This is a genomic window from Variovorax sp. GW821-FHT10B04, from assembly GCF_059415645.1.
On record NZ_JBWKNQ010000019.1, the window covers coordinates 1 to 57,671 of the forward strand.

Annotated in this window: 44 protein-coding genes (1 of these 44 running past the window's edge); 27 read left to right on the top strand and 17 right to left on the bottom strand. The window is 66.6% G+C overall.

All coding sequences use genetic code 11. The features are described 5' to 3' along the window. Positions 1-117 precede the first annotated feature (117 nt). The 9 genes from tssL to AC07PZ_RS30525 all read left to right on the top strand — a co-directional run bounded on the left by tssL (position 118) and on the right by AC07PZ_RS30525 (position 14,659). On the top strand, positions 118-1,473 hold the full coding sequence (gene tssL, locus AC07PZ_RS30485; protein ID WP_495298932.1) for a type VI secretion system protein TssL, long form: 1,356 nt from the start codon (positions 118-120) through the stop codon (positions 1,471-1,473). A 16-nt stretch (positions 1,474-1,489) separates the two neighbouring features. Continuing rightward, the gene (gene tssM, locus AC07PZ_RS30490) at positions 1,490-5,572 is read left to right on the top strand and encodes a type VI secretion system membrane subunit TssM (RefSeq protein WP_495298933.1); all 4,083 of its coding nucleotides are present in this window, start codon (positions 1,490-1,492) and stop codon (positions 5,570-5,572) included. A gap of 98 nt (positions 5,573-5,670) precedes the next feature. Continuing rightward, on the top strand, positions 5,671-6,927 hold the full coding sequence (locus AC07PZ_RS30495; protein WP_495298934.1) for a TagK domain-containing protein: 1,257 nt from the start codon (positions 5,671-5,673) through the stop codon (positions 6,925-6,927). Next, positions 6,924-7,523 carry a type VI secretion system baseplate subunit TssE gene (gene tssE, locus AC07PZ_RS30500; RefSeq protein WP_495298935.1) on the top strand — a complete coding sequence of 200 codons (600 nt, stop codon included), beginning with the start codon at positions 6,924-6,926 and terminating at the stop codon, positions 7,521-7,523. The genes AC07PZ_RS30495 and tssE overlap by 4 nt, the downstream gene beginning before the upstream one ends. Positions 7,524-7,577: 54 nt before the next feature. Further along, entirely contained in the window at positions 7,578-9,458 is a 1,881-nt protein-coding gene (gene tssF, locus AC07PZ_RS30505) for a type VI secretion system baseplate subunit TssF (RefSeq protein ID WP_495298936.1), read from the top strand. A gap of 14 nt (positions 9,459-9,472) precedes the next feature. Then, the gene (tssG, locus tag AC07PZ_RS30510; RefSeq protein ID WP_495298937.1) at positions 9,473-10,564 is read left to right on the top strand and encodes a type VI secretion system baseplate subunit TssG; all 1,092 of its coding nucleotides are present in this window, start codon (positions 9,473-9,475) and stop codon (positions 10,562-10,564) included. Positions 10,565-10,604: 40 nt separating this feature from the next. Continuing rightward, positions 10,605-11,639 (top strand): type VI secretion system protein TssA, encoded by a 1,035-nt coding sequence (locus AC07PZ_RS30515; protein WP_495298938.1) that lies wholly within the window; start codon positions 10,605-10,607, stop codon positions 11,637-11,639. Then, entirely contained in the window at positions 11,636-12,136 is a 501-nt protein-coding gene (locus tag AC07PZ_RS30520; RefSeq protein ID WP_495298939.1) for a hypothetical protein, read from the top strand. The genes AC07PZ_RS30515 and AC07PZ_RS30520 overlap by 4 nt, the downstream gene beginning before the upstream one ends. Before the next feature lie 177 nt (positions 12,137-12,313). Then, complete coding sequence (locus AC07PZ_RS30525; RefSeq protein ID WP_495298940.1) at positions 12,314-14,659, top strand: xanthine dehydrogenase family protein molybdopterin-binding subunit; 2,346 nt, start codon at positions 12,314-12,316, stop codon at positions 14,657-14,659. 63 nt (positions 14,660-14,722) lie between these two features. On the opposite strand, the gene pobA is transcribed toward AC07PZ_RS30525, so the two are convergent. Beyond that, positions 14,723-15,904, bottom strand: coding sequence for a 4-hydroxybenzoate 3-monooxygenase (gene pobA / locus AC07PZ_RS30530; protein ID WP_495298941.1), 1,182 nt, complete (start codon positions 15,902-15,904; stop codon positions 14,723-14,725). 153 nt (positions 15,905-16,057) lie between these two features. On the opposite strand from pobA, the gene AC07PZ_RS30535 reads away from it, so the two are divergent. The 7 genes from AC07PZ_RS30535 (at position 16,058) to AC07PZ_RS30565 (ending at position 23,865) form a co-directional block, all read left to right on the top strand. Beyond that, the gene (locus AC07PZ_RS30535) at positions 16,058-16,828 is read left to right on the top strand and encodes an IclR family transcriptional regulator domain-containing protein (RefSeq protein WP_495298942.1); all 771 of its coding nucleotides are present in this window, start codon (positions 16,058-16,060) and stop codon (positions 16,826-16,828) included. 28 nt (positions 16,829-16,856) lie between these two features. After that, entirely contained in the window at positions 16,857-17,516 is a 660-nt protein-coding gene (locus tag AC07PZ_RS30540) for a response regulator (RefSeq protein ID WP_495298943.1), read from the top strand. Between the two features lie 118 nt (positions 17,517-17,634). Further along, positions 17,635-18,975 carry an ATP-binding protein gene (locus AC07PZ_RS30545; protein ID WP_495298944.1) on the top strand — a complete coding sequence of 447 codons (1,341 nt, stop codon included), beginning with the start codon at positions 17,635-17,637 and terminating at the stop codon, positions 18,973-18,975. 95 nt (positions 18,976-19,070) lie between these two features. After that, positions 19,071-20,555 carry a DegQ family serine endoprotease gene (locus tag AC07PZ_RS30550; RefSeq protein WP_495298945.1) on the top strand — a complete coding sequence of 495 codons (1,485 nt, stop codon included), beginning with the start codon at positions 19,071-19,073 and terminating at the stop codon, positions 20,553-20,555. 207 nt (positions 20,556-20,762) lie between these two features. Continuing rightward, positions 20,763-21,725, top strand: a complete 963-nt coding sequence (locus AC07PZ_RS30555; protein WP_495298946.1) for a ferritin-like domain-containing protein — start codon at positions 20,763-20,765, stop codon at positions 21,723-21,725. A 201-nt stretch (positions 21,726-21,926) separates the two neighbouring features. Beyond that, positions 21,927-23,105 (top strand): DUF3182 family protein, encoded by a 1,179-nt coding sequence (locus AC07PZ_RS30560; RefSeq protein ID WP_495298947.1) that lies wholly within the window; start codon positions 21,927-21,929, stop codon positions 23,103-23,105. Beyond that, positions 23,089-23,865: an alpha/beta hydrolase family protein gene (locus tag AC07PZ_RS30565; RefSeq protein ID WP_495298991.1), complete on the top strand. Its 777-nt coding sequence runs from the start codon at positions 23,089-23,091 to the stop codon at positions 23,863-23,865. The genes AC07PZ_RS30560 and AC07PZ_RS30565 overlap by 17 nt, the downstream gene beginning before the upstream one ends. A gap of 57 nt (positions 23,866-23,922) precedes the next feature. On the opposite strand, the gene AC07PZ_RS30570 is transcribed toward AC07PZ_RS30565, so the two are convergent. Beyond that, positions 23,923-24,294: a response regulator gene (locus AC07PZ_RS30570; protein WP_495298948.1), complete on the bottom strand. Its 372-nt coding sequence runs from the start codon at positions 24,292-24,294 to the stop codon at positions 23,923-23,925. Between the two features lie 531 nt (positions 24,295-24,825). Here AC07PZ_RS30570 and AC07PZ_RS30575 point away from each other — a divergent pair. From AC07PZ_RS30575 to AC07PZ_RS30625, 11 genes are all read left to right on the top strand, one after another. Further along, the gene (locus AC07PZ_RS30575; protein WP_495298949.1) at positions 24,826-27,381 is read left to right on the top strand and encodes a hypothetical protein; all 2,556 of its coding nucleotides are present in this window, start codon (positions 24,826-24,828) and stop codon (positions 27,379-27,381) included. A 70-nt stretch (positions 27,382-27,451) separates the two neighbouring features. Beyond that, positions 27,452-28,075, top strand: a complete 624-nt coding sequence (locus AC07PZ_RS30580; protein ID WP_495298950.1) for an OmpA family protein — start codon at positions 27,452-27,454, stop codon at positions 28,073-28,075. Continuing rightward, a complete protein-coding gene (locus AC07PZ_RS30585; RefSeq protein WP_495298951.1) occupies positions 28,066-29,871 on the top strand; it encodes a Mur ligase in 1,806 nt (601 codons plus the stop codon). The genes AC07PZ_RS30580 and AC07PZ_RS30585 overlap by 10 nt, the downstream gene beginning before the upstream one ends. 421 nt (positions 29,872-30,292) lie before the next feature. After that, positions 30,293-35,143 (top strand): hypothetical protein, encoded by a 4,851-nt coding sequence (locus AC07PZ_RS30590; protein ID WP_495298952.1) that lies wholly within the window; start codon positions 30,293-30,295, stop codon positions 35,141-35,143. Positions 35,144-35,211: 68 nt separating this feature from the next. After that, entirely contained in the window at positions 35,212-35,733 is a 522-nt protein-coding gene (locus AC07PZ_RS30595) for an OmpA family protein (RefSeq protein WP_495298953.1), read from the top strand. Between the two features lie 92 nt (positions 35,734-35,825). Beyond that, positions 35,826-37,607, top strand: a complete 1,782-nt coding sequence (locus AC07PZ_RS30600) for a Mur ligase (RefSeq protein ID WP_495298954.1) — start codon at positions 35,826-35,828, stop codon at positions 37,605-37,607. A 32-nt stretch (positions 37,608-37,639) separates the two neighbouring features. Then, a complete protein-coding gene (locus tag AC07PZ_RS30605) occupies positions 37,640-37,978 on the top strand; it encodes a hypothetical protein (protein WP_495298955.1) in 339 nt (112 codons plus the stop codon). Between the two features lie 174 nt (positions 37,979-38,152). Continuing rightward, positions 38,153-39,970 (top strand): peptidase domain-containing ABC transporter, encoded by a 1,818-nt coding sequence (locus AC07PZ_RS30610; protein ID WP_495298956.1) that lies wholly within the window; start codon positions 38,153-38,155, stop codon positions 39,968-39,970. Between the two features lie 8 nt (positions 39,971-39,978). Beyond that, complete coding sequence (locus tag AC07PZ_RS30615; RefSeq protein ID WP_495298957.1) at positions 39,979-41,322, top strand: HlyD family type I secretion periplasmic adaptor subunit; 1,344 nt, start codon at positions 39,979-39,981, stop codon at positions 41,320-41,322. A 56-nt stretch (positions 41,323-41,378) separates the two neighbouring features. Next, positions 41,379-42,911: a TolC family protein gene (locus AC07PZ_RS30620; RefSeq protein WP_495298958.1), complete on the top strand. Its 1,533-nt coding sequence runs from the start codon at positions 41,379-41,381 to the stop codon at positions 42,909-42,911. 105 nt (positions 42,912-43,016) lie between these two features. Continuing rightward, positions 43,017-43,463: a hypothetical protein gene (locus tag AC07PZ_RS30625; protein WP_495298959.1), complete on the top strand. Its 447-nt coding sequence runs from the start codon at positions 43,017-43,019 to the stop codon at positions 43,461-43,463. Positions 43,464-43,496: 33 nt separating this feature from the next. Here the strand turns inward: AC07PZ_RS30625 and AC07PZ_RS30630 are convergent, their stop codons facing one another. From AC07PZ_RS30630 to AC07PZ_RS30700, 15 genes are all read right to left on the bottom strand, one after another. Further along, positions 43,497-44,906 carry a sigma 54-interacting transcriptional regulator gene (locus AC07PZ_RS30630; RefSeq protein ID WP_495298960.1) on the bottom strand — a complete coding sequence of 470 codons (1,410 nt, stop codon included), beginning with the start codon at positions 44,904-44,906 and terminating at the stop codon, positions 43,497-43,499. Positions 44,907-44,957: 51 nt separating this feature from the next. Next, positions 44,958-47,030 carry a TadG family pilus assembly protein gene (locus AC07PZ_RS30635; RefSeq protein ID WP_495298961.1) on the bottom strand — a complete coding sequence of 691 codons (2,073 nt, stop codon included), beginning with the start codon at positions 47,028-47,030 and terminating at the stop codon, positions 44,958-44,960. Between the two features lie 11 nt (positions 47,031-47,041). Next, on the bottom strand, positions 47,042-47,491 hold the full coding sequence (locus AC07PZ_RS30640) for a TadE/TadG family type IV pilus assembly protein (RefSeq protein ID WP_495298962.1): 450 nt from the start codon (positions 47,489-47,491) through the stop codon (positions 47,042-47,044). After that, positions 47,488-47,991 carry a TadE/TadG family type IV pilus assembly protein gene (locus tag AC07PZ_RS30645; RefSeq protein ID WP_495298963.1) on the bottom strand — a complete coding sequence of 168 codons (504 nt, stop codon included), beginning with the start codon at positions 47,989-47,991 and terminating at the stop codon, positions 47,488-47,490. The genes AC07PZ_RS30640 and AC07PZ_RS30645 overlap by 4 nt, the downstream gene beginning before the upstream one ends. Positions 47,992-48,022: 31 nt before the next feature. Then, entirely contained in the window at positions 48,023-48,472 is a 450-nt protein-coding gene (locus AC07PZ_RS30650; RefSeq protein ID WP_495298964.1) for a DUF3613 domain-containing protein, read from the bottom strand. Beyond that, entirely contained in the window at positions 48,469-49,431 is a 963-nt protein-coding gene (locus AC07PZ_RS30655; RefSeq protein WP_495298965.1) for a hypothetical protein, read from the bottom strand. Before AC07PZ_RS30655 ends, AC07PZ_RS30650 begins: the two co-directional genes overlap by 4 nt. Further along, positions 49,428-50,408 carry a type II secretion system F family protein gene (locus AC07PZ_RS30660; protein ID WP_495298966.1) on the bottom strand — a complete coding sequence of 327 codons (981 nt, stop codon included), beginning with the start codon at positions 50,406-50,408 and terminating at the stop codon, positions 49,428-49,430. Before AC07PZ_RS30660 ends, AC07PZ_RS30655 begins: the two co-directional genes overlap by 4 nt. Before the next feature lie 17 nt (positions 50,409-50,425). Then, positions 50,426-51,415 (bottom strand): type II secretion system F family protein, encoded by a 990-nt coding sequence (locus tag AC07PZ_RS30665; protein ID WP_495298967.1) that lies wholly within the window; start codon positions 51,413-51,415, stop codon positions 50,426-50,428. Continuing rightward, complete coding sequence (locus tag AC07PZ_RS30670; protein ID WP_495298968.1) at positions 51,408-52,721, bottom strand: TadA family conjugal transfer-associated ATPase; 1,314 nt, start codon at positions 52,719-52,721, stop codon at positions 51,408-51,410. Before AC07PZ_RS30670 ends, AC07PZ_RS30665 begins: the two co-directional genes overlap by 8 nt. A 2-nt stretch (positions 52,722-52,723) precedes the next feature. Continuing rightward, positions 52,724-54,004 carry a CpaE/TadZ family protein gene (locus AC07PZ_RS30675; RefSeq protein ID WP_495298969.1) on the bottom strand — a complete coding sequence of 427 codons (1,281 nt, stop codon included), beginning with the start codon at positions 54,002-54,004 and terminating at the stop codon, positions 52,724-52,726. A 34-nt stretch (positions 54,005-54,038) separates the two neighbouring features. Then, on the bottom strand, positions 54,039-55,361 hold the full coding sequence (locus AC07PZ_RS30680) for a type II and III secretion system protein family protein (protein WP_495298970.1): 1,323 nt from the start codon (positions 55,359-55,361) through the stop codon (positions 54,039-54,041). A gap of 5 nt (positions 55,362-55,366) precedes the next feature. After that, on the bottom strand, positions 55,367-56,374 hold the full coding sequence (gene cpaB / locus AC07PZ_RS30685) for a Flp pilus assembly protein CpaB (RefSeq protein ID WP_495298971.1): 1,008 nt from the start codon (positions 56,372-56,374) through the stop codon (positions 55,367-55,369). A gap of 71 nt (positions 56,375-56,445) precedes the next feature. Further along, entirely contained in the window at positions 56,446-56,928 is a 483-nt protein-coding gene (locus AC07PZ_RS30690; RefSeq protein WP_495298972.1) for an A24 family peptidase, read from the bottom strand. Positions 56,929-56,942: 14 nt separating this feature from the next. Beyond that, on the bottom strand, positions 56,943-57,104 hold the full coding sequence (locus AC07PZ_RS30695) for a Flp family type IVb pilin (RefSeq protein WP_495298973.1): 162 nt from the start codon (positions 57,102-57,104) through the stop codon (positions 56,943-56,945). 446 nt (positions 57,105-57,550) lie between these two features. Beyond that, positions 57,551-57,671 carry the 3' portion of a L,D-transpeptidase family protein gene (locus AC07PZ_RS30700; protein WP_495298974.1) on the bottom strand. Its footprint extends 1,367 nt past the window's final position, so the window shows 121 of its 1,488 coding nt (coding positions 1,368-1,488); its start codon lies off the right edge, out of view — the gene reads right to left on this strand; the stop codon is at positions 57,551-57,553.

A 57,671-nucleotide genomic window follows, 5' to 3' on the forward strand; every position in this document is an offset into this window, starting at 1 on the left:
ACAACGCCAGCCTGTCTGATGAACAGGTGCTGACTTTGTGGAACGGCATCGTGGCCTCGGTGCGCAAGCGCTGATCGCCAACAACATGAATTCAATCAAGTTATCTCAGCGCACTCTATGACCCAGAGCAACGAAGAAACGGTGGCGAAATCGGAAGCGATTCGTGGCGCTGCAACAAAGACCGAAGAGGACGGTGGGCGGTGGGGTGAGGGCGTGAATGGTGGCACACGCGGTCTATCTCCCCTCGCCCCCGAACCCCCACACGCCCCCCGCCTCGCCGCGATCCGGGCCGCCCAGAACCCGCTGCTCCAGGCCGCCCAGCCTTTGCTCCGTGCGCTCGCCGACATGCCCAAGGCCATGGAGCCCGCGGCGGTCGAGGTCTTTCACCGGCTGCTCGAACGCGAGGTCAGTACCTTCGAATCTCTCTGTGCCGACGCCGAGATCAAGCATGAGCATGTGGTTGCCGCCAGCTATGCGCTGTGCACCGCGCTCGATGAGGCGGCCAACAGTACCGCCTGGGGCGGTGGCCAGGACGACGGCGCCGGCATCTGGTCTTCCCGGCAACTCGTGGCGCGGTTCCACGGCGACATCCAGGGTGGGGACAAGGTCTTCCTGCTGATCGGCCGGCTCGCCGCGCAGCAGCACGAACACATCGACCTGCTCGAAGTGCTCTACATGATCCTGGGGCTCGGCTTCGAGGGCCGCTATCGCAGCGCGGCCCAGGGCCGGCGCGAACTCGACACCATCCGCAACCGCCTCTACACCCTGCTTGCCGCCGCACGGGGCGATGTACCCACCGAGCTGTCGCCGCATTGGCGCGGCGTGGGCGCGGGCCGGCTGCGGCTGTTGCGAGGCGTCCCGGTCTGGGTGACTTTCTCGGTGCTCGGACTCGCCTTGTTCGCGCTCTTCGCTTGGTACAAGTATCAGTTGCTGCAGTTGAGCACGGAGGTCCAGCGCCAGATCATCGCCGTCGGGCAACTGCGCCGTCCGCCGGCACCGCCAGTCCAGCCGCTGCGTCTGAAGGCGCTGTTGGCACAGGAGATCGCACGCGGCACGGTGAGCGTGGATGAGGAAGGCGCACGCAGCGCCGTGAGCTTCCGGGGTGACGACATGTTCGTGCCCGGCCAGGCGCGACTCAGCCCTCGCATCGAGCCGGTGCTGGCTCAGGTAGGCGACGAGATGGGGCGTGTCAGTGGCACGGTGCAGGTGACGGGCCACTCCGACAACCAGCCGATCCGGACGCGCGAGTTTCCAGACAACCAGGTGCTCAGCGAGAAGCGCGCCGCAGCGGTGGCGGACGTGCTGCGGGCCCACGGCGTCGCGGCCGCGCGGCTGCAGGTGAGCGGCAAGGGCGATACGGCGCCGATGGCAGACAACGCGACGGCCGCCGGGCGCGCGCAGAACCGGCGTGTCGAGGTGGTGGTGACGCAGGGTCTCGCGGGCGCGTCGGTCGCTGCGGCTTCCACGCATTGAGCAGCGAGACAACGACATGCAATACATCAAGCAACTCATGGGCATCGTCCTGTCGTGGCGGATGCTCGCCTTCGTGGCGACGCTGCTGCTGTCGGCGGCGGTATGGTTCGTGGGGCCGCTGCTCGCGGTCGACGGGCTGCGACCGCTGTCCTCGATGGAGGTCCGCATCGGCATTGCCGTCCTGTTGATCGCACTCGGGCTGTTGTGGCTTCTGTCCGGGCCGGCCAGCATGGTCGGCATCGCCGCGACATGCCTGTTGATCTGGCACGCCGGCCCGCTCCTGTCGCTGGGCGAGATCCGGCCGCTCGGGCCCGCAGGGGTGCGCGCCGCGGTCATCGCCATCGTGCTGTCGGGTTACGCCGTGTATGGCTGGCGCCAATTGGTCCTGGCGGTCGAGAAGGACAAGGAGCTGCTCGTCAACTTCCTGCGATTCGGCTGGTCCGGCCAGCGCGACAACAAGGCGCGCGAAGAGCTCAAGTCGGTGGCCGACAACCTGCATCGCGCAATGCAGCAGTTGCGCGCGCTGCGCGGCGTGGGCGGACTGCGCGGCATCTTCGAGGGCAAGCGGCATCTCTACGAGCTGCCTTGGTACATGATCGTCGGCAGTCCGGCAGCGGGCAAGACCACCGCTCTTCTCCATTCAGGGCTCCAGTTCCCGGTGGCACGCGCGAGCGGTCGTGGCGGGCCCGCCATGCCCGCGGGCACGGTGCATGGCGACTGGTGGATCAGCAACGAGGCCGTGCTGATCGATACGGCAGGGCGCTACACCACGCACGACAGCGATGCCGGGATCGATCGGGACGAGTGGCGCGGCTTTCTGGGCCTGCTGCGCAAGCACCGCACGCGCGCGCCCATCAACGGCGCCATCGTCGCCTTGAATGCCTGGGAACTGATCGGGCAGGACGCCGTGCAACGGCGCGCACACGCAGACCTGATCCGCGATCGGCTCGTCGAATTGCGCCAGGAGCTGGGTATCCGCTTTCCCGTGTATGTGATCGTGACCAAGATGGATCTGCTGCCCGGCTTCAACGAATATTTCCAGTCGTTGACGAGCGAAGGGCGCACGCAGGCCTGGGGCTTCACGCTGCAGGCGGATGAGGCCTCCGCCGCGCGTGGCGGCGAGCAGCCGGCGCTGCGGGACCGTCTCGATGCCGAGTTCGCGCTTCTTCACGACCGACTGGCCGCGGGGCTGCGCGCGCGCCTGAACGAGGAATTCGATGCCGACCGCCGGCGCCAGCTCTTCGCATTGCCTCAGGAGCTGGCCAGTCTCTGGACGCCGCTGTCGGACATGATCGGCGCCGTCTTTCTGGATTCGCGCTTCGATCGCACGCAGCGTGACGTGTCGCTCCGCGGCGTCTATCTGACGAGCGGCGCACAGGTCGCATCGCCGGTGGCTGCGGATGCCGACACGCTGGTGCAACGCATGGCACGAAGCATCGTGGCGGTCGCGAAGAAGCCCGATGTCCCGGCAGCACTCGCAGCTGCGAGAACGCCGGACGCGCGTTCGGCGGATGTGCCCATTCGACTCGAACGCCCCGACACCGAGGCACCCACCGGTCGTCTCGGTTTCTTCCTCCGCGACGTGCTCGCCAAGGTGGTCATTCCCGAGGCGCATCTGGTCCGGCCGAACCTGCGCTGGGAGTTTCGATTTCGCTTCTTGCGGCTCGTGGGTCACGCATGCGCATTGGCACTGTTCATCTGGCTCGCAGGTGCACTCGCGACCAGCTTCGGCAACAACCGGCAGTACGTCGTGGCCCTGGGGGAGCGCGCGCAAGGCCTGTCGAAACAGGTCGCAGCGATGTTCGCGGACTTCAAGTCGAATGGCGTCCCCGACGTGCTGAACGCAACGCGTGATCTGCCCTTGTCGCCGTGGCTGGACGTCGACAACCCGCCGCCCGGCTTCCTGTATGGCCTCTACGCCGCGGCGCCGTTGCAGCACGCGTCGCGCACGACCTACGCGCAAGTGCAGGACCAGGTACTGCTTCCCTTCATCCTGGCGCGCATGGAGGCCGTGCTGGCGCAAAGCGTGCGCGACAGCGATGCCAACATGGCCTATGCCACGCTGCGCGCCTACAGGCTGTTGCACGACCCTGCGCACTACATGCGCGAGGGCGGTGCACGCGATGTGCGTGACTGGGTGCTGCGCGATTGGGCAGCCGCCGACAGCGCCGCCATGTTCGGCGGGCGCGCATCGATGGTCGGGCACGTGCAGGCGTTGTTCTCCGGCGAACGTCCGGTGCAGGCCGCGTCGCTGCCCAACGAAGCGCTGGTGCGCGAGGTGCAGAACTTCCTGGATGGCAGCACGTCGACCCAACGCGTGTACGAGCGCGCCAAGGCGGCCATGCGCTCGGAGGCACCACAGGAGTTCACGCTCGTGCGTGCAGTCGGGCCGCAGGCCGGCACCGTGTTCTCGCGCACGGACGGCCAGCCGCTGGAAAAAGGGGTGCCAGGCCTGTTCACCTACGACGGTTATCACGGACTCTTCGACAAGCGGTTGCCGGAGTTCGTTGCGTTGGCGCTCGAAGACGACGCGTGGGTGATGGGCCGAAGTGTCAGGGGCGCGACGGACGGCGCTGCCTCGGGCCCGCGTGGCGCCGGTGAAGCGTCGCCCCGCTTGCCGCAGAACGATGCGTTGCTCGACGACGTGCGTCGCCAGTACCTGGAGGAATATGCTTCGCGATGGGAAGGCTTTCTCGACTCCATCCGCACCGTCAACGGCGCCGACACGGCCGGCGCCAGCCTTGGCTTCGACCTGAGCGTGCTGCGCCAGCTGGCCGCACCCGACTCGCCGCTCGCACGGCTGGCCCGCGCCGCCGCACGCGAGACCACGCTGTCGCGGCCGCTGGCCACGCAGGCGCAGGACGACCGAGGCTTTCTCGAGAAAGCCATCGATCCCCTGAGCCAGAAGACACGCGAACTCGGACGCAACCTCGGCCTTCGCAACGAAGAGCGCATGGAAAGGCAATGGGTCGACAACCGCTTTGCCGCGCTGCGCGAGGTCGTGACGGGTCAGCCCGACGTGGGCGATGCCGGTGCGACGGCCTTGGGCGCCAAGCCGGGTCTCGAGGCCGTATCGGGGCTCGTCAACGAGTTCTACACCGTGCTCGTCGTCGCCGACACCGCGCTCAACACCAACAGCCTGCCGCCGGGCGCCACTGAAATCGGCGCCAGGCTGAAACTGGAGGCCGGCAAGTTGCCGCCACCCTTTCGCGAGGTACTGACCGCGCTTGCCAACAGCGGCAGCGACAAGGTGACGCAGGGCGCCACGCAGATCCTGCGCAAGCAGGCGCAGGCACAGTTCGATCGGATCATGGGGCTGATGGCGTTGCGGGTCGGCGAACCCTGCAAACGCGGCGTGGAAGGGCGCTATCCGGTGGCGGCGGTTGCGCAGGACGTGGCCATCGACGATTTCACCCAGATGTTCGCCACAGGCGGTGCAGCGGATGACTTCTTCAGCCGCTACCTCGCGCCCTTCGTCGACAACAGCGTGCGCCCCTGGCGCTACAAGAACCCGGACAGCGCCAACGCGATGATCGGCGCCGAAAACTTTGCCAGCGGAGTCGCTCCCGCGCCGGCTGTCGCGGGCCCCACGCTCGTGGGCGAATTGCTCAAGCTGCTGGCACAAGGCGGCCCGGACCTCGACATGTTCTATCGCGCGCAGCAGGTGCGGGACTTGTTCTTTCGTGAAGCCGGTGGGCGCAAGTTCGCGTGGAAGCTGGGCATCAAGGTGCAGGAGCTGGAGCCGAGCGTCACCGATCTGATCATCGACATCGACGGGCAGGGCCAGCGCTACGTGCACGGGCCGGTTCAACCGTTCGTGGTGGACTGGCCCGGCCCTCGCGGCGGCTCGATGGCCGAGCTCACGGCCAATCCGCGCATCTCCGGCGAGACATCGACCGTGGCCGCCAGCGGTCCATGGGCATTGTTCAGGTTGATCGAGAAAGGCCGCATCGTCGACACCGCCACGCCGGGGCACCAGAGCGTCGAGTTCGCCTTCGACGGCCGCAAGACGGTGCTGGACATCGGTGCCGGCAGCCAACCCAATCCGCTCGGCAGCGATGTGCTCAAGGGCTTTCGCTGCCCGACGCGCGCGTCCTGATCCCGAGGCTGGCCATGCTGAAACTGAACCGCCTGTTGATACCGAGACGCCTCGCGCCGCCCGCCATCTGGGGGCGCCTGCCGACGCACGCAGACTTCGTGCGCAGCGGCATGTTGCATGGGGAGAGCGAGGGCTGGTCGAGCTGGATCGCGCAGCAGGGGCTCGGCGGGGTGGCGGGGCTCGAGTTCGCGAGGTCCGATCGGGTGGATGCCGATACCGATACCGATACCGATACCGATACCGATACCGATGTTGTCGAGCGCATCGATCCGATCTGCTTCATCCTGCCACCCGGCACGCTGGCGTTCGCGCCGCGGCAATTCGTGATCGGCGCGATGGTGCCGTCGGGCGACCGGGCCGGTCGTCGCCATCCCTTGCTGGTCTACCAGCGCACGTCGCGCCGCTGGTTGAACGCGCATCTCGTTTCGACGGATTCGTCGGTGATGCGCTGGCTGATGCGGCTGAGCCGCGCGATCGCCGGCCATGTCGCTGCCGACGGCCAGCGCGGTCTCGGCCTGCCTGCGCTCACCCAGACCGTGCAGGCACTGTGGATGCTGCATGCGCCGCACATGCGCAGCGGGCTCGATCGTCGCACCGTGCCTGAAGGCGCGCCGATCGCGCCGAGTTGTGTCCCTGCGCTGCATGATTGGCCGCAGCGCCTGTTTCGCAGCGATGCGAAGCCGATCTTCTGGCAGCAGCCTGTCGACGGCAGCGTGCTGCACTGGGCCGCGCACCCGCAGGTGCTGTGGCAGGCGCCGCCACCGCCTCCGGACCCGATCGCAACCGAGTCTTCGCCGCTGCGAGACGCACGGGCCGACCCATTCGGGCCGCTGGGGTTGTCGCGTGTGCCGGCGCGCCATGCGACGGACCCGATGGCGCTGCTTGCGGGCGGCGCACCGCGTGACGCGGTTGCCCGGCGACCGGATGCCGGCCAACCCTCCGGATGGTTCGACGGCTTGCATGCCGAGTTCGTTCGAGCGGTTCAAGACGCCACCTCGCTGGCGGGGCAGGCGGACTGGCAGGCGCCGACGCCTGCGCGCGGCGAGACGCCACCGAGCCTTGATGAGCTGCAAGGTCTGGCCGCTCGCTTCTCGCGCTTACGCGACATCCTGATGCCGCGCGGCGACGTCACGGCATGGATCGACGGCATCGATGGTTCCGGCAGCGGCGAAGCGGTCGACTTTCTGGCGCCGGCGCCCCCCGCTGACGTGCTGCGTCTGTTCGCGCCCGACTGGGCGAAGAGCGGCCGTACCGAGTTGCCGACTCTCACTCTCCGTGAGCACCATGTGCTGTCGCCGCACAGCCCGATGCCCATCGCCCGACGCCCATTGCCTGCGGAGGATCCATCGGCATGACGCCTCCATCTACCGATTCGTCGCAACGGAGCGCGCATCCGGCGGCGCGCGTGCCGCAGCCGCCTGCGGCCGCCCACTTGCGTGCGCATGCGCAGTTGCTGCCCACCCTGTTCGATCGCCTGCGTGACGAGATGCCGAGCCGCAATACGGAGAGCCCCACGGACTATGTCGCGACACCCGACCGGATGCGCGAGATCATCCAGCGCGACCTGACTTTTCTGCTGAACACCACCAACGCCGAAGACCTGATCGACCGCGTGCGTTTTCCGGATGCGGCCGCGTCCACCATCAACTTCGGCATGCCGCCGCTGGCCGGCAGCCATCTGTCGGAACACCGCTGGGCGGACATCGAGCGGCTCATCCGACGCGCCATTGCCGACCACGAGCCGCGCTTGCGCGCCGACAGCGTGACGGTGCGGCCCCTGGCCAGGGAAGGGGCGAGCGATCGGTACAACGTGCTGCTGTTCGAGATCCGTGCGTTGATCGACGTGCGGCCCTATCCGCTGGCGCTCACGGTGCAGAGCTCGGTCGATCTCGAGACCGGCCGCATGCGCATCGACCGGCCCGCGCCGGGCCCGGTACGGGCCATCCGCTGATGCGCTGACCCGCTGCCCCGGCTTCGACATCTCTCCAACAGGACATCCGCCGCCATGGATCCCCAACTGCTCGACTACTACAACCGTGAACTGGTCTACATGCGCGAGATGGCCGGTGAGTTTGCCGCTGCGCATCCGAAGATCGCTCGCCGTCTCGGCATGCAGGGAATCGAAGTGGCCGACCCTTACGTCGAGCGGCTGATCGAATCCTTCAGCTTTCTGTCGGCCCGGATGCAGATCAAGCTGGACGCCGAGTTTCCACGGTTCACGCAGCGCCTGCTCGAAGTGCTGTACCCGAACTACCTGAGTCCGACGCCTTCGATGGCCGTGGCGCAGTTGCATCCCAGCGCGCACGAGGGTGACCTGTCGCGCGGCGTGGTGGTACCCCGCGGTACGGCTTTCCATGCGCGCGTGCCGGCGGGCGAGCAAACGCCTTGCGAATTCCGCTCCAGCCAGGACGTGGCCTTGTGGCCGATCGAGATCGTCGATGTGCGGCTCACCGGCGCGCCGCCCGACATCCCGGGACTGGAGCGCCATCTGCCGCCGCATGTGCAGGTGACGGGCGCATTGCGGCTGCGGCTGAGGACCGTGGGCGAGATCGGTTTCGGCGCGCTGGCCGGGCTCGATCGCCTGCCCGTGTACCTGTGCGGCAACGAGCAGGTGGCTTCGCACCTGTTCGAGCTGCTGCACACGTCGGCGGTCGCGACCATCACCGGCGAACCCGGGCGGCTCGCGCAGCGTCCGCACGTGGTGACCGAAGGGTCGCTCGTCCATGAAGGGCTGGAGCCCGGCCAGGGGCTGCTGCCGCTCGAGTGGAATACCTTTCATGGGCACAACCTGCTGCACGAATACTTCGCGTGCCCGGAGCGCTTCTATTTCTTCACGCTCACGCAGCTTGCGCCGGGGCTGGCGCGCATGGCAGGCCGGGAGGCCGAGATCGTGGTCCTGCTGACGCGCCCGCCCGGGTCGCTCGGTGCGTTGGTTGACGCGCAGCAACTGGCGCTGTTCTGTACGCCCGTCGTCAACCTGTTCGAACGCCGGACCGACCGTGTGGAAATCAACCAGGCGGACCCCGAGTTCCACCTGGTGCCCGACCGTTCGCGCCCGCTGGACTTCGAGGTCCATGCGGTCCGGGCCATCGCCGGCCAGCAGGCGCAGACCACCGAGGCGATGCATTTCCGCCCGCTCTACCAGACACTGAACGAGGACGAGGGCAACTACGGCCGCTATTTCTCGGTTCGACGCGAACCGCGTCTCGCGTCGAACAGCGCGCGCAAGTACGGCACGCGCACACCCTATGTCGGCACGGAGGTGTTTCTGTCGCTGGTCGATCAGAACGAGGCGCCGTACGCCGACACCATCCGCTATCTGTCGGTGACGGCATGGCTGACCAACCGGGATCTCCCGTGCCTGGTTCCGCGCAACGGCAAGGCCGACCTCACGGCGGCCGAATCGCTCCCCGTGTCCGCCATCGGCTTGATCCGGCCGCCGAGCATGCCCAAGCCGCCGTTCGCACTGGGAGAACTCGCCTGGCGGCTGATCCGGCAACTCGGCTTCAACCACATGCCGCTGGCCGACATGCCGCACCGTGAGGGCGCCCAGGCGCTGCGTGACATGCTGCGGCTGTTCGTGGCGGTCGACAACGATGTGCAGCAGCGGCAGATCCGGAGCCTGGTGGGTTCGCGCATCGAGCCCGTCACCCGGCGATTGCCTGGCGCGGGGCCGTTGATCTATGGTCGCGGCGTGCTGTGCACGCTCAGCGTCGACGAGGAGGGGTTCTCCGGAACCAGCCCTTACCTGTTCGGGCTGGTACTCGAGCGTTACCTGTCGCGGCACGTCAGCATCAATGTGTTCACGCAGACGGCGCTCGAGTCGATGCAGCGCGGCACGGTGGCGCGCTGGCCGGTGCGCATGGGCGGGCGGGGCATCGTCTGATGAAGCGTGATGCGATGACGCGCGCAGCGGGCCTGCTGGAGCTGCTGTCGCAAGCGCAACGGACGCCCTGGAAGTTCGGCTTCCTGGCGCTGATGCGGCGCATCGGCGCGCAGCACTCGCATCAGCCGCCGATCGGGCTTGCGCCGAGGCCGCAGCAGGAGTCCTTCCGACTGGGTCAGACCGCTGCGCTGACCTTCGCGCCGCGCGAGATCGCCGAGATCGCGCTGCCCGGCGACGCCGCACTTCGGCGTGGCGGAGCTTCAGGCAACGGCCTTGCCGGTCCGGTGATCCGCCTGTATGGACTCGGCGTGCTCGGCCCCAACGGCCCGCTGCCGTTGCACGACACCGAAACCGTGCGCGAACGCACGGAGAGCCACAACGACAGCACGCTGGCGGACTTCCTCGACATCTTCCATCACCGCTATCTCACGCACATGTACCGTGCGTGGGCGCAGAGCCAGGCGGCAGCCGGGCTGGACCGCGCGGACGACGAGACCTTCAGCCGCTATGTCGCGTACCTGACCGGGCACGACCCGCTGGAGATCCGCGATTCGATATTGCCCGCGCACGCGCGCCTGGCCGCATCGACCTATCTCGGCTGCGAGGCGCGCCATCCGGATGGGTTGGGACGCACGCTGGCGCAGTTCTTCGGCGTTCCCGTGCAGCTGCAGGAATTCGTGCTGGACTGGATCCGCATCGACGACGAGGACCGGAGCCGGCTGGGCTGGCCGGGCGCGTCGAGCGTTGTCGGCGCCGGCGCGATTGCGGGCGAGGTCGTGGCCGACCGGCAGAACAAGTTCCGGCTCGTGCTCGGGCCATTGAGCCTGGCGCAGTACCTGAATTTCACGCCGCAGGGGCGCGACCTGCCGCTGCTCGCGGAATGGGTGCGCGCCTTCGTCGGCCATGAGTTCGTCTGGGAGGTCGAACTCCGGGTGCGCCATGACAGCGCCGCGCCCGCATGCCTGGGCGAATCGCAGCGGCTCGGCTGGTCGACCTGGCTGGGCCGTGCGCCGGTTCGCGACGCCGGGCCGGACCATGCAGTCGGCATGGTTTTCGAACCCGAACGCTACGTGCGGGCGGCCCACGTTCCGGCCGCGGCGGCCTGATGCGCGGCACCTCTTTTTTCCTTTCCGGATCGCCATCGCCATGAGCCCTTCAGACAACGCGCCCGACATCGCCTTGATGCATCCGGTCTCCGAGCACGAGCCCTGCGGCGGCAGCCTCGAGTACGACTCCGAATACGCCGTTCTGCTGGCGCGCCTGATGCCGGGCACCGAAGCGCAGTACGGACACTTCGTGGGTGTGCCGGAAGCGCCGAACTGGACGGACGTCGAGCGCGACTGCCGCCGGTTGCTGCGGCGGACCAAGGACATCAACCTCTTGGTCTGGCTGTGCCGTGCGCGTACCCGGCTGGCCCAGGCCGGCGGGCTGGTGCAGATGCTGTCCACGCTGCACGCCATGCTGCAGACCTGGCCCGATGCGATCCATCCGCAGGCGTCGATCGAGGGCGAGCACGACCCGGCCGTGCGTGCCAACGCGTTGGCGGCGCTGGTCGACCCCGAAGGCCTGCTGGGCGATCTGCGCGAAGTCGCCGCAGCGACCCACCACCTGCGCCTGAGCGTTCGCGACGTGGAGCGGGCGCTGGCGCCGCGCCGCGCACCGGACGCACCCGACGCCGAGATCGTGCTGCGGCAGCTTCAAGGACTGCGCATGGCGGCGGTGGGTGATGCGCTTGCGCCCGTGAACCTGCTGGCCCAGGCCGCGCGCATCGTGTGCGATATCCAGGCGTGGATCGACGTTCACCTGCGCGACGAAGGCCCTTCGCTCGCGCCGCTCGTGCGCCTGCTGCAGCCCTTTGCGATGCCGACGGTATCGCTGAGCGTGGCGCCTTCCAGACCGCTCCATCCGCAGGATGCCTTGCCGGCGTCAGTCGATGACCGTGCGAAAGGTGCAATAGCGGAGCCAGCCGCGGCCGCGTCGACCCGCGAAGACATGCGTCGCAGCATCTGCGCGGCCCGTGGCTGGTTCGAGCGGCACGAGCCCAGCAGCCCGGTGGCCGTGTTGCTGAAGCAGGCCGAGCGCATGGTCGGCAAGCGATTCCACGAGATCGCGGATGCGATTCCGCTGGACCTGTTGCGCCAATGGGAGACGGCCGACCACGGCAACGGGAGCGAATCATGAGCCTTCTTGTGGCGATGTTGGCTGCGGGATCTGCCGGCCTGTTGGGCACCGCCGTGGGCGCCGCATGGGTGTGGTCGGCGCTGCGCAGACGCATGGATGCCTATGCGGCGCAATTGCACGTGCCGCATGTGGATCCGCAGCAACTGGCGTCGTTGCGGGCAGACCTGCATCAACTGGCGCAGCAGCAGGCGATGCAGGATGACATCCAGGTCCAGCGTTTGTACCAGTGGCAGTGCGACTTCATGCGCTTCGTTGACGAGAGCCGGAGGCGCCAGGTGTCGGATGCATCGGAGGCATCGGAGGCAGCGGATGTGTCGGCTGCCGGTGCGCTGCAGCAGGCGGTGGCCGCCGACGTTTCGCCGGCCCATGCCGACGTGTCGGCGACACGTGAACTCACGGATGCGGAAATCGATGCGCTGCCGCCCGAATTGCCCGAACCGGCGCGGCGCAAGCGGTTGGGGCGCGTGCCGGCGACGCCGGCGATGCATGGCGTCTGAATCGTCGCAATCCGCCGTCGCAAATCCTGCGACGACGGCGGCCGGAGACACCCGTGTTGCACGCGGCCGGCACGTCCGTCTCGTCGCCCGGCCGTCACCCAGCGGATTCCGCAGCCCCGCCGTATAGTGTCTCCGTCCGAGCGCCACGCGCACCCCAGCCATCCATCCTCGCCCCACATGGACCGCCAAAACTTCGACCAGCCCGACAATCCCCTCCGCTTCGGCAGCGGCCAGTCCGTTCGTCGCCTTGAAGACCAGGCGCTGCTTTCAGGCCTGGGCCAATACACCGACGACGTCGACGTGGCCCGGCAGGCGCATCTGATCTTTCTGCGTTCCCCTTATCCGCATGCACGCATCGTGTCGGTCGACACGTCGTCCGCGCTGGAGCTGCCCGGCGTGCTCGGCGTCTTCACCGGCGCCGATCTGGTGGCCGCAGGCGTCAAGCCGCTGGCGACCACGGCGGGCTTCAAGCGGCCGGGTGGCGGGCCGGGCGTGTCGCCGCTGCGGCGCGTGCTGGCGCACGAGCGGGTCCGCTTCGTCGGCGAGCCCGTCGTCGCCGTGGTTGCCGAGAGCGTGGAGCAGGCGCGCAACGCGGCCGAGGCCGTGTTCGTCGATTACGAAGAGCTGCCGATGGTGGTCGACCTGCACGCCGCCATCGCAACGGGCGCGCCCGCGCTCATCGACGAGGCGCCCGACAACGTCGCGGCCGAGACGCGCTACGGCAGCGTCGAGGCGACGGCCGCCGCCTTCGCTCGTGCGGCGCACGTGGTGGCGCTCGACATCGTCAACCAGCGGGTGGTGGCGCTGACGATCGAGCCGCGCGCCGTCTCGGCCGACTACGACACGGCCACGCAGCGCATCACCGTCCGCATGAGCACGCAGATGCCGAGCGGCGTGCGCAATTCGGTGTGCGACGCGATCGGCCTGCCCAAGGACAAGGTGCGGGTGATCGTCGGCGACGTGGGCGGCGGCTTCGGCATGAAGACGAACGCCTATCCCGAAGACGTGGCCACCGTCTTCTGCGCGAATGCGCTGCAGCGCCCGGTCAAGTGGGTGGCCGATCGCAGCGAGGAATTCGTGTCGTCCTCGCACGGCCGCGACGTCGACGGGCATGCCGAGCTGGCCCTCGACGCCAGCGGCAAGATCCTCGCGCTGCGCGTGGCGACGCTGGCAAACGTGGGCGCCTATGCGGCGCCGTCGGGCGTGGCCATCCAGTTGCTCATCGGGCCCTGGGTGTCGACCAGCGTGTACGACATCCAGACCATCGACTTCCACTTCCGCGCGGTGCTGACCAACACCGCACCGACCGGCGCCTACCGCGGCGCGGGCCGGCCCGAAGCGATCTTCACGATCGAACGGCTGCTCGACGAGGCAGCCCGCCAGAGCGGCATCGACCGCATCGAACTGCGCCGCCGCAACTTCGTCCGGCCGGAGCAGATGCCCTACAAGAACCCGATGGGGCAGGTCTACGACACGGGTGAATTCGAACGCATCATGGACGCCGGCCTGGCGCTGGCCGACTGGCAGGGTTTCGAGGCGCGCGCCGCGCAGTCGCAGGCCGCAGGCAAGGTGCGCGGGCTCGGCATCGCGACCTTCCTCGAATGGACCGGCGGCAACGCCTTCGAGGAACGCGTGACCGTGGCCGTCAAGGCCGACGGCGTGATCGAGGTGTTCTCGGCCGTCAACGCGATGGGGCAGGGCATCGCCACATCGCTCGCGCAACTGGCGGTCGACACCTTCGGCGTGCCGATCGACAAGGTCCGCGTGATCCTCGGCGACACCGATCGCGGCGACGGCTTCGGCAGCGCGGGTTCGCGCTCGCTGTTCACCGGCGGCTCGGCCGTGCGCATCGGCGCCGAGCGCACGATCGACAAGGGCCGTGAACTGGCGGCCGCCGAGTTCGAGGCCGCGCCCGACGACGTGACCTATGCCAACGGGCGCTTCACCGTGGCGGGCACCGACCTCGCGATCGACCTGTTCGCGCTCGCGGGCAAGCAGCCCGACAGCCAGATCTTCATGGACTCGACCAGCGCGGTGGCCGGACCGAGCTGGCCGAACGGCTGCCACGTCTGCGAGATCGAGATCGACCCGCCGACCGGCGAGATCGCGGTGCTGGCGTACAGCTCGGTCAACGACGTGGGGCGCGTGGTCAACCCGATGATCGTGCGTGGGCAGCTCGAAGGCGGCGCGGTGCAGGGCATCGGCCAGGCGCTGTACGAGCGCGTGGTGTACGACGTCGAAACCGGCCAACCCGTGACCGGCAGCCTGATGGACTATGCGGCGCCGCGCGCCGACATCATCGAGACGATGTTCCGCATGGAGATGGACGAGTCGGTGCCCTGCAAGAACAACCTGCTCGGCGTGAAGGGCGTGGGCGAACTCGGCACCATCGGCGCCACGCCGGCCATCGTCAACGCGGCGGCAGACGCCTTCGCGCGCGCAGGCCTGGCCCACAGGTCGCCGACGCTGCAGATGCCGCTCAGCGCGTCGTACATCTGGCAGGCGATGCAGCCGGCGGCCTGACCCGCGCCGGGCCCTGTCGACCTGCATCGACCGTGATGCGCCGCCCGGCGGCGGCGCTGCGCTTCAGAAGTCTTCCAGCGGCAGGCCGACGTAGTTCTCGGCCAGCGAGGTCGACGCCGCGTGCGAATGCACGAGGTAGTCGAGTTCGGCTTCCTGGATCTTCTGTCCGAAGTCGCCGGTGTCCGGAAAGCGGTGCATCAGCGAGGTGAACCACCACGAGAAGCGCTCGGCCTTCCACACGCGGCGCAGGCACAGGTCCGAATAGCGATCGAGTGCCGAGGCCGACTGGCCGCGGTAGAAGATCTCCAGCGCGCGCGACAGGTAGCCGACATCGGCGGCGGCCAGGTTCAGGCCCTTGGCGCCGGTCGGCGGCACGATGTGCGCCGCATCGCCGGCCAGCAGCAGGCGGCCGAAACGCATCGGCTCGGCGACGAAGCTGCGCAGCGGCGCGATGCTCTTCTCCAGCGGCGTGCCGGTGACCAGGCGCTCGCGTGCCTCGGGGTCGAGCCGGGCGCGCAGCTCGTTCCAGAAGGCCTCGTCGCTCCAGTTCTCGACCTTGTCCTCGCTCGGCACCTGCACGTAGTAGCGGCTGCGCGTTTCGCTGCGCATGCTGCACAGCGCAAAGCCGCGCGAGGTGTTGGCGTAGATGAGTTCGTGCGACACCGGCGGCACGTCGGCCAGCACGCCGAGCCAGCCGAAGGGGTAGACCTTCTCGTAGGTGCGCAATGCATCGGCCGGCACGCTTGCACGGCTCACGCCGTGGTAGCCGTCGCAGCCGGCGATGAAGTCGCATTCGATCTCGTGCGTGGCGCCGTCCTTCTCGTAGCGCACGCGCGGGCACTCGCCGTCGAAGTCGTGCAGGCTCACCGGCGACGCGCTGTAGATGGTCTGCAGGCCGGCCTCGGCGCGGGCGGCCATCAGGTCGCGCGTGACCTCGGTCTGGCCGTACACCGTGACCTGCTTGCCGCCGGTCAGGCCGTGCATGTCGATGCGGTGGCGCTTGCCCTGGAACAGCAGCTCGATGCCGTCGTGCGGCAGGCCTTCGGCCTTGGCGCGCGCGTCCACGCCGGCCTGCTTCAGCAGGTCCATCGTCACCTGCTCCAGCACGCCGGCGCGGATGCGGCCGAGCACGTAGTCGCCGGTCTGGCGCTCGACGATGACGTTGTCGATGCCGGCCTTGTAGAGCAGCTGGCCGAGCAGCAGCCCGGCCGGGCCGGCGCCGATGATGGCGACCTGTGTGCGCATGGTTGTCTCCTGGATTCGTGGTGTTGCCGGGAGCGTAGGGCGGTGCCCGACCTGGCGACAGGGCCGATCGCAGGCACTTGCGCGGTGTGGAGAATGGCTGTGCGATGATCGCGCAGCAAGCGGAATCCGCTCGAAGAATGCTCGAAAGCGCCCATGACCATCGCCAAGCCGGACTTCATCGAAGGCATCGCCAAGGGCCTCGCGGTGCTCGAGAGCTTCGACACCGAACGCCAGCGGTTGAACGCCACGCTGGCCGCGGAACGCGCCGGGCTCACCCGCGCGGCCGCCCGCCGCCATCTGCTCACGCTGGCGCACCTGGGTTACCTGGAAACCGACGGCAGCTATTTCTGGATGTCGGCCAAGGTGCTGCGTTTCTCGGGCAGCTATCTTTCGTCGTCGCGCCTGCCGCGCGCGCTGCAGCCCACGTTGAACCGGCTGGCGGCGCAGACGCAGGAATCGTTCTCCGCCGTGGTGCTCGACGGCGAGGAGGTCGTGATCGTCGCGCGCAGCGTGAGCTATGCGGCACCGGTGCGGGTGCTGGCCTACGGCCTGCATCTGGGCGCGCGGTTGCCGGCGCATGCGACGTCGACCGGCCGGGTGCTGCTGGCCGCCATGACGCCTGCCGAACTCACGCTGTGGCTCAAGGGCCGCAGCCTGCCGCGCCTCACGCCGCAGACCACCACGCAGGCGCGCACGCTGCGCCAGCTGGTCGCGCAGGTACGTCGTGACGACCATTGCTTCGCGAGCGAGGAGCACGAGCTCGGCGTGCGCGCGCTGGCCGTGCCGCTGCGCGACATGAAGGGCCGCACCGTGGCCGCACTCAACGTCGTGCTGTCGGGCAGCCGCCATACCGACGAGAGCGCACGCCGCGAACTGCTGCCCCTGCTGCTCGATGCCGCGCGCGAACTGCGCGCGCTGCTGTGACCAGGCTGACCACGGAGATCCACGGACCATGCGACTGCTGCTGCTCGAAGACGATGTGATGATCGGCGAGGCCGTGCTCGACCTGCTGCGTGCCGAGCAGTACGCGGTCGACTGGGTGAAGGACGGCGATGCCGCCGAGAGCGCACTGCGCACCCAGCAGTACGACCTGGTGCTGCTCGACCTCGGCGTGCCGCGGCGCGACGGGCTCGAGGTGCTGCGCTCGCTGCGGGCGCGCAAGCAGCGCATGCCGGTGCTGATCGCCACTGCGCGCGACTCGGTGCAGCAACGCATCGAAGGCCTGAATGCCGGCGCCGACGACTATGTGCTCAAGCCCTACGACCTCGACGAGCTGCTGGCGCGCATCCGGGCCTTGCTGCGCCGCGCGTCGGGCCGTCCCGAGCCGGTGTACGAGCACATGGGCGTGACCATCAATCCCGGCACGCGCGAGGTCGAGGTCGCCGGTCATCCGGTCGTGCTGTCGGCACGCGAATGGGCGGTGCTCGAACCGCTGATCGCGCGGCCCGGCATGGTGCTGTCGCGCGCGCAGCTCGAGGAAAAGCTCTACAGCTGGAAGGACGAGATCAGCAGCAACGCGGTCGAGGTCTACATCCACGGGCTGCGCAAGAAGTTGGGTGCGGACTTCATCCGCAACGTGCGCGGCGTCGGCTACATGGTGCCGAAAGAATGACTCGCCCCCAGGCTCCGCGCACTTCGTGTCGCTTCTCCAACCCCCGACCGGGGGCGACGCCTGCGGCCCGGCGAAGCCGGTTCCGCGGCATCTTGCGAACAGACATGCAGGGCGGCGCATGAGGTGGCGTGGACTTGCATTGACGCGATCGCTGCGTGCCCGGCTGCTGGTCTTCCTGCTGGCCGCCATCGTGCTGGCCGCGGGCGCACAGGCACTGGTGGCGTACCGCACGGTGCTGCAGGAAGCCGACCAGATCTTCGACTACCACATGCAGCAGATGGCGCTGTCGCTGCGTGCCGGGTTGCCGCCGGGTGCGGCGGTCGGCGGGTTGCCGGGCGGCGAGCAGAACTTCGAGTTCGTGGTGCAGGTCTGGACGTCCGACGGCGTGCGCATCTTCGAATCTGCGGCCGACGCGGCGCTGCCGCAGATCGCGGTGCTGGGCTTCGTCGATGCCCACGCGCGCGGCACCACCTACCGCGTCTTCTCCGTGCAGACGCGTGGCGGGCTGGTGATCCAGGTGGCGCAGGACATGGCCGTGCGGCAACGCATGGCGGGTGCGCTGGCCTTGCGCACGGTCGGGCCGGCGGCGCTGATGGCGCCCTTGCTGATGCTGGTGGTCTGGTGGGTCGTGAGCCTGTCGCTGAAGCCGGTGGCGCGCGTGCGCAAGCAGGTGGCTGCACGACAGGCCGACGACCTGTCGCCCGTCAGTGAAGCCGGCCTGCCGGAAGAGGTCCGGCCACTGGTTCAGGAGCTCAACCTGCTGTTTGCGCGCGTGCGCCAGGCCTTCGACGCGCAGAAGCACTTCGTCGCCGATGCGGCGCACGAGCTGCGTTCGCCGCTCGCCGCGCTCAAGCTGCAGGTGCAAGGCCTGCAGCGCGCCGGCGACGAGGCGACGCGCGAGGTGGCCGTGGGCCGCCTGGCCGCGGGCATCGACCGCGCCACGCGGCTGGTCGAGCAGATGCTCGCGCTGGCCCGCCATGAGGCGAGCATGGCCGGCGGCGCCGGGCTGGTGCCGGTCGACCTGGGCGAGGTCGCGCGGCTCGCGATCTCCGACGCCATCGCCGGGGCGCAGGCCCGCGGCATCGACATCGGCATCGCCCATGCGGACGCCGCGTCGGTCAGCGGGCAACCCGAGGCCCTGCGCATGCTGCTGCGCAACCTGCTCGACAACGCGGTCAAGTACACGCCGGAAGGCGGCCGCGTCGACCTGCGCATCGACGCTGTGCCCGGGGAAGGCGTGCGGCTCGTGGTCGAAGACAGCGGCCCCGGCCTGCCGCCCGAGGAGCGCGGGCGCGTGCTCGACCGCTTCTATCGCGCCGGCCAGCCACAGGCGCCGGGCAGCGGACTGGGCCTGTCGATCGTGCAGTCGATCGCCACGCTGCACGGCGCGTCGCTTTTGCTCGATGCCTCGCCAGGCCTGGGCGGGCTGCGGGTGACGGTGCAGTTCCCCGCCACCTGAGCAGCTTCGCGTCCGCATGTTTAAGGCATGCCTAAGTTTCAGCGCCGACATTCGCTTTCATCGTGTTTCATCCCACACCTCGAAAGGACTCCGCAATGAACACCCGACTGACTTCCCCCAAGGGCCTCGTGCTGGCGCTGGCTGCGGCCGGCGTGATCGGCGCCATCGGTACCGGCGCCTACACCAGCGCACGTGCCGTGGGCGTGGTGCCTGTGGCGACGGCCGCCGTGGCCGGGCCGCAGGTCACCCTGCCCGACTTCTCGACCATCACCTCGCGCGACGGCCCGGCCGTGGTCAACATCAGCGTGACCGGCACCATGAAGACCTCGGCGGACGGCGATGCCGCGCTGCAGGGCATGGACCCGGACGATCCGATGTATGAATTCTTCCGCCGCTTCCAGGGCCAGATGAACCCACGCGGCCGCCAGCAGCAGCCGCAGCAGCGCGAGGTACCGACCCGCGGCCAGGGCTCGGGCTTCATCGTGAGCGCCGACGGCACCATCCTCACCAATGCGCACGTCGTGAAGGACGCGAAGGAGGTCACCGTCAAGCTGACCGATCGCCGCGAGTTCCGCGCCAAGGTTCTCGGTTCCGACGAGCGCACCGATATCGCCGTGCTGAAGATCGAGGCCAACAACCTGCCGACGCTGCAGATCGGCAGCACCAAGGAACTGAAGCCGGGCGAATGGGTGCTGGCCATCGGCTCGCCCTTCGGTTTCGAGAACACCGTGACCGCGGGCGTCGTGAGCGCCAAGGGTCGTTCGCTGCCGGACGACAGCTACGTGCCCTTCATCCAGACCGACGTCGCCATCAACCCCGGCAACTCGGGCGGCCCGTTGCTGAACACGCGTGGCGAAGTGGTCGGCATCAACTCGCAGATCTACAGCCGCAGCGGTGGCTACCAGGGCGTGTCCTTCGCGATACCGATCGACGTGGCGGTGCAGGTGAAGGACCAGATCGTCGCCACCGGCAAGGCCAGCCACGCCAAGCTGGGCGTGGCCGTGCAGGAAGTGAACCAGGCCTTTGCCGATTCCTTCAAGCTCGACAAGCCCGAGGGCGCGCTGGTGTCGAACGTCGAGAAGGGTGGCCCGGGCGATGCGGCCGGCCTGCGCTCGGGCGACGTGATCCGCAAGGTGGACGGCCAGCCGATCGTGTCGTCGGGCGACCTGCCGGCGATCATCGGCCAGTCGAAGCCGGGCAGCCGGGTGTCGCTGGAGATCTGGCGTCAGGGCTCGCGCGAAGAGATCACCGCGAAGCTCGGCGATGCGAGCGACAAGGCCGCGAAGGTCGCCAAGTCCGACGACGATGCGGGCCACGGCAAGCTCGGCCTGGCATTGCGCCAGTTGCAGCCGCAGGAGAAGCGTGAGGCCGCGGTCGAGAACGGCCTGCTGATCGAGGACGTGGGCGGCCCGGCCGCACTGGCGGGCGTGCAGTCGGGCGACGTGCTGCTGGCCATCAACGGCACACCGGCCAAGAGCATCGAGCAGGTGCGCGAAGTGGCGGCCAAGGCGGACAAGTCGGTCGCACTGCTGATCCAGCGCGGCAGCGACAAGATCTTCGTGCCCGTGCGCGTCGGTTGATCCGACACCTGTCGGCGCATGCGCGGCGGCAGCCAGCGCATCGCCCTACAGGGGCCGTCCGGTCGCACTGACGCCTCGGTCGTGCGATGCGAGAACCATGAACTTTCTTCCAAGGGAAGGCAAGCAGTGCCCCGAAGCCGGCGCCCGTCGCCGGCTTCGGGGAAACCATCAGCCGCCTCGACGAGGCAACATCCAAGGAGTCACTTCATGGCCAAAGACAACGAATTTTCGACCTACGCCGACCAACGCAATCTCGATCCCATTTCCGGAGCACCGGGTGCCCATCCGGTCGGTACGGGTGTGGGTGCCGCAGGCGGCGCCGTCGCCGGAGCGGCGATCGGCGCAGCCGGCGGACCGGTGGGCGCAGCCGTCGGCCTGGCCGCCGGCGCAGTGATCGGGGGCCTCGGCGGCAAGGCCGTTGCCGAGCGCGTCAACCCTACCGTCGAAGACGCCTACTGGCGCGATGCCTACGAGCGCGAAGGCTATTACCAGGCCGGTCGCAGCTACGACGACTATCGGCCCGCCTATGAGCTCGGCTGGTCGAGCCGCGCGCGCACCGACGACAACTTCGACCTGCTCGAGCCCACGCTCGCCAACGAGTGGAACCTGCGCCGCGGCCAGTCCGACCTGGCGTGGGACGACGCATTGCCGGCGACCCGCGCCGCCTGGGACCGTGCCGACCGCCATTACTACGCCGATGATTTCGATACGGCCGAGATCGTCAACTCGGACTCGGAAGTCATCGACGTCCTGAACGACCTGCTGGAAAACTCCCGCGACGGCGAATACGGCTTCAGCAGCCTGGCCGAGGAGGTCGAGGCTTCCGCGCTGAAGACCGTGTTCCTGGACCGTGCAGCGCAGTGCCGCGAGGCCGCGCGCGAGTTGGCCGAGATGGTCACGCGCTACGGCGGCAAGCCGGCCGAGGGTGGCACGGTCAGCGGTGCGATGCACCGCGGCTGGGTCCACGTGAAGGGTGCCGTGGGCGCGAACAGCGAGCAGTCGATGCTCGACGAATGCGAGCGCGGCGAAGATGCCGCGGTCGCGCGCTACCGCAAGGCGCTGAAGCACAACCTGCCGATGGATGTGCTGGCGCTGGTCGAACGCCATGCACAGGGTGCCAAGCGCAATCACGATCAGATGAAGATGTTGCGCGACCAGCCGCGCCGCTAATGAAGCACCGGCCTCGGGCCGACCACGCCAGGCCACCTCCGGGTGGCTTTTTTTCTGCGCGCGCCGCCTGACAGGCTGTAGGCGAATGACGGCTCGCATCCGCGCCGATGGACGATGCGGCAGGGTTGCGAGGTGGCGATCATGAAATCTCTCTCTGCACCGATCCCATCCACTGGAACCTGAGCACCGGAGGCCTTTGCCATGACATCTTTCGCCAGCGCACAGGCCCTCGCGGCCACGTCCCTGTCTGCACTCTCTGCCGCTTCGCTGATGCATCCCGGCGGGGTGGTCGCGTGGGGCGTCAGCAAGCGCTCCTATGCCGCCGCGCACGAATTCGCGACCCGCGAAGGTTTCGCGCGCAGGCTCGCCGCCATCAAGCATTTTGAATACAGCGGGGAGCATGCCGAGGGCCGCGAGTACCTGATGCCGACCTACTTCGTCCCGAGCGACACCATCGGCAGCGCGGAGGCGCAGGCCGTGGGCATCGAAGGCATCCACGATCTTTTCGGTGGCGTGGTGCCGCATCCCTTCATCGCGACCAAGGCCATCACGCATCCGGTGTTCGACGCGAAGGCCGTTCGGCCACGGGGCTGGAACCCGGAGTTCGGCGAGCGGGTGGCGGGTGCCGTGCTGACCGGCTTTTCTGCCTTCTCGCTGGACGATGCACGCAGGGCAGGGCGCTCGCTGCTCGGCGCCGGCGCCGTGCGTGTCAAGCCCGTGCGTGCGACCGGCGGGCGCGGCCAGATGGTGGCCCGCGACCCGGCTGCACTCGACGCATGCCTGGCGCAACTCGATGCGGCCGAGATCGAGGCACATGGTGTCGTGCTCGAAGAGAACCTGGCGTCGCCCGACACCTTCAGCGTCGGGCAGATCGTGGTCGACCGGCACGTGGTGACCTACCACGGCACGCAGCGCATGACGCGCGACAGCGCGGGCGACGAGGTGTACGGCGGCTCCGACCTGACGCTGGTGCGTGGCGGGTTCGACGCCTTGCTGGCCGCGGGCCTGCCACCCGAGATCCGTCTGGCGGTCGACCAGGCGCGGCTCTATCACGATGCCGTGGTCGGCTGCTTCCCGGGCTTCTTCACCTCACGGACCAACTACGACATCGCGCGTGGACGTGGTGCCATGGGCCAGTGGCGCTCCGGCGTGCTCGAGCAATCGTGGCGCGTGGGTGGCGCCACGGGCGCCGAACTCGCTGCGCTGGAGCTGTTCTGCAACGAGCCGGACCGCCAGGTGGTGCGGGTCTCGTGCTTCGAACGCTACGGCGATTTCGAACTGCCGGCGGGCGCCGGCATCTACTACAGCGGCGTCGACCCGAAGGTCGGCCGCCTGACCAAATACACGCTCGTGGAACCGCATGCTGGAAACGCGTCATAAGACCATCGATATCTCCGTAGACGACCAGCACATTGCCGGCACGCTGGTCGCATCGTCCGTGCGCGTGCCCGGCGTGCTGCTGGTGCATGGCTGGGACGGCAGCCAGCAGCAGTACCTGGCGCGTGCGCACGAGCTCGCGGCGCTGGGCTGCGTCTGCCTCACCTTCGATCTGCGCGGCCATGCCCGCCACGTCGCGCAGCGGCAGGAGGTCACGCGCGAGGACAACCTGCGCGACGTGCTGGCGGCCTACGACGTTCTCGCGGCGCAGCCGAGCGTCGATCCGGGCTCGATCGCGATCATCGGCAGCAGCTACGGCGGCTACCTGGCCGCCCTCGTCACCCAGCTGCGCGCGGTGCGCTGGCTGGCGCTGCGGGTGCCCGCGCTGTACCGCGACGGCGAGTGGGACGTGCCCAAGGGCAAGCTCAGCCGGGAAGACCTGGCGGCGTACCGGCTCGGCGCCATCGACCCCGAGACCAACCGGGCGCTCAAGGCGTGTGCGGAGTTCCGTGGCGATGCGCTGATCGTCGAATCGGAGTTCGACAAGACGGTTCCGCACCCGGTGATCGCCAACTACCTGGGCGCGTTCCGGCGCGTCCGATCGGTCACCTACCGGGTGATCGCCGGTGCGGACCATGCGCTGTCGAACGAGGAATGGCGGCACTCCTACGGCATGCTGCTCACGGCCTGGATGACCGAGATGACGATGGGTGCGCGGGCCGCGCCGGGCACTGTGCGCACGCCGCTGAAAAGCACCGCCTGAAACGGCGCCGGGCCGGCCCGGCAAGACAGCGCCGTCGACGAGCTTCGGCCCTGGCGATCAGCGATGGAGTCCGCGGATGAACTTGAACATCGGCTCCAGTTCGGTGGTCTTGTCGAATACCGCGTCCGCGCCCAGCCCGAGGCAGCGACGGCGCATTTCCGGCGTGGCGTAGTTCGTCAGTACCACCAGCTTCTGCGATGCCTTGCGGACGCGGCAGCCGGCCAGCACGCCCAACCCGTTGCCTTCCTTCAGGAAGAGGTCGACCAGCGCCACCCCCCAGCCGTCGGGGTTGGACACCAGCCAGGTCAGGGCTTCCACCTCGCTGCCGGCCGCTCCTATCACGTCCGTCAGCGGCAGTTCTCCCAGCGCGGCGGTGAGGCTTGTTCGAAGCGCATGGTTGTCCTCGACGATGAAGATGCTCAGCGTCACGGGCGCTCCTTGTGGATCGATCTGCCGTCAGTTTTCGGGCGATCGGTCATCGGTTTCGTAAATGTGCGAGTACGTGGCACTGGCATGCAGTTAATCAATTAAACCGACGGATTAATACTTTAGTAGTTAATCCATCTGTTTTATAAATATTCAGGTCGACATTCTGCAAGATGGCCGTATCGGCGTCACGCTTTTGAAAATGAGGGTCGAAGGTGTTCCCTTGTGAATAGGAGGTTTCGTAACGTAACGAGGCACTGAAAAGCGGAACATTTCAGGGTTTTTCGAGCTGCGGGTTTTTACCTAAAAATGGGTTAATCTCCTTCAAAATCAAGGATCTTTTAATTATTTGGATTGACGATTTCGCCGAAATCCGCGCTCGGCACGGGTGTTGCGCAACGAAATGCATCTTTTGTTGAAGAGGGTGCAATGGCAGTCAATCAATCGGCTTCAGTTCTTTCGCCGACATCGGGGGTAACCCCTGTCGTATTAGCGCAGGCCAATACGGGCATTGCGTCCACACCGGTCGCGCAGGTGACCACCACCTCGAGTGCGGCACCCGCTGCGGTGAAGGGCGTCGGCACGCTGTCGGACGCGACACCGGGCGTCGCCGTCATGCGCGACGGCGTGCGCATCCCGGTGGATGGAACGCAGGCGCTGATGGCCGGCGACCGCGTGATCGTTCCGGACGGCGGCCAGGCAGCCGTCTCGTTTCCGGGCTCCGCGGGCAACAAGGCACCGCTGGCCGGTACCTTCACCGGCGGCACGGACGCCACTATTTCCACCACCAAGCTGCCTGGCGGGCTGCAACAGGTCGATGTCGACGTTGCTTCGGGCGACTTGATCGTGAGTGGCGGCGATCCCGATGCGGATGCCGCGGCACTCGCCGTCAAGAAGAGCGCGCCTGCGGGCGGCGGTATCGGTCTTGGCGAATTCCTTCTGGGCGCGCTGGGCGCGGCAGCCATCGGCTATGCCCTGCACGACGATGACTCGGATGCAGACGCGGATGCCGATGCGGACGCAGATGCCGATGCGGACGCCGACGCGGATCAGGACGACCCCGTCCCTCCGCCTCCGCCCCCTCCGCCTCCGCCTCCGCCACCGCCACCGCCACCGCCTCCGCCTCCGCCTCCGCCTCCGCCTCCGCCGCCGCCCGCATCGGACGCGCTGCTCAATCCGGCCGATCAGTTGGTGGCCAACCTCATCGACTCGCTGGACAACAGCCTGCTGGGCGATCTGGGTCTGGGCGGGACGTTGGCGCCGGCCGTCGCTGCGGTGGACGGTCTCACCGACACGCTGAACCAGCTGGTCGCGCCGTTGCTGGGCGAGGATTTCAATTCGAACAACCCGAACGAATTCGATCCGGCGGATGCGGCTGTCGCGTCGATCATCGACAGCCTCAGTCAGCTGCTCAGCCCGGTCATCGACGGCATTCTTGGCCAGGGCGTGACCAGTGGCCTGCTGGACCCGCTGACGCTGCAGGTCGACTACCTGACCGACGGCGTATCGACGCTGCTGCAGGGCAGTCTGGGCGGCATCCTGGGTGGGCTGCTGGGCGGCGTGGACGGTGGCGTCGGCAGCGGCGGTGGAACGGGTGACACCCTGCTCGCCCCGGCCGATACGCTGGTGGCCGGCGCCGTGGCTGGACTGGACAGCGGCGTTCTGGCGGACCTGGGTCTGGGCGGCACGCTGGCGCCGGTGGTCGACGCGGTCGATGGTGTGACGGGCCTGGTCGACGGCGTGCTCTCGCCGGTCCTGGGTGGCGACTTCACGCCGAACAACCCCAACATGCTGGACCCGGTCGATACGCTGGTCGGGCAGGTGACGGCGCCGTTGGGCGACGTCCTCGCGCCCGTGGTGGACGGCCTGCTGGGTACCGGTGCCACGGCGTCTGTCATCGGCCTGCTCGATACGCAGGTCGACTACCTTACCGACGGCGTGGCGGGTCTGCTGAACGGCGATCTTCTGGGTGGTGGCCTTGCGGGCGGCGATCTGCTCGGGGGTGACGTCCTGGCGCCGGTGACCGATCTGCTGGACGGCCTGTTGGGCAGTGTCGGCGGTGTTGGCGGCGGTGGCGGAGACAGCGGTTCTACCGCGCTGCTCGATCCCGCGGATGCGCTGGTGTCGGGCGTGGTCGACGGGCTCGACCACGGCGTGCTGGGCGACCTCGGCCTCGGCGAGACGCTGGCGCCCGTGGCCGACGCCGTGCACGGCGTCACCGACGCGCTCGACGGCGCGCTGGCACCGTTGCTCGGCGACAGCTTTGCTCCGAACAGCCCGAACGTGCTCGACCCGGTGGACAGCGTGGTGACCACCGTGACCGATGGTGCGGGCGGCCTGTTGAGTCCGGTGGTGGACCCATTGCTCGGATCGGGCGCGACCAGCGATCTGCTGGGTGCGGTGAACGCGCAGGTCGACTACCTCACCGACGGCGTGGCCCATCTGCTGGACGGCGCCTCGTCCGGCGGCGGCTTGCCTCTCGGCAATCTGCTGGGCGGCGATGCGTTGGCACCGGTGACGGATCTGCTGTCAGGGCTGGGTGGCGGTACCGGTGGAGCGGGCGACCTGCTGGCGCCGGTGACGGATCTGCTGTCTGGGTTGGGTGGCGGCACCGGTGGAACCGGCGACCTGCTGGCGCCAGTGACGGATCTGCTGTCAGGGCTGGGTGGTGGTACCGGCGGAGCGGGCGACCTGCTGGCACCAGTGACGGATCTGCTGTCGGGGCTGGGCAGTGGCACTGGCGGAACGGGTGACCTGCTGGCGCCGGTGACGGATCTGCTGTCTGGGCTGGGCGGCGGTACCGGCGGAGCGGGCGACCTGCTGACGCCAGTGACCGATCTGGTATCGAGCTTGACCGGTAGCACCGGCGGTGTCGGCGGTACGAGCGAGCTGTTGGCCCCGGTCACCAACCTGCTGTCGGGACTGACCGGCGGCACGGGTTCACCAGCCAGTGTTCTGACACCGGTGACGGACTTGCTCAACGGCGGCCTGCTGACGCCTGTGAGCAGCACCGTCGACACGGCCGCGGCGTCCACGGCGGCCACGCCGGTGAACCCGCTGGCCAATCTGCTTCACAGCGCGCTGGCTTGAGGTCGTGCCGATGGACAGGACGCGGGCTCTTCGGAGCCTGCGTCCCCCTCACTCTCTCAAAGGAAGCACCATGAAGAACAGGAACCCGTGGGTCGTGCTGACGACGGCGGCGGTTGCGGCGGCGGTCCTTGCGGGCTGCGGCACGACGGGCAAGGACGGCAGCGACAAGGCGACCTACTACTACTCCAACAAGGAAGCGACATCGCGCGTTGCACCCGTGCAGCCCGCACCGCTGGCCGCAGCCGACAACGCCGGGCCTACCGGTGTGGCGCGCATCATCTACTTCGACTTCGACAAGTCGCAGGTCAAGCCCGAATACCGCAGCGTGGTCGAGGCCCACGCCAACTACCTGAAGTCGCGGCGCAACAGCAAGGTCAACCTCGAAGGCAACACCGACGTGCGGGGCGGGCGCGAATACAACCTCGCGCTGGGCCAGCGCCGCTCGGAGGCGGTGCGCCAGGCGCTGGTGCTGCTGGGCGTCTCCGACAGCCAGATCGACCCGGTCAGCTGGGGCGCGGAGAAGCCCGCCTCGCTGGAGAAGACCGAGCAGGGCTACCAGCTCAACCGCCGGGTCGAATTCAACTACCGCCGACAGAGCCGCGATGTTCCCTTGCCCCCGCGTCCCCGTCCTCGGCGACCTTGCCGCCAGCGCCCTTGCGAACCCCGCCCACGTGGAGCCCGTCGATGGCCTTGAGTGAACAGCTGCGTGCCTGCTTCGAGCACCTGAGCGCCGAATGCGCGGCACTGCCCGCGCCGTACCCGGCCTACGCGCTGTTCTTCTCGGTGAGCGACGGCACGCAGCGCGCCCACGTCGTGCATGCGAGCGGAGCGGACCTGCGCAGCGCATGGGACGAAGGCGTCGCCGCCCTCAAGGACTGGATGAAGGGCGCCTCGCTGAGCGCACCCTGGCTGCGCGTGGACTGGGTCGAAGGGGCGAGGGCGGTGAGCTGGGAGCGCCTGGTCGAACAACTCGCGCTCACCAAGCGCAACTACTTCCGCCTGGGCCTGGCCCTGGACGAAGGCCTGCGCATCGCGTTCACCGAACAAGAGCTCAACGCCAACGCCATGCTCTACGCGGGCGCCACCATCGAACACGCGGTCGTCAACCTCAAGAACTTCCGCACCTACGCGCGCCAGCGCTTCGGAGCGGACGTGGCCATCGACGTACCGCCGGCCGGCCCGGCCTACCTGCTGTCCACGCGCGGCGTGTTCTGCAAGAGCGACGGCGTGCTGCACCCGCTGGGCGGCAGCGGCCTGAACGCGGGCCGGCGCGAGATCGAAACACTGCAAGCCGACGACGTGCTGGGCCTGGTGCGCAGCGCCTCGTCCTTCCTCGCGCGCCAGGTCAAGCCCGGCGGGCTCTTCATCTACGGCTACTTCCCGTGCTTCGACCGGCCCATCGCCACCTACAACACCCTGCGCCACGCCAGCACGCTGTACGCGATGATCGAGGCCTGGGAACTCACGCGCGAGCCGGCGCTGAAGGCGGCCATCGACCGCGCCATCGACCACCTGAGCCACACCCTCATCCGCACCTACCCGATGCCCGCAGGCCATGAACTGGCCTTCCTCGTGGACAGCGGAGAAGAAATCAAGCTCGGGGGCAACGCGGTGTGCGTGCTGGCGTTGGTGAAGTACTGCGAAGCGATGGACACGCTCGACAAGCAGGAGACGCGGCGCTGGCAACCGCTCCTGGAGAAACTGGCCCTGGGCATCGTGTGGATGCAGCACGAGAACGGCCGCTTCGACCACGTGCTCGACGCGAGAGACCTGTCGCTCAAGCAGGCCTCGCGCATCGTCTACTACGACGGAGAGGCCGCCTTCGCGCTGATGCGGCTGTACGGGCTCACGCGCGACGCACGGTGGATCGCGGCGGTGGAGAAGGCCTTCGGGTACTTCATCGCCAACGAACACTGGCGTGCGCACGACCACTGGCTGAGCTACTGCGTCAACGAGCTGACGCGGTGGCGCCCGCAGGAGAAGTACTTCCGCTTCGGCCTGCTCAACGTGGTGGACCACCTGGACTTCGTGCTGGATCGCAAGACGACCTTCCCGACCCTGCTGGAGCTGATGCTGGCGGCCAACCAGATGATCGGGCGGCTGCGGCAGATGCCGGAGCTGGCGCACCTGCTGAAGATGGTGGACCAGGAGAAGTTCGACCGTGCGCTGGAGCACCGTGCGGGGTACCTGCTCAATGGGTTCTTCTGGCCGGAGATGGCGATGTACTTCAAGAACCCGCATGCGATCGAGGGCTCGTTCTTCATCCGGCACCAGTCGTTCAGGGTGCGCATCGACGATGTGGAGCACTACCTGTCGGGGTACGTGGGCTATCACAGGCTGCTCAAGGCGAGGGCCGCGGCCACTGCGGCTGTTGGCTTCGCGTCGGACCGTGCCACTCATCGCGCCCTGGCCATCACGCCAGCGTCGCCGCTTCATGGCCAGGCCACGCAAGCCGCGGGCATGAAGACACCGGCATCTCTTCGCCCTTAGGCCTTTCTCTTAGGCCTTTCTTCTTCTCCTTGGGTTTCCGGTCGGAACGTGGCAGCCCGCATCGTCATGCGGTGCCATGTCCCTGCCTGCGCAAACGCGTTGCGCAACGGCGCGTGGCGTGCCGTTCATGGGGCTCATCGCGCGGTCCGGCTGCTGCATGACTCGCCTTGCGTTCACGCACTTCAAAGGCCGCTTTGAAACGTCGCGTGTTCCCATGTAAGTGACAGGATTCGTAACGTAACGAGCCCTCTTGAATCGGAACATTTAAGCGCATCAGAAGCCTCGGGTTTGTACTTAAGGGATCGAAAAAATCCTTTCATATCAAGAGCTTGCGCAGGCGTATCGACCGGTTGAAAAACACGTGCCAATTGCGGCACGCATGTTGCGCAACGAAATGCATCTTTTTGTTCAAGAGGGTGCCATGACAGTCAACCAATCAGCTTCTGATCTTTCTCCGGCAAGCGGAGTTACGCCTGTCGTTCTCGCGCAGGCCAACACGGGTGCGACGGCTATGCCGATCGCTGCCGCCTCGGTACCTGCGGGTCCGGCGCCCATCTCCGCGGCGGGGGGCGTCGGTACGTTGTCCGACGCGACGCCCGGCGTGGCGATCATGCGAGACGGGGTTCGCATCCCCGTCGAAGGCACCCAGACGCTCATGGCCGGCGACCGCGTGATGGTTCCCGATGATGGCCATGCGGCGGTCTCTTTCCCGGGTTCGGCTGGCAACAATGCGCCACTGGCCGGCACCTTCACCGGCGGCACCGACGCCACCATCGCAACCACCAAGCTGCCTGGCGGCCTCGAGCAGGTCGACGTCGACCTGGCCTCCGGTGACCTCGTCGTCGCAACGGGCGGCGATGCCGATGCCGCTGCACTGGCCGTGACCAAGAAGGTTGCCGCGGGCGCCGGTGGCATCGGTCTGGGCGAGTTCGCGCTCGGCGCCCTGGGTGCGCTGGCACTCGGCGCGGCATTGAACAACGGGCATGACCACAACAGTGGCAGCACGACCACGCCGGTGACGCCGCCGAATGGCGAGGACGGTGATGCAGACGCTGATGCCGATGCCGATGCCGATGCTGATGCTGATGCGGATGCGGATGCTGATGCTGATGCTGATGCCGATGCCGATGCCGATGCCGATGCCGATGCGGACGCTGATGCGGATGCGGATGCGGATGCGGATGCGGATGCTGATGCTGATGCCGATGCTGATGCTGATGCTGATGCCGATGCTGATGCTGATGCCGATGCCGATGCCGATGCCGATGCCGATGCCGACGCGGATGCAGACGCCGATGCCGATGCCGATGCCGATGCCGATGCCGATGCCGATGCCGACGCGGATGCAGACGCCGATGCCGATGCCGACGCGGATGCAGACGCCGATGCCGATGCGGACGCTGACGCCGATGCCGATGCCGATGCCGATGCCGATGCCGACGCGGATGCCGACGCTGATGCTGACGCCGACGCCGACGCCGACGCAGATGCAGATGCAGATGCAGATGCCGATGCAGACGCCCTGCTCGACCCCGCTCAACAACTCGTCGCCGACCTGATCAACACACTCGACAACTCCGTGCTCGATGGTCTCGGCCTCGGCGGCACGCTCGGCCCGGCAGTGGGTGCGGTCGACGGTCTGACCGGTGCGCTGGAAGACCTGCTGGCGCCGCTGGTCGGCAGCGAATTCGATCCGAACAACCCGAACGAACTCGACCCGCTCGACGACACCGTCGCCACCATCACGGACGGCCTGGCCGACCTGCTCGGACCGGTCATCGACGGCATCCTCGGCGCAGGCACGACGGCGGGCATCATCGACCCGCTCAACACCCAGGTCGACTACCTGACCGATGGCCTCTCGACCCTGCTCGGCAACACGCTCGGCGGCCTGCTGGGTGGCATCGGCGGCGGCGGTGGCGGCACGGGTGACGGGCTGCTCGCGCCGGTCGACACGGTCGTCGGTACCGTGGTGTCGGGCCTCGACAGCGGCGTGCTCGGAGACCTGGGCCTGGGCGGTACGCTCGCGCCGGTGACGCAGCTGGCCGACAGCACCACGGACCTGCTCGACGGCGTGCTGGCACCGGTGCTCGGTGGCGATTTCACGCCCAACGACCCGAACCAGCTCGACCCGATCGACGATGTCGTCGGCCAGATCACGGCACCGCTGGGCGATGCCCTGGCACCGGTCGTGGACCAACTGCTCGGTGCCGGCGCAACCGACGCCTTGCTGGGTGCCGTGACGACGCAGGTGGACTACCTCACCGACGGCGTCGCCGGCTTGCTCAATGGCGACGCATTGGGTGGCGACGTGCTGGCACCCGTGACCGACCTGCTCGACGGCCTGCTCGGCACCGGCGCGGACAACGGTCCGGCTGCGCTGCTCGATCCGGTCGATGGCGTGGTGGGCACGGTGGTCTCCGGACTCGACAGCGGCGTGCTGGGCGATCTCGGCCTGGGCGGCACGCTGACCCCGGTGGCCGAAGCGGTCGATGGCGTCACCGACACGCTCGACGGCGTTCTCGCCCCGATCCTCGGCGGCGGCTTCGACAGCGGCAACGCGAACGGGCTGGACCCGGTCGACGACCTCGTGGGCCAGATCACCGCGCCGCTGGCCGACGGCCTGTCGCCGGTCGTGGACCAACTGCTCGGCGCTGGCGCAACCGATGCCGTGCTGGGTGCCGTGACGACGCAGGTGGACTACCTCACCGACGGCGTCGCCGGCCTGCTCGATGGCAGCGCACTCGGTGGCGGTGCGCTGGCACCGGTGACCGATCTGCTCGACGGCCTGCTCGGCGCGGGTGGCGGTGACAACGGCTCGGCTGCGCTGCTCGACCCGGTCGACGGCGTCGTGGACACCGTGGTCGCTGGCCTCGACAACGGCGCGCTGGCGGACCTCGGCTTGGGTGGAACGCTGGCCCCGGTGGCCGATGGCGTCGACGGCGTGACGGACCTGCTCGACGGCGTGCTCGCTCCGGTGCTGGGCGAAGGCTTCGACCCGGGCAATGCCAACGCACTCGACCCGGTCGACGACCTGCTCAGCGAAGTCGCGGCGCCGCTGAGCGACACGCTGTCGCCGGTGCTCGATCCGCTGCTTGGCGCAGGCGCCACCGGTGCCGTGCTGGACGAAGTCATCACGCAGGTCGACTACCTGACCGATGGCGCGGCCGGCCTGCTCGGCGGCGGTGCCCTGGGTGGCGACGCGCTGGCTCCGCTCACCGATCTGCTCGACGGCCTGCTGGGCACGGGCGGTGGCGGCGGCAGCGGATCGGCGCTGCTCGATCCGGTCGACGGCGTGGTCGGCACGGTCACCAACGGCCTCGACAGCGGCGTGCTGGCCGACCTGGGCCTGGGCGAGACACTGGCGCCGGTGGCCACGGGCGTGGACGGCGTGACCGATCTGCTGGACGGCGTGCTCGCACCCGTGCTCGGCGACGGCTTCAATGCCAACAGCCCGAACGCGCTGGACCCGGTCGATGACCTGGTCGGCGACATCTCGGCGCCGCTCTCCGACGCACTGGCGCCGGTGGTCGATCAACTGCTCGGAACCGGCGCCACCAGCGCGGTGCTGAGCCAGGTCACCACCCAGGTCGACTACGTGACCGACGGCGTGGCCGGATTGCTCGACGGCAGCGCCTTGGGCGGCAACCTGCTCGGCGGTGATCTGCTGGCACCGGTGACCGATCTGCTGGGTGGCGGACTGTCCGGCGGCGATGCGCTGGCACCCATCACCGATCTGCTCGGCAACGTGTTCGGCGGCGGCACCGGTGGCGGCAACGGCACGGCACTGCTCGACCCGACCGACACCGCCGTCACCGATGTGGTGGCGGGTCTCGACCACGGCGTGCTCGGCGATCTCGGCCTCGGCGGCATCCTGGCCCCGGTCCCGACGCTGGTCGATGGCGTGACGGACGGGCTCGATGGCGTGCTGGCACCGATCTTCGGCGACAGCTTCATGCCGAACAATCCGAACATGCTTGATCCGGTGGACAGCGTGGTGTCCAGCGTGACGGACGGCGTGGGCGGCCTGCTGAGCCCGGTCGTCGACCAACTGCTGGGCGCAGGTGCGACGGACGGCCTGGTGGGTCTCGTGAACACCCAGGTGGACTACCTCACCGATGGCGTGGCCCATCTGCTGGGCGGCGACCTGCTCGGCGGCGATCTGCTGGGTGGAAACCTGTTGGGTGGAGATCTGCTGGCACCGGTGACGGGTCTTCTCGGCGGCGACCTGCTGGGTGGCAACCTGTTGGGTGGCGACCTGCTGGCACCCGTCACGGACCTGCTCGGTGGCGATCTGCTGGGTGGCAGCCTGCTCGGTGGCGACGCGCTGGCACCGATCACCGACCTGCTGTCGGGTCTCGGCGGAGGTTCGGGCGGTGCGGGCGACCTGCTGGCACCGGTGACGGACCTGCTGGGTGGCGACTTGCTCGGCGGCGATGCGTTGGCTCCGGTCACCGATCTGCTGTCGGGCCTCACGGGCGGTACGGGCGGCACCGGCGACTTGCTGGCTCCCGTGACCGATCTGCTGAGCGGCCATCTCCTGAGCGGCGACGCCTTGGCCCCCGTGACCGATCTGCTGTCGGGCCTGGGCGGTGGTACCGGTGGCACGGGCGACCTGTTGGCACCTGTGACCGATCTCTTGTCGAGCCTGGGCAATGGCACCGGCGGTACCGGCGACTTGCTGGCCCCGGTGACCGACCTGCTGTCGGGCCTGGGCAGTGGTCACGGTGGAACGGGTGACCTGCTGGCGCCGGTGACCGATCTGTTGTCGGGCCTTGGCAGTGGCACTGGCGGTACGGGCGACCTGCTGGCACCGGTGACGGATCTGCTGTCGAGCCTGGGCAGCGGTACCGGTGGCACGGGCGACCTGCTGGCCCCCGTGACCGATCTGGTGTCGAGCCTGACCGGTGGGACCGGCGGTGTCGGCGGCACGGGCGAGTTGCTGGCACCGGTCACCGATCTGGTGTCCAGCCTGACGAGCGGCACGGGTTCCACGGGTGCGATCCTGACCCCGGTGACCGATCTGGTGTCCAGCATCACGAGTGGCACCGGTTCGGCCGGCTCCATCCTGACGCCGGTGACCGATCTGCTCTCCGGCGCCACGGGTGGCACCGGCTCGGGTGGCAGTGCAGGCAGCGTGCTGTCGCCAGTGACCGACCTGCTGGGCTCCGGCATCCTGACGTCGGTCACCAGCACGGTCGACACGGCCGCCGCTGGCACCGGTGTGCAGACCAGCCCGGTGCACAACCTGCTGCATGGCGTGCTGGGCTGAAGCGCTTCATTGATCGGACGCGGGCTCTTCGGAGCCTGCGTCCCCCTCACTCTCTCAAAGGAAGCACCATGAAGAACAGGAACCCGTGGGTCGTGCTGACGACGGCGGCGGTTGCGGCGGCGGTCCTTGCGGGCTGCGGCACGACGGGCAAGGACGGCAGCGACAAGGCGACCTACTACTACTCCAACAAGGAAGCGACATCGCGCGTTGCACCCGTGCAGCCCGCACCGCTGGCCGCAGCCGACAACGCCGGGCCTACCGGTGTGGCGCGCATCATCTACTTCGACTTCGACAAGTCGCAGGTCAAGCCCGAATACCGCAGCGTGGTCGAGGCCCACGCCAACTACCTGAAGTCGCGGCGCAACAGCAAGGTCAACCTCGAAGGCAACACCGACGTGCGGGGCGGGCGCGAATACAACCTCGCGCTGGGCCAGCGCCGCTCGGAGGCGGTGCGCCAGGCGCTGGTGCTGCTGGGCGTCTCCGACAGCCAGATCGACCCGGTCAGCTGGGGCGCGGAGAAGCCCGCCTCGCTGGAGAAGACCGAGCAGGGCTACCAGCTCAACCGCCGGGTCGAATTCAACTACCGCTGACAGAGCCGCGATGTTCCCTTGCCCCCGCGTCCCCGTCCTCGGCGACCTTGCCGCCAGCGCCCTTGCGAACCCCGCCCACGTGGAGCCCGTCGATGGCCTTGAGTGAACAGCTGCGTGCCTGCTTCGAGCACCTGAGCGCCGAATGCGCGGCACTGCCCGCGCCGTACCCGGCCTACGCGCTGTTCTTCTCGGTGAGCGACGGCACGCAGCGCGCCCACGTCGTGCATGCGAGCGGAGCGGACCTGCGCAGCGCATGGGACGAAGGCGTCGCCGCCCTCAAGGACTGGATGAAGGGCGCCTCGCTGAGCGCACCCTGGCTGCGCGTGGACTGGGTCGAAGGGGCGAGGGCGGTGAGCTGGGAGCGCCTGGTCGAACAACTCGCGCTCACCAAGCGCAACTACTTCCGCCTGGGCCTGGCCCTGGACGAAGGCCTGCGCATCGCGTTCACCGAACAAGAGCTCAACGCCAACGCCATGCTCTACGCGGGCGCCACCATCGAACACGCGGTCGTCAACCTCAAGAACTTCCGCACCTACGCGCGCCAGCGCTTCGGAGCGGACGTGGCCATCGACGTACCGCCGGCCGGCCCGGCCTACCTGCTGTCCACGCGCGGCGTGTTCTGCAAGAGCGACGGCGTGCTGCACCCGCTGGGCGGCAGCGGCCTGAACGCGGGCCGGCGCGAGATCGAAACACTGCAAGCCGACGACGTGCTGGGCCTGGTGCGCAGCGCCTCGTCCTTCCTCGCGCGCCAGGTCAAGCCCGGCGGGCTCTTCATCTACGGCTACTTCCCGTGCTTCGACCGGCCCATCGCCACCTACAACACCCTGCGCCACGCCAGCACGCTGTACGCGATGATCGAGGCCTGGGAACTCACGCGCGAGCCGGCGCTGAAGGCGGCCATCGACCGCGCCATCGACCACCTGAGCCACACCCTCATCCGCACCTACCCGATGCCCGCAGGCCATGAACTGGCCTTCCTCGTGGACAGCGGAGAAGAAATCAAGCTCGGGGGCAACGCGGTGTGCGTGCTGGCGTTGGTGAAGTACTGCGAAGCGATGGACACGCTCGACAAGCAGGAGACGCGGCGCTGGCAACCGCTCCTGGAGAAACTGGCCCTGGGCATCGTGTGGATGCAGCACGAGAACGGCCGCTTCGACCACGTGCTCGACGCGAGAGACCTGTCGCTCAAGCAGGCCTCGCGCATCGTCTACTACGACGGAGAGGCCGCCTTCGCGCTGATGCGGCTGTACGGGCTCACGCGCGACGCACGGTGGATCGCGGCGGTGGAGAAGGCCTTCGGGTACTTCATCGCCAACGAACACTGGCGTGCGCACGACCACTGGCTGAGCTACTGCGTCAACGAGCTGACGCGGTGGCGCCCGCAGGAGAAGTACTTCCGCTTCGGCCTGCTCAACGTGGTGGACCACCTGGACTTCGTGCTGGATCGCAAGACGACCTTCCCGACCCTGCTGGAGCTGATGCTGGCGGCCAACCAGATGATCGGGCGGCTGCGGCAGATGCCGGAGCTGGCGCACCTGCTGAAGATGGTGGACCAGGAGAAGTTCGACCGTGCGCTGGAGCACCGTGCGGGGTACCTGCTCAATGGGTTCTTCTGGCCGGAGATGGCGATGTACTTCAAGAACCCGCATGCGATCGAGGGCTCGTTCTTCATCCGGCACCAGTCGTTCAGGGTGCGCATCGACGATGTGGAGCACTACCTGTCGGGGTACGTGGGCTATCACAGGCTGCTCAAGGCGAGGGCCGCGGCCACCGCGGCTGTTGGCTTCGCGCCGGACACGTCGAGCGAGGCGAACGAGCCGCCCGTGATGGGCACGGGCACGGCGCAACGGATGTTGTCGGCGCCAGCCGCATGAATGGCATGACTTGCATGAACGGGATGAGCGATATGAGCAGCATGGATGGCATCAGCAGCGCCAACGGCATGAGCGGCATGGCCGGTACCTCACTGCAGCAGGACGACATGCCGCGCAGCCGATGGACGGGCGCGCTGCGCTTCATGGTCGTGTGGGTCGTGCTCATGTTGTTGTGCGCCCATCTCGCGCTGGTCATTGCACAGGAGTCGCCGCACAGCTGCGATGCAGGCCAGTCGTCGCCCCGGTTGCGCGGCACCCGTCCATCTCCTGCACAGATGGCCGTCGATGGCGCATCGAGTCTTCAGAAGAAGGTGCGCGACGTCTATTCGGCCGTGTTCGTTCCATGTGCTCGGCACGGTGGGCGTGCGTAATTGCAACAGTTAATCCGGAGCTTCTATTCATTGTTAAAACTTTAGGTCTCCTGCCTCTGTCAACGTTACAAAGAAGCGCGTCGACACAGGGGAAACAAGAGGTCTTCGGCGTAACGAATACGTGACAATTGCCAATACGGGCCCATGGGATGGGCAGTGAATGGCGCTTACTCGATGCTCAAATTCCTCCTGCCCAAGCAATTGGTCGCCGATGTGCCGGCCGACCCCCATGCAAGTCCTTACGCAGGTGCGTTGCGTGAAGCCTTCGGAGCGGCGTATCCGCTGATCCGCAGTGCCGCATGGGGTTCCATTCCCATCAGCCTGTTCGGCCTGTTGCCATCCATCTTCCTTCTGCAGGTGTACGACCGCGTGATCTACCGAAGCGGCACGTCCACGCTGTATGTGCTGGTCTGCGGCATCCTGACCTTTCTGGTGATCGAGTTCTGGTTGCGGACGCGGCGATCGCGGCTGCTGCGCGACGCGGGTGCGGCCATCGACCATCGCGTGTCGGGTGCACTGCTCGGCTCCATGCTCAACCGGCCGCTGCGCGCACTGGAAGCCCGTCCGGCATCGGCCTGGTTCCTCTTCTTCCGCGACGTGGGTTCCGTGCGCGGCACGGTGACCGGTGGCCTGACGACCTCGATCTTCGACCTGCCGATGGCGGTCTTCGCGTTGATCGTGATCGGCATCGTCGCGCTGCCTGTATTGCCGGTGGTGGTCGGCTTCCTCGCGATCATTTCCTTCCTCGCCTGGTGGTGGGCCGACGAGGTGCGTGCGGGCCGCGTCGAGGAAATCCATCGGGGCCGCAGCCTCGAGCGCATGACGGCCGAGATCTGCCAGGCGCGCGAAACGCTCAAGAGCCAGGCCAACGATGCGCCGACCATCCAGATGTGGCGCGAGACGTACAACAACTGGCTGGCCGAGAGCTTCCGCAAGAACGGCGAGATCGAGACCTCGCGCGACGCGACCACGGTGCTGCTCACGATCTTCTCGGTGCTGGTCATCACGGTCGGCGCGGTGTCGGTCATGCAGCAATGGATGACGGTGGGCGGCCTGGTGGCGTCGAACATGCTGGCCATCAAGGCGCTGCAACCCATCGCCGGGCTCGCGTCCAACTGGCGTGCGCTGGCCACCGCGTCCGAGGCCGCGAGCCGCCTCGAGAAGGTGCTGTCCGAACCGGTCGAGAAGTCGCCCGGCGACGTCGACCTGCCGCAGCCGCAGGGCCACATCAAGCTGCGCGATGTGTCCTTCAGCTTCGCCGAGGGCGGGCGGCCGGTGCTGGAGCGTGTCGACCTCGACATCGGCCCTGGCGGCCTGCACGTGATCGTGGGGCGCAACGGTGCCGGCAAGTCGACGCTGGTCAAGCTGATCGCCGGGCTCTATGCGCCATCGGCCGGTGTCATCAGCATCGGCGAATACGACGTGTCCCAGTTCGCTCGCGAAGAGCTGGCGCGCTGGATCAGCTATCTGTCGCAGGAGGTCTACTGGTTCGGCGGCGAACTGGTCGACACGCTGCGTCGCGCGGCGCCCGGGCAGAGCGACGAACAGATCCTCGCGGCCTGCCGGCTGGCGGGCGCGCACGAGTTCATCTCGCGCCTGCCGAGCGGCTACCGCACCGAGATCGGCGAAGGCGGCACCGGCCTGTCGGTGGGTGAGCGGCGCAAGCTGGCGCTTGCGTTGAGCTTCCTGCGCAAGCCGTCGGTGCTGATGCTCGACGAGCCCAGCAACGACCTCGACTTCCAGAGCGAGCGGCAACTGCTGGCCACGTTGCTGGCCGTGGCGCGCACGCGCACCGTGATCGTCGTCACGCACTCGTTGCGGATCGTTTCGGCGGCAACGCAGGTCTATCACGTCACCGGCAACGGCGACGTGCAGCAGGGCTCGGCCGCCGAGATGGTGCCGCGCCTGTTCGGCGTGAAGAAGGCCGTGCCCATCGGTGCGACGCAGGCGGCCCTCGAGGCCGAAGCGGCCGACACTTCTTCCTTGGTCTGAGGCGATCGATGCAAGTTTTCGCGAAACAGGATCTGCCGCGGGTGCTTCAGAACGAGCGCGACCCGACGCGGCGCGCCGACACGTCCGGCCCGCCGCCATCCGGGCCGAGCCGGCGCCAATGGATCATCGGTGCGGTCGCACTGGTTCTCGCCGTGGTGGCCTTGAGCTTTCCCATGGAGACGGTCGTGGTGTCGCAGGGCCGCGTGATTCCGTCCGACCGCGTCAAGTCGATCCAGCATCTGGAAGGCGGCATCGTGAGTGCCGTGCTGGTGAAGGAGGGCGACAGGGTGCGGCAGGGCCAGTCGCTGGTCGAGATCGATCTCGGCGGCAGCGGCCTGAACCTGGAAGAGCTCACCGCGCGCCATGCCGCCACCGTGGCCACGCGCCGCCGCCTGCAGGCCGAGAGCCGCGGCGAGGCGCTGACGCGTGCGTCCTTCGACAAGGACATCGACGAGGCGGTCTACCAGGGCGAATCCGGCGCCTTCGCGGCGCGCTCGCTCGAGCAGCGCGGCGTGATGGCCGGCGCCGTGTCCGAGCTGGAGCAGGCGCGAAGCAAGCAGCTGGAGCAGCAGGCGAAGATCGCCGGCCTGCAGGACCGGCTGGTGCTGATGCAGAAGGAGCAGGAGATCTCCGAGCAGTTGCTCAGCGAGAAGCTGATCGGCCAGGTCGAGGTGCTGGAAAAGCGCCGCCAGATGGAGGCCGTGCGCAGCGACCTCGCCGTCGCGCGGCAGATGGCGATTTCGGCCAACGGCGCCATCGCCGAGTCGCAGGCCAAGATGGCCGAGGCCGAGGGACGCTACCGGCGTCGTGCGTCGGACGAGCTGGCGACCGTGGAGCGTGCGCTGGCCAGCCTGAACGAGGACCTGTCGCGTGCCCGCACGCAACGCTCGCGCACGGTGGTGAAGGCGCCGTCGGACGGCATCGTGAAGGGATTGCGCAGTTCCGCTCCGGGCTGGGTCGTGAAGCCAGGCGAGTCGATCATGGAGATCGTGCCGGACGAGGACACCATCCTGGTCGAAGCCAAGCTGAGCCCGAACGACCGCGGCTTCGTGCATCCCGGGCAGAAGGCGCGCGTGAAGGTCACGGCCTATGACTTCCTGCGCTACGGCGCGGTCGAAGGCAAGGTGACGCTGGTCGCGGCCGATGCCGACCGCGACCCGTCCTCGCCGACATCGGCCCCGTACTACCGCCTGCTGGTGAGCACCGAGTCCAACCATGTCGGCCGGGCCGAGAACCGCATCACCGCCGGCATGGAAGCCGAGGTCGACCTGATCGTCGGCAAGGACCCCTTCATCTGGTACATGCTGCGACCGGTGCTCAAGATCAGCCGCGAGGCCTTCAGGGAACCATGAGTTTCGATCGATTGCCTTTGCCCGGCCGCTTGGGACCGGTGGCGTTGGCTGCGGCCATGCTTTTGACCTGCACGATGCCCGGCCTGGTCCATGCCCAGGACGCCGTCGATGCAGTGGCCGTCGATGCAGCGGCAACCGACGCCGCGCCGCTGCCGCCGTTGCGGTTGACGCGCGGCCTGTCGACCCGCACGCTGGGCGCGATGAGCTACGCCGCGCGCGTGAAGGGCGCGCTGGTCCAGGTGTCGCAGGAGCACCCCGAGGTGCAGGCTGCGCAGGCCGCCGCAGACACCCGCGGCTTCGAAGTCGAGGCCGCCGACCGGCAGCGCTTTCCGCGATTCAACGTCGGCACCGCGAGCGGCACCTACAACAGCGGGCAGGAAGGCACGTCCTCTCAGAGCTACCAGCTCATTACCGCCAGTGCGCGCATGAGCCTGATCGACGGCGGAGCGATGAGCGCGCGCACACGGGCCGCCGAGCTCGGCAGCCAGGCGCAGATCGAAGCGGTCAAGACGACCTCGCAGAAGGTCGTGCTGGATGCGCTGACGGCCTACCTTCAGTTGCAGCGCTACGACCTGAAGAAGCAGATCGCGCGCAAGTCGACCGAGGTGCTGGACGAGCTCGCCAAGGCCGAGCAGCGCCGCGTCGCGCTGGGTGCGACGGGCCAGAGCGATCTGCAGATGGCCACGTCACGGCGCGCCGGCATTGCGGCCAAGGAGTCGGACTTCGACGCGCAGCGCGGCGAGGCGCTGGCCAAGTTCCAGACGTACTTCAAGTTCGTGCCCGTGATCGATCGGCTGCCGGTGCTGGCGGTGCCGATCGGCTGGCAGCCGCGTTCGCAGTCCGATGCGCTGGCGCAGGCCGAAGACCGGAGCACCGAGATCGGCGAAGCGCGCGGCCGCGTCGACCGTGCCAAGGCGCTGCTCGACCAGGCGGAAGCCAGCATCTACCCGACGCTGGATGCGGTGCTCGTCAAGACCAAGGACCCGCGCGGCGTGTCGCCATCGGAGCCCTCGCGTGCGGCCTTCGAACTCAACTGGGCCTTCGGCAATGGCTTCGAGCAGTCGCTGCGCATCAAGAGTGCGAGTGCCGAAGTCACCAACCAGGAAGCCGCCCTGGAGGGCGTGCGCCTCAATCTGTCGGAGCTCACGTCGGCTTCGTGGAGCCGGAGCGTCTCGGGCCGCGAGCGCGAGAAGCAGCTGCTCAATGCGGTGAGCGAATCGGGACAGGCTTTCCGTGGCCGCCGCCGGCTGCTGGAGTTCGGCCGCGAGACGCTGCCCTTCGTGCTCGATGCGCAGGTGGAGTACTACACGCTGCTGCTCGACTATGTCGATGCGGTGTTCGACCTGCGCATCAGCGAATTCCGCCTGGCGCGCACGACCGGCCGCCTGCTGGTGGCGCGCGACGATGCCAACACCTGGATCGACAGCGTGATCACGGCCGCGCAGCGCCCACCGCTGACGGACGAGAGCCTTCTGGAGACGCCGTGCCTGGTCGGCGCATCGACCTGCCGCGACGAGGCGGTGTTGCAAGCGGTCGCACCTGGCAATGGCTTGATACTCCGGAAGGCTTCCTCCCTGTCCAGGAACTGAGCTAAGTTGGCGTCAGGCTAGGGGATCGTCCCCAGATTTCGATGTCATCGTTCTCTTGCGGCCAAGCGTTGCAGAGGGGTGCAACATCGATACATACCGACGCCAATGAAGAAATTCAACGACGCCTTGATGACGGGCGGCATCCAGAGTGCGCTGGAGGTTCTGAGCGCGCGTGTGTTGCACCGCTTTACGGCTGCCAATCGTTTCGATGACGACATGCTGCGATGCGAAGTATTGATCGACAAGGACGGTGGCCCGCCGATCCTGCGTCTTCTCAATATCGACCTCGGGCACAGCTTCTGCCAATACGTGATACGCGACGGCTATTTCTGCACCGAGAACACGGGCTGCGACAAGCGGCTCGACGGCCACATCGCGCAGGGCCGAATCCTGAGCTACCACGGTGTGCCGCTGCTCGACACCGACGGCAAACCCTTCGGCAGCCTGTGCCACTTCGACACCGAGATCCGATCGCTCAGCGTGAGCGAGTTCGACCACATGAAGCAGGCCGCGGCGGTCCTGTCGACCTTCATGCTGGCCGGCGGACGCTGACCCGAAAGCCGGGAGCCGACGCAGCGGGGCGCTTCAGGCGTCTTCGGGAATGCCCGGCTCGTTGTCGAAGATCTGGTACTTGCGCATCTTTTCCCAAAGCACCTTGCGGCTGATGCCGAGGTGCTGCGCGGTGTCCTGGCGCTTCCAGCTGTTGGCCTCGAGTGCCGCGATGATCTTGTTGCGCTCCGAGCTGTTCCAGTTCTTGCGTTCGCCGCCATCCACCGCAATGCCGCCGCGCGCGTCGGGCGTCGCCATGCCGGTGACTGCGGGCGTGGTGCCCCGCATCAGCGCCATGGCGCGCTGGATCAGCGGCTGGTCCCATGCGCCCAGCTGGCCGATGATGACCGCCACGCGCTCCGCCAGATTGCGCAACTGCCGCACGTTGCCGGGAAAGTACATCTCGGAGATCGCATCGGTCAGCCAGTAGGGCAGGTCGGCGACCACGTCCTCCTGGCCCTTCATCACGTCGGTGAGGATGGCCTTGAAGATCGCGATCTTGTCGTCCACGCCGCGCTCTTCGAGATTCGGGATGTTGAGTTCGATCACCGCCAGGCGGTAGAACAGGTCGGCCCGGAACTCGCCGCTCGCCACCATCTCGCGCAGGTTGCGGTTGGTGGCCGCCACCAGCCGGAAGTCGAGCCGAACCGGCGTGGTCGAACCCAGCCGCGTGACCGAGTTGTCTTCGAGTACGCGCAGCAGCTTGACCTGCTGGTAGCGAGGCAGGTCGCCGATCTCGTCGAGAAACAGCGTGCCGCTCGATGCCTGCTCGAAATAGCCGCGATGAGCATTCATCGCACCGGTGAACGATCCCTTGGCATGGCCGAAGAAGAGCGACTCGAACAGTCCGTCCGGAATGGCGCCGCAGTTGACCGGCACGAACGGGCCCTTGCCGTAGGTCTGGTGGCCGCGGTGCAGCAGCCCGGCGATGCGTTCCTTGCCGACACCGGTCTCACCGCGAATCATCACGTTGTGGTCGCAGTCGGCAAACGCCGCCACTTCGGCCAGCAGCGCCTTCATGGCCGGCGAATGGGCGATCAGCGTGTCGCTCTTCTCGGGCTGCGCGGCGCGCGCCCGCAACTGGCGCACAAGTTTGGCGACCATCGTGCGCAGCTCGGCGCCGGTGAAGTCGAAGGGCAGCACGTGCAGGTATTCGGGCGGATAGGTCCTGGAGTCGCGCTCGCGCGACGACGCGGCGACCCAGATGACCGGCATGCCCTGAAGCTGTTCCGTCGTGACGGGCGCTTCGCCGCTCTCGATGACGGACACGCTGATGACGGCCAGCGAGGCGCGCGCGGACGTGCGGTCCTGTTCGGGCGGCAGACCGTCGGCGCGAATGACATCGACGTCGAAGCTCGACATGCAGCGCTGGATGCGCTCGAGGATGTCGGCTTTGCCTTCCCAGACGTAGAGGTCGAGTTCGTCGAAGGTGATGGGGGGGCTCATGCGGGAAATGGATGCGGGGGCAATGGGGTTGTGGCGTGCTGGAAGCGCGGGTCAGTAGACGAGTTCGACGCCTCTGCTGCAGGACAGGCGCGCACCGACGTCGCTCTTGGCCAGATCGGCGCCGAGCGCGTCGAGCAGGGTGTTGATTGCCGGGTTGAGCAGCGGAGCGAGGGCCGTGTTGATGATGCCTTGCAGGGAGGAGATCAGGCTGTTGATCAGCGAGATCGTTCCGATCAGCAGGGAACCGAGCGCCGTGCTGGTGCTGCCATACGGCTGCAGCTCGATGCCGCCCAGTGTGGACGAGAGACTCGTGACCAGTGACGTGCTCGTGACCGATTGATAGGACGGATCGCTCCCGCTGCCGCTGTAGGGCGCTGCATCGATCTCAGGCAGATTCGCCGCCACCGGTGCCGTGAATGTGAGGGTCTTGCTGGACGCAGCGATCGGCGAGTCCACCTTCAGGCCAAGCCCCGCCACCACGGTCTTCACGCCGTTGGTCTGGCCGGTCACGAAAGTGCCCGAGGCGTTCTTCCATTTCTGTCCGGAGCAGATCAAGGAGAGCAGACAGGAGTCGTACCGCGACTCCTGATAGCCGATCTCCACCACGGAGATCGGATTGACGGTAATCGGGTTGGAAGACGAGAACGCGTTGGTGATCGTGCCAATCCGCAGGTCTCCTACGCTCGTGCTGGCGTTGGCCGTCAGGGATTTTGTGCTTCCGTCTCCGCTACAGCTGCTGCCCGTGACATAGGCAGAACCGGCCGCCGAATCGATGGCGAGATTCAGTGTGGAACTCGGAAGCACCGAGACATAGGTGACTTTGGACGCCGCGCAGTCGGGTGTCAGCACGATGCCGCAAGCAACGATGCCCACCAGCGATGGCACCAGGTTGGTCAGATTCAGCGAAGTCACGCTCGAAAGAAAATTCGTCACGGGCGTGATCGCATTGGCGGTCGAAGACACGATATTGGTGAGCTGGCTCACGACATTGGTCAAGCCGCTCAGATTGAATGTGAACAGCGTGCGGACCTGTGCAGTCCGGACATAGATCTTGTTCGGGTCGGATGTGCCAAGCGAGGGCGTGATGAGATCCGGATTGCCGATTGCCGAAATCTGCGGCTTCTCGATCACCTTGACCTGGGCAGTGACGCCCGCCACGCCGGGGACCGTGATCGGAATCGTCGCGGCCACCGCGCTGCTTCCGTTGGCCAGTTGTACAGAGCCCTGGATCAACTGAAAGACCTGGAGATCCAGGTCGAGTCCGGTACTTGGCGTCCCCGTGGCGACGCCCAGGAGGGTGCCCAGCTTGATCTGCGGCAGACCGGCGACGTTGGCCGCCGTGCTGAGACTCTGCAACGCCGTGATGGCGGCTGTCGCGGTGCTGCCGTTCCTTTGTGCCACCGCGAGGGTTGCATCGATCAACTGCTTGACCGTGAGATTGGTCTGCAGGACCGAGTCGTAGGTACCGGCCGACGCGCCCAACTGCACCAGCAGGTCGAGCAGGCTGACGTTCGTGTTGACGAGGCCCTGCCATCCTCCGATCGCGATCGGGGGATTGATGCTGCCGCCAAGCAGGCCGCCCACCACGGCATTCAACAGATCCGACCTGGACTGGTCGATGGTGATCAATGTGCTGCGGATGCTCAGGGAGGCTGCGGGCAATGCCTTGGCTGCAACCGCATGGACGCTGATCGTCCGGTTGCCGGTGAAGAACGCGAGCAGCGAATCAGGTGTACGCGAGAACGCGACCTGCACGGCATTCAGGTTGCTCGTCGCGACAGTGAAGCGACTGGCCGCACTGGTGCCCGTTCCGGCCGAGGTCCAGGTTCCGCATGCCACTTCGTTATCTGTCAGAGGCGCCAAGCCCGATGGCATGTTCCCGATGGTGCTGGCATTTGCGTTGGTCTTTGCGCCGGTGCGGGCGGCGCCGCAATTGTTGATCGTGAGGCTGGTGGCGCCGGCCAGCGCCGCCAGGTCCGCGGTCTTCTGCAACTCGCGCTTCAGAAAGAACAGATAGCCTAGTTCGGACCCGATCAGGAGGATGACGATCAGGCTGAGCGAGATGGCGACGTTCACGATGATCGAACCGCGTTCGACGCGCCGCGGGCTGCGATGGGGTGTCATGAGAGCGCCTCCTAGAGTGCAATCCTGGCGCTGCCGACGATATTGGTTGGCACCCAGGCCTCGGAAAAATTGAGGATCCGGCTTTGGCTGTAGGGGTAGGTCACGCGCACGATACCCGTCGATGGATCGATGAAAACATTGAGATTGCTCTGAAGCCAGGCCTTGCGCTGTGCTTGCGAGCCGAGCGTTGCAGCCGGCCCTACAAGCGACGTCGACAACGAGTCATAGACCACACCCGTGACGTCCGATATCGCCGAAGCGGTCAGCGGTCCATTGAACGAGGTCAACGCTCGCGCGCCATCCTCTGCGGAGCGCGATACCGCCTGCTGCGTGTAAAGCACCGACCCGAATGTCACGATGCCGTAGAGAAACAGAAGAAGCATCGAGAAAACCAATGCAAATTCGATGGCGGCAATGCCACGTTGCGAATGCCTGATGTTCATGGCGGCGACCTGGCTCACGACGCGCTTCCCCCGACACGCCCGTCCACGAGAAGGACACTCGCGCGGCCTTGGATCTTGTCGGGGAACAGCATGCCCAGGACCGGCAACGGCGGCGCCAGGGGATGCGTTGCATAGTCGTATTCCACGGTGACGATGATCTGGCAGCGCTGTGCCAACGTGGAGCCGCATGTGGGGGTCGTTCCGACGGGGCAGTCCACGCCAATCAGGCATGTCTTTGCCGTGACGGTCGCATTGGCCAGCCACGTCATTCGATCCTGGGCTTCCTGACTGGCGGCCGTGCGGCGGCAAGCCAGTTGGGTGCCGCAGTAGCGCAGTCCGGCCCGCGCGCCGTCTTCTGCGGCGTTCTGCATGCCCAATCGGACAGCAAAGATGATTCCGTAGCTGATGATGGAATAGAGCACGACGAAGAAGATCGGGAACACGATGGCGTACTCGACCGCATACGCGCCACGCTGGCGCAGTTGTCGGCGCAGTCGATCGGGCAGCACGGCATTCATCGATGTGGTCTTCGTTCAGTGCCAGTGCCGCTCAAGGGGTCGCGGTACCGCTGCTGCCGCCATTGAGGCCAGGGCTCTTCACCGTCGCTCCGAATTTCTCCGGGATCGGATACTCGAAGCTCTTCAGGTAGCGCGGGTAGATCCGTGCGGCGATATCGCCGGTGACTGGACGCGGTGTCCTCGATGCCGAGGCGCCGCTGGCCTGGAGAGCCAACAGACCATAGGTCGCCTCGCCCACCTTCGGGGCCGGTCTCCACGCTGCATCAGGCTCTGGCGCTGCGGCCGTGATCGACGCCACGGGGAGTTCCATCGCAACTGTGGGCGCCGGGCCCTGCGGCTCGGGAACGCGCACTTCTGCGACTGGCGGTGGTGGGCTCAATGGCACGGACTGTGCAGCCGCAAGCGTGCCCAAGAGGCTGAGCGACGCCGTGATGCAGGCGAGTTGGAAGCGGCGCAGTTGGCCATCGAAGTGTCGGGTCATTGCTGTCCTCCGGAGGAGCTGGGCGTAGTCGCGGCGCCATCGGATGCCCCCGAGGGGGAAGAGGCTGCCGTGGGATCGGGTCTGACCATGACGTGCATCCGGCGTGGCCAGGATGCCGTCTTCAAGACGAGCGATGCATTGCCGGTCTCGTTGAGTGCGAAGTCGCCGGCAGCCGCAAGCTGAACGGGCTTGCTCTCCGACGTGGCGACGGCGGAGCCTTCTGGTGCAAGTTGTCGCGCAGCGGATGCGATCGCGGCGCGCGTCGCCGGAGGCATGCTGCGTGAATCCATCAATGCATTTGCCTGTTCCGTCTGCCCGCTCGCTTGCAAGTACAAAGCGACGTTGACTTGAATGCGCGGATTGTCCGGCTGCATCTGCAGCGCCTGCATGAGGGGAATTCGCGCCGCCGGAACCTGGCCCGCACGCATGCGTGCGTAACCCAGATCGCTCAACAGCAGCGCATCGGTCGGGTTCAGGCGCTGCGCCCGTTCGAGCATGTCGATCGCTTCCGGGAACTTCTGCTGCGCGCCTGCGAGCAGCCCGAGACCATGGTAGCCCGCGCCTTCCAGCGGCGTTCCCATGAGCTTTCCGTATGCAATCCGGCTTGCATCGGCCTGTTCGGTCTGGCGCAATGCGTCGGCGCGCAGGCGGATCGATTCAGGCGACGCGCCCCAGCGCTTCTCGAGCGCATCGATATGGGCGATCGAAGCGAACCACAGTCCATCCCGCTGCATCTGGTCGACGAGCTTCAGGTAGGTTGCCGACGTGTCCGCCGTTGCCGTTGTCGAGGTGGCCGGAGACGCCGCGGCTTCGGCTGCGGAGCGCAATTGCTGGTCAGCAGCTGTTGGGTAGTAGCCCTTGGACGGTGACGTCGTGCCGCATGCACAGAGCGCCGCGGTCGCAGCAATCAAAACACTCGACTTGAGGGTTCTGTTCCCAATGGCAGAAAAATCTCTCATTTGGTCATGCCTCCCAATGCACGAATGACAGCCAGAAATCCCGGGCCCGCGGTCACGATGACCAAGGCGGGCAACAACGTGACGACCATCACGGCCGTCATCTTCACAGTGATCTTTCCGATCCGGCCCTTCAACTCGGAGCGTCTGCTCTCACGCATGCGCGTGCCGAATTGATTGAGTGGCTCCTGCACGGCTCCACCGTGCCGGTCGACCTGGATGAGCAATGCGACGAGCCCTGCGAGGTTCTCGTTGTCGTAGAGGGTCGCCAATCGCTGAAGGGAATGCTCTCGCGTGCGCCCCTGGGCATATTGCCTGTTCGCGATGCGCAGTTCGTCTCCGAGTACTTTCAGCACATGATTGAAGTCGTCGGCCATGATCTGCAGGCTTTGATCGAGGCTGAGGCCAACGCCTTGCAGGAGCTTGAGAAGGTCGACGAAAAGCGGCAACTCGTTCGCCACCCGTTCCCTGCGTTTATGGGCGATGTTCGAAAGCACCAGCTTGGGCAGCATGAACCCGAGAATGCACGCGATGCACATGATGATGGTCGTGTTGCCACCGATCACGCCGAGATCCGAAAGAACGTACGTGATGACGGGAAGCACGAAGGCCAAGCCGACCCGAACGACCAGAAATGCCAGTTGAGCGCGGGCCGAAGCGAATCCGCATTGGTCGAGAAGCCGCTTGTCTTCTTCCGCGACGAACATTCTGCCGACGGGGTTGCGCAGCCAATGCAAAGGCAGTTCGCTGGCACGCGGTGCTTCGTCACCCGAGGGCTGTTGGGCCGACTGAGCGTTGTCTGCAGACTGTCGGCCATCACCTCGGGTATTCGGGCTCTGGCGTTCGATCGCTCGCCCGATGATCGTGCGGCGGCGACCGCGCTCCAGCTCGCGAACGATCAGGATGCCGCCCGATATGAACAACGCAACAGCAAGCAGCGCGATGCTCAACATCGCCAATTGATCGGAGTTGAAGGCCATTTCGTTCTCGTTTGAAATCAGCCAAGACGGGCGAGTCGGTACAGCAGAAATCCGCCGACGGTCTGCAAACCGAGGGAGCACCAGATGAGCTTGATGCCCGCGCTGTCGCTCAACATGCGATTGAAATAACCGGGATTGAGCAAGATGATGACTGTCGCGACTCCGATCGGCAGGAGGCCGAGAATCCAGGCGGAGATGCGGGTTTCGGAAGACATGGCAATCAGCTCTTCTTCCGCCTGCTCCCGATCCCGCATGAATGCGGCAACCCGTTCCAGCAATATGTCCGCCCGCCCACCATAGCGAACGCCCAGGCCGAGAATGGAGGCGAGCAGGTACATCTCCTCGATATCGAGATTTCGTGCGGTCTGGGTCAATGCTTGATCGAGTTCGACGCCTGCACGGACCAGTCCGCTCGCGCTTTCCAGGTGACCCCGCAGCGGAACCTTGGCCGTGGCGACCGAGAGAGTGAATGCGGCGTGCATCGAGTTGCCCACGGTGATCAGTCTGACCATCGAATCGATGAAACCCGGGAGCTGCTTGACCAATTTCCGGTGAAGCTTCTGCTTGTGGAGCCAGGCGCCGAACGCGCCCAGAAGCACGAGCAAGGTCAGAAGCACTGCAGCGGCGGCAAAGCCGAGGAGCTTCAAGACGATGCCGCTCAGTGCGAGGCCGACGACGATTCCCAGGACCAGCACCTGGATGCTGACCACGCCTTGCAGCCAGGCTGGCAGGGGAATGCGGTCCAGACCTTTGCGAACGGGCGCGGCGGCAACCTCGGCTGCCGCAGCTGCGGCCCAGGGGTCACCGCTCAACCCGGTCGTCGCACTCCGGGCCCGCCGGATATCGAATGCGGCCTGCTCCTGCACGATCCGCTCTTTCATCTGTTGGTCCAGATGTTTTGCCGCGAGCTTGCGCGTCTGTCTTGCCGCGGCCCATTGCCACAGCATCAGCCCTGCCGCTGCGAGCAGCATCGCGACCATGGCGAGGATGACGAAACCTCTAGGCACGCAGATCTCCTTGCGCGCGCTGCAGCGTCTGCCGGAAGCGCGTCACCTTCGGCGAATGCGGTGCGATACCAAGAGTGACCCAGCGATCGCGTTCCTGCCCGTCGGGTCCGGCGATCGGTTCGTAGCGGTACAGCTCCTGCATCGCCACCACGTTGTCGTTCACACCGGTGATTTCCGAGATCGACAGAATGCGCCGCTGGCCGCCGGAGAGTCGACCGATCTGCACGATGAAGTCCACGGCATTGGCGATCTGGCGGCGAAGGCTCGACTCGCTGCCTTGGTAGCCGGCGAAGCCCGCAAGCATCTCCAGGCGGTAGATGCATTCGCGCGGCGAACTGGCGTGGATCGTGCCCATCGAGCCGTCATGCCCCGTGTTCATCGCCTGCATCATCTCGATGACTTCCGCGCCGCGCACTTCGCCCACGATGATTCGGTCGGGGCGCATGCGCAGGCTGTTGCGCAGCAGGTCGCGGATCGACACGATGCCTGCGCCGTCGAAGCCGCCGGGCCGGCTTTCGAGCCGCACGACGTGCGCATGGCCCAGCGAGAGTTCGGCCGTATCTTCGATGGTCACGACACGCTCGGTCTCGGGGATGAAGGTGGCCAGCGCATTCAGCAACGACGTCTTGCCCGAGCTCGTACCGCCACTCACGATGATGTTGCAGCGCGCCTTCACGGCGATTTCCAGCAACTGCGCCATGGTCTGGTCGAAGGTGCCCAACTGCACAAGGTCCGCTGGCTTCAACGGGTCCTTGCGGAACTTCCGTATCGACACCGACATGCCGTCGATTGCAAGCGGTTCGATGATCGCGTTGATGCGCCCGCCATCGGGCAGTCGTGCATCCACCATCGGATTGGCCTCGTCGAGCCGCCGACCCAGCGGTGCCAGGATGCGCCGAACGATGCGCAGCACATGCTCCTCGTCGGTGAAGCGAAGCGATTCGCGCTGCAGCACGCCGTGACGCGACACGAACACCACCTTGTGTCCGTTGATCAGGATGTCCTCGACATCGGCGTCGTTCAGCAGGTCTTCCAGCGGGCCGAAGCCGGCCAGCTCCTTGGTCAGCGCATCCGCGATCAGCTGCATCTCGCGGTCGTTGATCGGCACGCGTTGCAGCCGCACGAAGCTGTCGAGTTCCAGTTCGACGAACTGCTGGATCGACGCGCGCGACCAGCGGCCGAACTCGGCGCCCAATTCCTCGATGCGGCTCAACAGATGCTCGTGCGTCCAGCTCTTGATGTCCTGGAACTGCTGCGAGTTGCGGAAGGCCTCGTTGTCGTCGGCAAATTCGATATCGGTGGACATGCTCAGCCTTCTCTCGCGCTTTTCCATTTGCCAGTGATCTGCGTCATGAAGGCGCTCCAGGATGATTCAGGTGGCGCGACGATCTGCGCGCCGTCGGCGTATTCGCGCAGCAGGCCTTTTGCCATGCCGAGCACGCCTTGGATGTAAGGGTCCTTGCGCGAGGTTCGCGCCAGCATTTCGCCGCGGCTCGAGGCCGCCACGAGCGGTGTGCGGCGCGAGGGCAGCAGGTGGGCCAGGTTCAGGCCAAGCCGCGTTGCGATGTCGCGCGCGGGCAGGCCGATGCCGTTGTCCATCTTGTTCACGACCAGCGAAAAGCGCTGCGCTTCGAGCCCGCGCGATGCAAGGTCGCGCAGGAGGTTGGCCGTGGAGACGATGCCACCGATGCTCTGGTCGCACACGACCCAGGTCTTGTCCGCTTCCATCACGGTTTGCGCAATGAAGTCGATGGTCGAGAAGCCGCCCAGGTCGGCGATCTGGAAGTCGAAGAAGTCGGCGAGCCGCTTGATCAGCGCGACCGAGTCCGCATGCGAGATCTCGCGCACTTGCGACAGGCTCGATGGCAATGGGAGCACGGCCGCACCGCTCGTGTGGCGGCCCAATGCCGTTTGCACCAGCGTCTGGTCGAAGCGACGCAGATTGCGCACGCCATCGACAAAACTGAAGTCGCTCTGCGTGTCCAGATAAAGCAGTCCATCGCGTGCGGGAAGGCCGAGGTCGAGCAGTGCGACGCCACGTGTGTTCTCGGCTGCCGGCGCGGCAGGCAGGGGCGGCCGCTTCAGCAAGTCCTGCAGCACGAGTGCAAGGTTCGTGGCGAGCGTGGTGACACCCAGCCCTTCACGCGCTCCGAGCAGTGCAATGGTTCTTCCACGCGTGCCGGACTGTTGTGCGCTACGGCGCTCCAGCAACGCAGTCAGCGTGCCCGTCACGTCATCGGGCAATGCGGCCGTGTCGACGAAGTCGTCCACGCCAGCGCGCAATGCAGTCAACATGGTCGCGGGCTGCGATGCGGCGCCCGTTCCGAGAATGGCGATGGCCGGCCAGTCACGCTTGAGCTGCCGGTGGACTTCCGCCGCGACAGCCGACTGGTCATCGGAGAAGTCGAGGAAGACCGCTTGCGGATTGAGCGCGGCAATGCGTTCGTCCAGCACTTCGGCGTTGAGCGTGACGGGCACCACGGTGCCGCTGCGCTGCAACGCATGCAACAGCCACGACACATTGGCACCGCTGCTGGAGGCGAAGAGATAAGTGTCGGTGCCATAACCCAAGGCGCGGTTGCGGGGCATGTTCATGGCGAAAAAACGAGCGGCACCCGTCTCCCTATTTGGAGAAGCCAGGCAGTACGCTGCCGCCGCCGATGCCGCCGACCATCATCGTGCGCCACACCGGGCCGTCGCGTTGCTCCGAGGTGCCGGGCAAGCTGCCTGCGAGATCGACACCCCGTGCGATGGGCCTGACCAGCCGGGGCGTGACGACGATGACGAGTTCCTTCTCGTTCATCGTGTAGGAGGTCTGCTTGAAGAAGTTGCCGAGGATGGGCAGGTCGCCCAGCAACGGAACCTTGGCGACATTCGAGATCGTGGATCGACTCACCAGCCCGCCGATGATGAAGCTCTCTCCGTCGCCGAGTTCCACCGCGGTGTCCGCGCGGCGCGTGGTGATGGACGGCACGGCGACACCATCGATGCTGATGGCGTTGGTGTAGTCGAGATCGCTGGCTTCCGGAGCGACTTTGAGTGCAATGCGGTCGTTCGACAGCACCGTGGGTGTCACGGTGAGCCCGATGCCGAAAGGCTTGTACTGGATCGTCGTCGTGCCCAGGCTCTGGGGCACGGGTACCGGCAATTCACCGCCGGAGAGAAAGCTCGCGCTCTGCCCCGACATCGCCACCAAGGTCGGCTCGGCGAGCACGCGCGCCAGTCCGTTGCTCTCCAGCAGGCTGAGCGTGAGCGAAGCGCCATTCCCGCTGCTGGCTTTTCCGAAGCCGAGTGCCAGCGCAAATGCATCGGAGATCGAGCCCGAGCTGGGCGAAGTGCTCTGGAAGCTGAACCCATGGCTGTTCGGACCCAGCTTGGAGAGATTGAAGCCGACTTCCTTCAGCACATTGCGGCTGAACTCGACAATCTTGACCTCGACCTGGACGGTGTGGCTGCGCACATCGACGATCGATTTGTCGATGAGCGGCGTGTCTTTGGGGAATGTCGCAAGCATGGCATCCGCGGATGCGCGCTGTGCGGGCACCGAGTCGAATGTTCCGTCCAGGGTTGGCGCCCGGCGTGCAACTTCCACGAGATAGGTCGTCGCGGCGGTGCTTCCTTTTTCCCAGACCATGAGCGTCGTGCTGCCGGCAGCTTTGCCGGTCAGGATGAGGCGCGCCGCCGCGGAGTCCTTTTCCTGGCGGGTGAGCGCAACGCCTGCAATGGCTTCGTCCGCCAGCGCGATTCGATCGACCCCTTTGCCGAACAGGATCTCCTGTTGAGCTCCGGTGACCAGGTTCAATGTCTGTTTGGGGGAGGCTGCAATACCGATGCTCATCGGCAGCATGCCCAGCGCCACGGTCAAGGCGAACCCTTGCCGGGAGTTAATGGCTGACCTGATGCTGTGAGTGTGATGCTTGGACACGGCGCGGTTCTTGTTTTGCATGGACATCAGTAGCTCAACGTTTCACGCTTGTCGCCCTTGATCAACTCGACCTCGTTTCGCGTCGGTGGACGAGCGGCGGCGGGCACGGCCGGTGCGCGCACCGGGGCGGCGCGGGCAACGACAGGCGCCGGAACGGGGGGCTTGACATTCTTCGGCGCCGCGCCGCCGGTGGCAAAATCGGTGACCGTCAGACCTGCCAGAGCCTTGTCTATGTCCGTCAACGGCACCGGAGCCTGTTGCCCAGGTTTAGCGCGCGCCATCGGAAGGAGGGTCGGCAGTTCTGCGAAGAGATTCGCGTCCGGCAGGGTGGTATCTGTGGGATTGCGCAACGCCAGCAACAGGCGGCCCATGCCTTCGCTGACCGCCAGCTTGTTGATCTCGTCAACGGAAACGGAAAGCACGGCCGTCCTGGGAAGCTCTGCGCGCTGCCCATTGGCGTTCGCATTCTGAGCATCTGCACTTGGCATACCGTCGACCGAAGCGTTTCCGAATGCCAGGACGCGTTTGCGTGCGAGCAGCAAACGCGCTTGGCCCTGATCGATCTCCTGGCTCTGGTTTCTGGAGAACACGAAGAAGACATCGACGAAGTCGCCGGGTCGGATTTTGTTGCCCACACCCATCATCTCGTCTGCCTTGATCGCCACCGCGCGCTCACCTTCGGCAACGCGCAATGCGAGGCCCGAAACCAATTGGTTTTCCAGCAGTGGTGTTCCGGCACCCAGATCGAAGACAGGAATTCGCCCTTGGGCTTTTTCCACCTCGCGAACGGCGTCTGGTGGATTTACCGGAAGCTGTTCGATTCGAAGCGAATCTGGGGGGATCGGCTGACCCGCCTGTACAGCTTTGGTAGTAAAAACTACAGGAAAAGTTACCTGACGTGCTGGCTGAGGCGCCGACGCCGACGCCATTGGCGCAGATGACGGGGGTTTACGCCCAAGCATCCAGGCATAAACGCCTAATGCAATTGCAAGCACCACCAATACTGCCGCAACGATCTTGCTCAAGTTGATCATGGATGGCGCTTTTCGTCGGTAAAAATTGGGCGAGCATATTCATGCTGAGTCGGCCCGCCAGTACATGCGTCTTATCTGAGAAACATCGCCCATACAACGGACGTTATTGCCATATACGCCGCGTAAGGCGTATTTTTAATTCTTTTTTCTCCCGTATGATTCGAATTGACTGCTCCAAGCGCTGCCGACAATCTCGGAGAGAGCGGCCATTTCTGTAGAGCCAATACGACCAGCGCATGGATTCCTGCCAAAAGACTGGAGCCAAGCCAAACGATGAATATCGGCTTTATTCCGATCCAGAGACCGAGCACCGCAGCAAACTTGACGTCGCCGGCTCCCATGAGCTTCAGCGCGTACGCAGCCAGGAAGGCCGCAAAGACCGCAACTCCGCCCGAGACGGCGGCAAGCCACGAGACACCAAAAGGCTGATTCCCCAAGGCGAGTGCCGCGATTGCGCCGGCAGCACCTGTGAGAACCAGCCAGTTGGGGACGCGTCGTTGGAAGAAATCGTGGCTCATGACCAAAAGAAGCCATAGGAGCCACAAATTCAACACGAACGGGTCTCGAATTACAGTGCTGCACCAATGGAGGTGAACAGATCTGCAATCGCGGTCTTCAGTCCGGTGAACGATGCGATGAGCGCAACAGCGATCAGGCTGGCAATCAGGCCATATTCAATGGCGGTAGCACCTTCTTCGTCGCGCAGGAACTTAGCAATAGCGGTTTTCATAAGAGACCTCGTATCAAGAGAGTTTGTGAAGACATTCAAGAAGCCGTTATCTAACCGGCGGAGGTGATCGTATGCAATGTAATTTCTTGTATCAATACAGCAAAAGTACACAGTGCTTTTGAAGGGTTACCAAGTGTTGAGCGGCCTTTGTTTTTGGCAAGAACGATGCCCGCGCGCAGGAGCGCGAAACATGCGAATCGCTCGCGTTCCGTAACGTCGCTCTGCGGGAGAAGTTGTTATAAATCAACGACTTATGTCGTCAACTAAAACCATGATGGGAGTGTGGCCTCATGTTACGTTACGGGCAACGTAACGGAACGATTCAATGGGTGTTACGTAGCATTTCGGCAGACAGGTATTAACCCTGAATTGCGAAAATATTTTTGTAACTGCGGAAAATTCACGCAACGTGGCGATGCGTGTAACGACGGATTAAGAGCTTTTACTTAACCTGTTAGATCTTCTTGAAAGATCTTCCAATCGCGCCCCTGGCGCAACCAGTATTGCCGGCGGTTGCGGCCGGTCTTCTCGCCCTCGCGGACCTCGCCGAAGGTCACGACCATCGTG

Excerpts from the sequence above, each read along its gene's own strand:
- AC07PZ_RS30520 (WP_495298939.1), top strand. The coding sequence starts at position 11,636 with ATGAGCCTTCTTGTGGCGATGTTGGCTGCGGGATCTGCCGGCCTGTTG.
- tssL (WP_495298932.1), top strand. The coding sequence starts at position 118 with ATGACCCAGAGCAACGAAGAAACGGTGGCGAAATCGGAAGCGATTCGT.
- AC07PZ_RS30645 (WP_495298963.1), bottom strand. The coding sequence starts at position 47,991 with ATGAATGCCGTGCTGCCCGATCGACTGCGCCGACAACTGCGCCAGCGT.
- AC07PZ_RS30550 (WP_495298945.1), top strand. The coding sequence starts at position 19,071 with ATGAACACCCGACTGACTTCCCCCAAGGGCCTCGTGCTGGCGCTGGCT.
- AC07PZ_RS30580 (WP_495298950.1), top strand. The coding sequence starts at position 27,452 with ATGAAGAACAGGAACCCGTGGGTCGTGCTGACGACGGCGGCGGTTGCG.
- AC07PZ_RS30515 (WP_495298938.1), top strand. The coding sequence starts at position 10,605 with ATGAGCCCTTCAGACAACGCGCCCGACATCGCCTTGATGCATCCGGTC.
- AC07PZ_RS30615 (WP_495298957.1), top strand. The coding sequence starts at position 39,979 with ATGCAAGTTTTCGCGAAACAGGATCTGCCGCGGGTGCTTCAGAACGAG.
- AC07PZ_RS30620 (WP_495298958.1), top strand. The coding sequence starts at position 41,379 with ATGCTTTTGACCTGCACGATGCCCGGCCTGGTCCATGCCCAGGACGCC.
- AC07PZ_RS30670 (WP_495298968.1), bottom strand. The coding sequence starts at position 52,721 with ATGTCCACCGATATCGAATTTGCCGACGACAACGAGGCCTTCCGCAAC.
- tssM (WP_495298933.1), top strand. The coding sequence starts at position 1,490 with ATGCAATACATCAAGCAACTCATGGGCATCGTCCTGTCGTGGCGGATG.
- AC07PZ_RS30585 (WP_495298951.1), top strand. The coding sequence starts at position 28,066 with ATGGCCTTGAGTGAACAGCTGCGTGCCTGCTTCGAGCACCTGAGCGCC.
- tssF (WP_495298936.1), top strand. The coding sequence starts at position 7,578 with ATGGATCCCCAACTGCTCGACTACTACAACCGTGAACTGGTCTACATG.
- AC07PZ_RS30660 (WP_495298966.1), bottom strand. The coding sequence starts at position 50,408 with ATGGCCTTCAACTCCGATCAATTGGCGATGTTGAGCATCGCGCTGCTT.
- AC07PZ_RS30600 (WP_495298954.1), top strand. The coding sequence starts at position 35,826 with ATGGCCTTGAGTGAACAGCTGCGTGCCTGCTTCGAGCACCTGAGCGCC.
- AC07PZ_RS30635 (WP_495298961.1), bottom strand. The coding sequence starts at position 47,030 with ATGACACCCCATCGCAGCCCGCGGCGCGTCGAACGCGGTTCGATCATC.
- cpaB (WP_495298971.1), bottom strand. The coding sequence starts at position 56,374 with ATGATCAACTTGAGCAAGATCGTTGCGGCAGTATTGGTGGTGCTTGCA.
- AC07PZ_RS30605 (WP_495298955.1), top strand. The coding sequence starts at position 37,640 with ATGAGCAGCATGGATGGCATCAGCAGCGCCAACGGCATGAGCGGCATG.
- tssG (WP_495298937.1), top strand. The coding sequence starts at position 9,473 with ATGACGCGCGCAGCGGGCCTGCTGGAGCTGCTGTCGCAAGCGCAACGG.
- AC07PZ_RS30590 (WP_495298952.1), top strand. The coding sequence starts at position 30,293 with ATGACAGTCAACCAATCAGCTTCTGATCTTTCTCCGGCAAGCGGAGTT.
- AC07PZ_RS30655 (WP_495298965.1), bottom strand. The coding sequence starts at position 49,431 with ATGAGAGATTTTTCTGCCATTGGGAACAGAACCCTCAAGTCGAGTGTT.
- AC07PZ_RS30525 (WP_495298940.1), top strand. The coding sequence starts at position 12,314 with ATGGACCGCCAAAACTTCGACCAGCCCGACAATCCCCTCCGCTTCGGC.
- AC07PZ_RS30595 (WP_495298953.1), top strand. The coding sequence starts at position 35,212 with ATGAAGAACAGGAACCCGTGGGTCGTGCTGACGACGGCGGCGGTTGCG.
- AC07PZ_RS30540 (WP_495298943.1), top strand. The coding sequence starts at position 16,857 with ATGCGACTGCTGCTGCTCGAAGACGATGTGATGATCGGCGAGGCCGTG.
- AC07PZ_RS30675 (WP_495298969.1), bottom strand. The coding sequence starts at position 54,004 with ATGCCCCGCAACCGCGCCTTGGGTTATGGCACCGACACTTATCTCTTC.
- AC07PZ_RS30610 (WP_495298956.1), top strand. The coding sequence starts at position 38,153 with ATGCTCAAATTCCTCCTGCCCAAGCAATTGGTCGCCGATGTGCCGGCC.
- AC07PZ_RS30630 (WP_495298960.1), bottom strand. The coding sequence starts at position 44,906 with ATGAGCCCCCCCATCACCTTCGACGAACTCGACCTCTACGTCTGGGAA.
- AC07PZ_RS30560 (WP_495298947.1), top strand. The coding sequence starts at position 21,927 with ATGACATCTTTCGCCAGCGCACAGGCCCTCGCGGCCACGTCCCTGTCT.
- pobA (WP_495298941.1), bottom strand. The coding sequence starts at position 15,904 with ATGCGCACACAGGTCGCCATCATCGGCGCCGGCCCGGCCGGGCTGCTG.
- AC07PZ_RS30695 (WP_495298973.1), bottom strand. The coding sequence starts at position 57,104 with ATGAAAACCGCTATTGCTAAGTTCCTGCGCGACGAAGAAGGTGCTACC.
- AC07PZ_RS30545 (WP_495298944.1), top strand. The coding sequence starts at position 17,635 with ATGAGGTGGCGTGGACTTGCATTGACGCGATCGCTGCGTGCCCGGCTG.
- AC07PZ_RS30555 (WP_495298946.1), top strand. The coding sequence starts at position 20,763 with ATGGCCAAAGACAACGAATTTTCGACCTACGCCGACCAACGCAATCTC.
- AC07PZ_RS30650 (WP_495298964.1), bottom strand. The coding sequence starts at position 48,472 with ATGACCCGACACTTCGATGGCCAACTGCGCCGCTTCCAACTCGCCTGC.
- AC07PZ_RS30535 (WP_495298942.1), top strand. The coding sequence starts at position 16,058 with ATGACCATCGCCAAGCCGGACTTCATCGAAGGCATCGCCAAGGGCCTC.
- tssE (WP_495298935.1), top strand. The coding sequence starts at position 6,924 with ATGACGCCTCCATCTACCGATTCGTCGCAACGGAGCGCGCATCCGGCG.
- AC07PZ_RS30625 (WP_495298959.1), top strand. The coding sequence starts at position 43,017 with ATGAAGAAATTCAACGACGCCTTGATGACGGGCGGCATCCAGAGTGCG.
- AC07PZ_RS30680 (WP_495298970.1), bottom strand. The coding sequence starts at position 55,361 with ATGCAAAACAAGAACCGCGCCGTGTCCAAGCATCACACTCACAGCATC.